Below are 57,671 nucleotides of genomic sequence, written 5' to 3' on the forward strand. Positions count from 1 at the left end.
CAGTATCAGTGCACGAAGGTTGTGGTGGCGCACAGGCTTTCGACGGTTCGCAACGCCGAGAATATCGTGGTCATGGAAGATGGGCGCATTATTCAGAGCGGACGCCATGATGACCTGATGATGGTTGAGGGGCGTTACCGGGAGCTTTATTCTCAAGAAGAGCAGAGCAGCCAGGCGGGGTACATTTGGGCGCAGTGGCCCCCCACGAAGGTTTCTCGCCACGGCTTCGGCTTGGGAATGTTCACCTCGTAGTTCACGACTCTGTTGGATGCGCGGTGCACGCGGGCGTTCTGTGCGAGTGTTTCAACAGCTCGCTCCCACTTGCAAACTATCGTTCCCACTTGGCGGTTTGGAGGGTGAATTACCCTACGACAGGAACCGCGTAGTTGCGCCTGCCGCCGATGTAGTGGGAGAGCAACACAGAGACTACAAATATATAATGAAGTTTTTGCTGGGAGCCTTGGTAAACTTTTTGATCTTAGCTAATTATTTAAGGTATTTATCAGCACCACCGCCAATGAACCAGGACTCAAACGCACTATTTGATAGTACGGGTTTTGACCCCAAATAAGTAAAAGAATCCGTACTCTCAAGGTCTGTAGCAATTTCATCTACGTGTTGCAGTAGCGCCCGAAATTCTTTGAGAAGTGGATCATGAGGAGTGTCTTCGCGCTCTGCTATACACTCTTCGAGCTTCTCTTTGACTACAACAGGGTGCCAAGGACTGCTCTTTTGCGTCATAAAATATCCTATCTGTTGGTATAAATTTTACAGGCTAAAAATTAATGATAGCCTGCCTGTCGATAGTACTATACCATCATGTTTTACCAAATTGAAACATTTATTTAAATTAATTATTTTCTGAGGTTTATTTAGAGTTTGATTAATTATTCGAGTGTAAAACAATAAACTGTGTACATTCTGCAGTAAAGAATATAAAAATTTGACGGTAATAATTTTACAGAATGTCCTAACTTTCTTGACGGTTGCGTGAAGTCAGCATGGTTGTAGTATTAGAGGGTTCGGTGGGCACCGCATCCGGAGCGGTGGAGTCTTGCTTGGAAGCCTGAGCTTCAATGCGCACAATCTGCGACTGTTTAAACCGGTGGTCCGGCGTGCAGGTCAGCTTATATTTTGTTTCGGAAAGATCGCGGATCTTCTGCACATAGTTCTGCGTCTCGGGGAAGGGCGGAATACCCTTGTACTTCTCGACCGCGCCGGGACCAGCGTTGTACCCGGCAAGCGCCAGATCGAGTGCCTCGTCATCATTGTGGGCGTACTTGCCCAGTCGTTTCTTGAGTGATTCCAGGTAGCGACCCTGCGCATCAATTGAATTGTGCGGATCGAGAATATCGCCGCCGTTACCCCAATCCTTCCAAGCCTCATCGGTGAACTGGGCTACGCCTCGGGCACCCGCGCTCGAAGCCGCATTGATGCGCCAGTGGCTCTCAGTTTCAAGCTGCGCCGCGATCACACCCGGGCGGATATTCGCCGTCTGACCGGCCTTGCGGAGATCCTCGTGCACCTCTTCCGGCGCATAGGTCAAATCGGTCATACCGCAGTAGTCGTCGTAGGTGGCGGCGAGCCCCACCACACCCGTACCCAGGAGCAGCGCGGAGGCAATAATCTGCCAATGCGCCAGCGCCCCGGCAGTCACCTTTGTGAAGATATTCTTGCCGGATGCGGTCTTGAGTGAGCTCTTCTTCGCCATCCCTCTAGCCTAGCACCCCAGCAAGCCCAACTGGCGCGGTTTTCACGGACCGGAAAGCTATAATTTCGGCGAAAATTAGATATACAGAATTATGTATGGCTTATAGGCATACTGCGGCTTATTCAGAGGCAAGCTGTTAAATACGAGAAGCCACACCTGAGTGTGGCTTCAAGAGTTGGCGCTTGGAAGACTTTCGCGAAGAATCGCTCACCTCTAGCTACCGCTTAAACTTTAACACGAGAGCGCATGCGCACCGCAAGAACCGACAGACCCGAACCTACCGAGCCTCAATACCGTCGGGGAGGTCATCGCTGGTGAGATAGTAACCGTTGGGCCAGATAACGCTCCAGGTGACGGCTCCGCTACCGCCTTGATCCCCCGAAGAACGCGCAACCGCGCGAACAACAAATACGCTCTGTGGCTTATCCATACCCGGAATCCTGACCTTAGCCTCGCGGTAATCCCGCACCTGAATATAGGTGCCGGGTTCGGGATAGAGCCACTTACGCGCGTACTGCTCCGCCTCCTGCATAGTCTTCAAACGTACCTTGGAATAGTCGAATGTGCAGTCAACCTCTCCATCTGCCACCTGCTGGTAGGAGACGTCCTCCGGGCATGTAGGTTCTTTCCCTGGAGAGGCGCTGGCAGACCCACTGGCACTGGGGGTGGCGCTTGTCGCATCGGCTTTATGCTGTTCCTGCCCAGCGTCAGATGAAGTACTCGGAGACGGTTTGGCAGTATCTGTTGCGGAGGGTGAAGCAGATTCCGAGGGTGAATCCTGCGCTCCCTGCGACTGCTGTGGCTGTTCCGGCGCGGGTGCCGCCTGCGCGCTCTGCTCAGAAACCTGCGGGGTCTGTACCGGGGCGCTTGATGCCGGCGCGGAACTTGTGGATACGCTAGGTGTCGCCGTTCTGCCGGGTGTCGCCTCGTTCCTCTGCGTACCTTTATAAAGCAGGAACATCAGGGTCAAGAACGCTACAATCGCTAGTGCTATGAGAGCGTATTTACGGATTTTTGCCACGGAGTCAACCTCGCCATCGGTGTAAGCACTGAGGGTTTTTCTTTAATGGTATCCGTGGAAACTATAAATATGTAGGGGTTTTCCCTTCCGGTATAAATACAGAGTTTTGCGGTGGGTAACTGTAACAATTAAGAATATGACTACGACAGAAACCACCGCTGAAACTCCAGCGGTATCCACCAAAAACCTGTTCAAAACCTACGGTCGGGGTGAGGCAACTGTGCACGCCCTGAATAATGTCACTATTGATTTTGAGCGGGGTAAGTTCACCGCGATTATGGGTCCTTCGGGCTCGGGTAAATCAACGCTGATGCAAACCCTCGCTACACTGGATACTCCCGATCATATTCCAGAGACCAGCATCCGTATTGGTACCACCGAACTGTATGGGCAGAGGGATAACCAGCTGACCGAGTTCCGGCGTGAGCACGTGGGGTTTATCTTCCAGGCGTTTAACCTGGTGCCTACCCTGACCGCTGGGCAGAATATTGATTTGCCGTTGGGGTTGGCGGGTAAGAAGCCGGACCCGGTTTGGCGTGAATATCTGGTCAAAACCCTCGGTCTGTCGGATCGGTTGGGTCATCGCCCCGAGCAGCTTTCAGGTGGTCAGCAGCAGCGTGTTGCTATTGTGCGTGCGTTGCTGTCGCGTCCGGAGGTGGTGTTTGCTGATGAGCCCACCGGTAACCTCGACTCAAATTCGGGTGCCGAGGTGCTCAGGCTATTGCGGGATGCCGCCACTGAGCAGAAGCAGACGATTCTGATGGTGACCCATGATGCGCATGCCGTTTCGTATGCTGATCGTGTGGTGTTTTTAAAGGATGGTGCGATTGCTGGGGAGATGTCGAATCCTACGCATGATGCTGTGCTGCAGGCGATGGGACAGCTGGAAGGGTAAAGCACTCGCGCATCTAACAGGAGGGGAAATAGCCGCATGTTTACTATGTCTAAACGAACTAATACATCTCTGAATACGGTGGCGCGCTCTAACCTGCGCGCTTCTAAAGGTAAGTACGTTCTGACCGGCATCGGCATAGCGGTTGCCTCATTCTTTATTGCCGCCATTATTGTGCTCCTCGGCTCGCTACAGGGAACTATGGATGCCGCGATAGGAGATGTGCTCTCAGAGGACGATAACGTGGTCCTCTCGGCTGGAACTAACAACCCAAATAATTACACGGCGAACCATTACCTCACGCCCGAAAATCTCGACACGATCACCAACGACCCTTCGGTTCAGCGCACCTGGGTCATATATGACGGGCAGGGTAAACTTGGCACCGGAGAAAACTCAGCAAAGGTGCGGTATACACCGGCTCCCACCGATACCGAGCTCTTCCCCTTCCCCATTGACGGCAAACTGCCGGGCACAGACACCGAGCTGTTGATCTCAAAAGAATTCGCCGAAAAACACAACCTGCACCTTGGCTCAACGGTGACCTCACCGGATGTTGTGGCAGCTATTACCGACCCTAATACCAGTGCCACCAAGGAATACACCATTGCTGGTATTTTCGACACTGGGTTCTCCGGCTCGTTCTCGAACGATAACGTTTATATTGGTGGTACCTCCTATCAGAACGCGGCAGATGAGGCGCTCAAACAGCTTGACCTGAAATCTATGGAGGCAGCACAGCTACCGCACCCCAGCATGACGTTCGTCCAGTTCAAAGGTGACGATGACGCCCACGCACGCACCGAGCTACAGAAAAAGCTAGCTACCGGTGATCAGAATACCGAACCCGTGGTGAAGTCAGGCGGGGAATACCTGCAGGATCTCAAAGAAGAAACCTCACAATTCTTTGCCTTTATCGGTGTGATTCTAGGGGCGTTCGCTGCGCTCGCCCTGCTGGTCTCATCTTTCGTTATCTCAAATACGTTCGCGGTGCTGGTCGGTCAACGCATCCGCGAGTTGGCGCTACTGCGCACCCTGGGGGCGCACGGGAAATCCCTGGTGCGCATGCTCTTAGTTGAGGCGCTCGTGGTGGGGGTTATTTTCTCCGCTATCGGCGCTGCGCTCGTCTACCCGGTCGCAGCGCTCGCCGGTGTGCTGTTTAAAGATTTCATGGTCTCGTATAACCCGCTGGCGTTTATGGTGGGTGTGGTGGTCTGCACGCTCGTGACAGTTATTGCATCGCTTGCTCCGGCACGTAGCGCCCTAAATATTTCACCCATCAGCGCATTAGGGGAGGGTACCGCCCAAGCCGTGAAGAAGCCGGGCATTGCGGGTCTGATTCTAGGTATAATCGCCGCCGCCGCAGGGGCAGCAGCAGTGTGGCAGTCGCTGAGTCTGACCAGCGCACCGGACGCAGGTGTGCAGCAAAACAGTGCTGGGGTGCTGTTAGTCATGGTCGCGGCGTTGCTTTTGGGCGTTGCCGTGTTCTTATTCCTGCCGTGGTTGTTGCCGCCGCTGATTCGCGTGTTTGGTTCGGTGATCCGCTCCCAGACCGGGAACCTAGCAGTCGCTAACGCGCTACGTTCGCCCAAGCGCACGGTTTCAACCGGGCGTGCCGTGTTGGTGGGTGTGCTCGTGGTGTCTGCAGTACTGAGCGGGTACTCCATTATGACCGCATCTACGGCGAAATCCATGGAACGTGCCTATCCCGTCTCGGCGACGGCAACCTACGGGACCGGTGGCGGTACGGGGGCTGAGAGCCTTGCCAAGGCGCACTCGGTTGCCGATAAAGTGCAGGGGATTAAGAATGTCGAAAGCGTTGCGGTGGCTCCAGCCGCCGGTGCCCTAGAGTACACCCTCACGTCGAAAGACGGCAGCCAGTCAATGAGTAGCACCGCGAGTATGGTGGCGCTCAGTCAGGAAGACTTCGCCAAGGTTATTCCGGCTGAAGGTAAGTACCCGACTGAAGATAACACGGTGCTCGTGCCCGAATCCCTGTATAACAATGCAGGCTTTGACGATTCCACCCGCCTGAAGGCACGCGGACCCTTGGGAGAGATTGAACTTAAGCCTATCAAGTCGACCAGTAAGATCGCGAATCTGTATGTGGTGAACCCAGCCACCGGTGCTAAACTGCAGAACCCGGATGATCCGCAACCCTTAACCCCGCAGCAGCCCGGAGAAGCTGGGGAACAGCCCCAAGGCTCAGCCGCGCAGGGGCAGCGGGGCGCATCCACTGCCTCAGGGGGTATGAATCCCTCAGCCGGGGCGGAGACTATGGTGCTGGTACACGCTAAATCCCCGCTGACCGCTACTGAGAATTCCACGCTACAGGATCAGCTTAATAAGGCTAATGACGGCAACGAGTTCACCGGCGGTCTACAACAGCGCAGTCAGCTCGATCAGGTTCTGACGATCATGCTGGGGATCACCCTGGGTCTTCTCGCCCTCGCCGTGGTGATCTCGGTGATCGGCGTGGCAAATACGATGACTCTCTCGGTCAATGAACGCCGCCGCGAGAATGCGATGCTGCGCGCGTTGGGGCTCTCCCGCAAGCAGCTGCGCCGTATGATTTCGGCGGAGGCGGTACTGATCACCCTGGGCGCGGTGGCGTTGGGTATCCTTGGGGGTGTGTTTATCGGTAGCGTGAGCGCAAAGGTGGTGCTTGCTGCGACCGACCAAAAGGTGGAGTTCGTGCCGGATCTGCCGTATCTGGGTCTGGCGCTGATATTGCTGGTAGGTCTTGCTTCGGCGCTGGTTGCATCCGCTCTGCCGGCGGCACGGTCGGCTCGGATGTCGCCGGTGGAAGGACTCGGCAGCTAGCTAGTCTACGCTGAGCCCATACTTTTGTCATGGTTGTGCTTTGAAAAGACCACAACCATGACAAAAGTATGGGAGGACAGCAGGGAAAAGCGGGGAGGCGACAGCGATAATCCCGCCTCCCCGACTGCCCGGACTACTTATCCGTCACCTTAATCTTGCCCATGGCGCCGCGTTCCATTTCGGCGAACCGGTGGTTCACGAACGTGTACGTGCCGGGTTCGCGGAACTGCATCTCAACGAACCCGCCCTGCGCCGAGTCCAGATCGAGGGCCTGCGAGTGACCGCCGCTTTCCCCATACGGGTCTCTGCCGTCCCGCAGCAGGTAGCCACCCTCCTTATACACGGTGTCAAATTGTGAGCCGACCACGTGGAAACTCATGCCCTTCGACGGTCCCGCAGCCAGCAGCCAGATGCGCACGCGCTCGCCGGTTTTCACCTCCAAAGGCTGATTCACATACTGGGTGGCGTGCCCATTGAACATGGTGAGCGAGGGGGTGCCCGCCGCAATGCCGTCAGAGGAAACTTCGGCAAGTTTATTACCGTCAGCCGCGGTCTGCCCCGTATCGGTCAGGTATGTTTCATTCTGAACCATCACATACTCATGATCCACCGGTTCCAGATTCGGCGGGTCGATAATGACGGCACCATACATGCCTGCCGCCATATGCAGACTCATGGGCGCGGTCGAGCAGTGGTACAGCCAAATACCAGAACCGGTAGCCTCAAAACGGTAGGTCAGCTTCTCGCCCGGGGCAATGGTTTTCATCGTGTTATCGGGCGAAACCATGCCCGCGTGGAAGTCGAGCGAATGCCCCATCGAACCGTTGTTCTCCAGGGTAATCTCGAAGACATCGCCCAGCTTACCGTGCAGCACCGGACCCATATACGAACCGTTGAATGTCCATGCCTTCACATCAAGCCCGGGTGCAATTTCACGGTCGAGCTCCTGCACATCCATGGTCATCTTGTGAACAGTCTTACCGTCACGTTTCTCGCCCGCAGGCACGGGACGCAGCACCGGGTCACGGCGCTCATGATCTTTGCCGGGGGATGCGTGCATATCAATATTCGCGTTCTGCGCGGTCAGCAGGTTCGTATTTGTGCCCGAGCCATTTGACCCGTTATTACCGCCGGAACCACCCCCGTGATGCCCGTTCGCCTGCAGGTTATTGCCGGTGGTTTTCACGTGAAATACCATGCCCTGCTGGCGGTGCCCGGCCACCGAGCACCAGCCCTCAAGGTCGGAGGTCACCACGCCAACATCCACGCTCTTTGTCTCGCCGGGGTTCAGCGTTCCGGTCTTCGCGCCGTTGGCGAAGGTGAGGTCGTGGGTCATGCCCTGATCGTCGTTCGTCACCTCAATCACCAGGCGGTTACCCACCGGAACCTGCGCGGTATCGGGCGTAAACCGGTAGTTTGAGGTTGCCTTGACCTTCAGCGTTGTGGTCTGCCCCGTGCCGGTCGCCGTAGAACCACCTATAAAGTTGAATCCTACTGAGCTGGGATCGGCTGCAATACCCAAGGTCAGCGCCAGAATCACCGCAAGCGCACCGAAAAGGGTCTGCCGGGTATGATTCACAGGTTCCTGTTTGACCTCTGTGACAGGGGCAGGCTTCTCGCCGCGCGCCCGCGCCGCCATCATCTCTTTACGGGTATTGACCGAGGCCTTAACGCCGCGCACCATAAACGGCAGGAACGAAGCCAGACCGAGCGCACCCACGGCAGAGACAGCGACCTTCACCCAAGAGCCCGTAAGCGCATTCGGCAGCATGAAAATAATAAGGCTCAAGTTCACAACCGTCACGCGCCCGGCGGCAAGCCTACTGAACTCCTTATTGGATGCGCGCACCACGGCGGGTCCGCCGCCCCTACGCTGGGGGAGCAGGTAACTCATAGCCCCTAGAAGCACCTGAAGCAGGAAACCCGCCACGAAAATGGGGGTTACCTCGCTCATGCGAAGCTCCTCAAACGGGGTGGTGAACACCAAGCCGGCAGTCCACACCACGCCGATAATAAGCCAGATAAAACCTGCACCCACCGACATTGGTGGGAACTCTGTGGGACGCTTCGTACGAAGGGTTCGCACCATCACCCACGCCACGATCAGCAGCCCCAGCAGATACACGAGCAGGCCCGCGCCCGCGAGGGGGCGCATCCCGAAGAGTGAAGCGAGCGTGGTAACCCCAACGCCCACACACATCAGAATGAGGGCGCGCACGCTGGTTCCCAAAGCGTTTTCGACCATCTTGGTGCGCAGCATCGTAGGCCAGAACGTAATCAGGGTACCAACCACCGTAATACCCACGAACCCGAGAACATTCACGGCCTCATGCGCGAGCATAAACTGCGAATGCAGCGTGCCCCGCAAACCAGGCAGGGCCGTCATCGCGCCCAGTACGGCACCGACGGGAAGCAGGAACGCCGCGGCTATATAGAAACGAATCGTAGCGCCAAACCGCGAGGGAAGCGCCTGCTTGACCTGGCGAAGAAGCGCATAGCCATGCCAGGCGACCATAGCACCCACCACCAGCGCCCCGACAACCGTCAAGGGATAGAACTGCGGCATGAGATCCTGCAGAATCATGCCCGCCATCAGCAGCACAATACCGCCGTTAAGCGCAAAAATACGTGTGACCTGAATACCGCGGGCCGAATCAGGAATTTTAATCTTCATGAGCGCTTCGGTGAAGTGCTGGCTCCAGATCAGAATCGAATTCGTAATCAGCCCCAGAGTCACCATATGCACGATCAGCCAGCCGCCCTTGGGGATAAAGCGATGCACCAGAATTGCGATAATAACGCCAAACATCCAGTACGATACCGGTTTCGATGCGCGGCGGTGCCAACTGCCCCGACCGGAGGCGCGCTTAGCAATCTCCTCGGGCGTTAGCGAGGCGCCGGGGAGCTCGGTGGGGCGCATCCCAATTGTGAGTCCATCGTTGCCGGAACCCGAAACATCGGCCCCGGACCGTGCAGAACTTTGCGCCGCGCTCGGCTTTGAGGATGCGCCGCCACGACCGGTATCGCGGCCGGTTGATCCCTCTGAGTCAGAAGTGGGGTTATGGGGATTCTCGCTCACGGTGTTGTCTTTCGATCGCTTTTAGTCACAGTGCATATAGTTCCATTATATTGCCCGAATCATGCGAATTTTGGCTTTGCGTGAGCCGTCATACAGTACGGTTTCGATAGGTGGTAACCGCTAGAATAGCCCTATGAAGTATCTGACTCTCGCCCCTCTCGCCGCCGTTTCCGCCGTAATGCAAGCGCTCGCTATTTACGCTTATGACCAAGACGGAATGGCGGTAGCGGGGCAGATCTTCTTTCCCGTTCTCTTTACGCTGATGGCGTTGTACCTGATGATGAGGAATCCGGGTGGGTCTGCCAAACAGCTTGTGGTGGTGGTGCTTGAGCTGGCAGTTTTCGCCGTCACGATGGTGGGGGTAAATCAGAAAAATCCTTATCTGTACCCCTCGATTATCGTCTACTATGCGGCGTTTGCGGTGCTTGCCTTAGAGGTCGCGGTGCGCATCGCCGAGATGCCCAAGAAGGCGAAGGTTCAGGGCGATAGCGAAGACCCCGAATCTTCCGATCAGGATGCGCCTGCCGAGGGCAGCGATGATGCCGCCTCCGTAAAAACCGATGAAAAACCCGCGGCGAAATCTTCGGCGGCAGCAAAATCGGTGGGTCATGGACTGCGGCGCTCCCGAGCTCAACGCGGTACGCACTTGGTGGCGAAGGTGAAGCCGCGTGAAGGCGCTGAGTCTTCTGGGCAGAGTTCTCAGGGTAAGACTCACGACAGCACGAAATCTGAGACCGAAAAACCTTCGGAAAATAATTCTGACTAGTATATATTTTGTATTTGGAATATATCGTGGGTGGCTTGTTCGCATAGGAGGAGGAACCGCATTCGCTGCACACCAGCGATTGGTTCGTGCATCCCGCAACACAAGCAATGTCTTTAACGTAAGCAGATGTCGCCCCAGAAAGACAGGCTCTCATCTGGGTATATGCCCGAAGGGGAATATAATCTTTCGGCGAACAGAATATCCACGCTACACTAAAGGGCGAGAACTTCAGCTCAGTAAGACAGGTACTAATACGCCATGACTGAATCCCGCGCCCAGACTCCGGTTCTGGGCAAACTTGCAGTAGTGGCGCTCATCCTCATGGTGGTGGGCGGCTATATTTTTGAAGCCTTCGTGAACACCTACGGCGGTCTGGATTTTTCGATCTATCGCATGGGTGCCATGACCATTTTCGATAATGAAGGCTTCGACAAAGAACTTTATGGGCGCGCTATGGTGAGCATCGGCGTGCTGGATTTGCCGTTCACCTATCCACCCTTTGCGGCGCTGGTCTTTCTGCCGTTCGCCTTCATACCGCTCAAGGTGGGTATGGCGATTATGGTGCTTATTACGACCGCCGCCGCCTGGTGGCTCTCCAGCATCATGTATTCCTATGCCAATGCACATGGCCGGCCTTTACCGCTTCAGGATAAGCTCGGGCGTTACGGCACGATCGCCGCACTCACCATAGTGGTAATGCTCTGCGGACCCTGGCGGCGTACCTTCGACCTTATGCAGATTAACCCCATCATTATGGTGCTGATTCTTGCCGATTTTCTGCGCCCGGCAACACGTGTGCCGCGCGGAGTACTTATCGGTATCGCTGGCGGTTTGAAACTGACCCCGCTCGTATTCGGACTTATTCTGCTGGTGCGCCGCGACTGGAAGGGCATTATCACCCTCGGTGCAACCTTCCTCGCCACCATTGCCCTCGGCTTTGTGCTACTGCCGCAAGAAGCCCCGCAGTACTGGTTCCACGCGGTTTCAGATCCTTCGCGTGTGGGCGATATTAACTTCGTCGATAATATTTCGATTCAGGGTTGGCTCATGCACTATGGGCTGAACGGAACCGCCGCCAAGCTCTGTTTCTACCTGCTGGCGGTGCTCTCCGTCGTGCTCACCGCCGCGATTCTCTATCAGCTCGAACGCCGCAACAAGGCTCTCGCCCAGGTTGCCGTGACCGGGTTCCTCATGGTCAGCCTCTCGCCGATCAGCTGGTCGCATCATAACGTGCTTCTGCCGCTTCTGGTTCTCGTGCTTATTGTGGATGCATTCGGCGAGTTCTTCACATACCTGCCGCCCGCTGCGATGACTGTGGCGCGCATCTTGACCTGGGTGGGCGTTGTGGGGCTCTATATTTCCCCGCGCGTGCTCGGCGGCATGACTCAGTGGAATATGAACGGGCTCGAATTCTTGGCTGCGCCGGGTGTTGCGCTGGGTGGCACGCCGATCGTGTGCCTCTTTATCGTGACTGTTCTGCTGTGGGGGTGGGCGGCCCTCACCCCGAAAGCCCGCAGCGCTTCGGTCAAACCTGCAGCAGAGTCGGCAAACGCCCCGAACTCGGCATAGCCTTGCGAACCGTGCAGAAGACCCCCGCATCGTGATCGACGATGCGGGGGTCTTCTCTATCTCGGTTTAGACCAAGAAGTTATCGGCTACCTAGCGAATACCGACGTTCCAGGTGCCCTGGAAGGAGTTAATCGCCAAGTAAACATCTTCGGAAGCGTCAAACTTCGCGGTGCCCTGGAACTCTGAGGTGCTGGATTCCAAGATGACATCGTTCGAGCGGGCCGCATCCATCACGCGCAGGTTCATTACCGGCCTGCGCTCGTAGCCAGCCTCCAAAGTGCCCGAGCCGCCCGAGTAGATCACGGCGTAGGAGTTGAACGCGGCGCTGATCTTCTCGCCCTTAGAAATCTTCGGTGCGGAGGAAGCATCGTAGACGCGAATAAGCCACTCGCCCTCACTATCGACATTCACCTTGCGGGTGGGGCTGGAAGTCTTCAAGTCCATCCACAGGGTGCCCGAGATTTTATCTTTGGTCAGCGCGGAGGTGTACAGAGCGAAGCTGGAAGTTTTATCGTCCCCCGTGCGCCCCTCCAGGGAATGGCGCGAGTTGGATTCTTTGGAGGGGGTGAACTCATAGTAGACGATAGCCTTCGAATCGTTGCCCTTGGGCTTCTCGATATCGATGGTCTGCTTATCCTTGCCCTTGTACTCCTTGAAATCGCCGCTGGGCAGTTTCGCCTCAACATTCTTCAGCTCGGCGGGCGATGAGCTTGCCGAGCTCTCTGACGATGCCTGGGCTGCCGATGATGACTCGGCGGGGCTTTCCGATGCTGCTGCATTGGAAGATCCGCGCGGCAGGGTGAAAATCAGCACCAGAATGATAATAATCAACAGCGCCACAGCACCGGCAATTACGCTCCACCCGGCGGGAGTCGCAAAGAACGGGCGCTTCGGCTTCTCGGGCTGGTTGAAGGGAGTCTGACCGTTTGCATACGGTGAATCGCTGAACCCGGATGCTGCCGCCGCAGTGAACCCGTTGAGCGCATCCGAGGTGTTTGACTCGGAGTATTGCTGATTCTGGTTCGACTGGTTCTGATTGTACGAACCCTGAGCAAAACCGCTGTTCTGAACGTTATTATTCTGAGCACCGTTCTGCTGCTGGAACTGCTGCGATTGACCGGCCTGGTACTGACCCTGCTGAGGCTGGTTCTGCTGCGACTGCGAGCCCTGGAATTGGCTGGGCTGACCCTGCCCCTGGAACTGGTTACCCTGCTGGTTCGAAGCATTCTGCACCGAGTGCTGCTGATTCTGCTCCGGCTGAGAGCCCTGATCCTGTTGAGCGTTCTGACTCTGCGCGCTCTGACCCTGCACGCCCTGGCTCTGAGAACCCTGCTGCTGAGCCGAAGCGCCGGATGCGCCCGCCCCGGAGGAGGCCGCTGCACCCGCGCCCGCTGCGGCGCCTGCGACAGCACCAGCGGCGGCACCCGCACCAAAGCCCGAGCGTGACCGATCCTGCCCCTGCTGAGGCTGTTGTCCCTGGTACGACTGATCGGACTGACCCTGCCCCTGCTGAGGCTGACCGGACTGAGAATATCCTGACTGGGATTGTCCGGGCCGCACCTGGCCGGATTGCTGCTGTTGAGACTGCGACTGAGCGAACCCCTGCTGGCTCTGCTGCTCTCGACTCTGGGACTGCTGTGCCTGCGAACTCTGGTTCGGGGCACTCTGACCCTGGGTGTCTCGGTTCTGAGCGCCCTGGCTTTGGGTACTCTGGGTTCGCGGATCCTGCGCTTGAGCGCTTCGCTCCTGAGCGTTCTGCCCGGCAAATCCCTGCTGGGACTGGGCGCTTAGGCCCTGCTGCTCGGAACCCTGGTTCTGCTGCGCAAAACCTTGATGCTGATCAGAGCCCTGCTGTTGCTGGTTGAAGCTCTGCTGGCGCTGTGTAGAATCCTGCTGCTGACGCTGGGCAAATTCTTGCTGACGCTGGGCCTCAAAAGACTGCGGCTGTTGACCCTGCTGAGACTGTGCGGGCTGCTGCGGCTGAGCCTGATTCTGCTCACGGGACTGGCTGAACTGCTGCTGCCCGGGCTGATTCTGCCAAGGCTGAGGAGCCTGCGCATCGAACCCGCGAGGCTGCTGCTGGTTCTGCGAACCCTGCGCTTGAGGCGCCCGATTCTGCTGATCCTGACCGCCAAAGCTCTGCTGTGACTGTGCGGCCTGCTGAGACTGAGCACCAAAATTCTGCTGGGAATCCTGCGATGCAAATCCCTGCTGCTGAGAGCCGCTTCCCGGCGTCTGAGACTGTGAAATGGTTGAACTCGACTGACGCTGCGCAAAATCCTGCTGACGCTGCTCAGAGCCAGAGTCCTGCTGCTGATTGAAGCTTTGCTGGCGCTGTGTAGAATCCTGCTGACGCTGCGCAAAATCCTGCTGACGCTGAGCCTCAAAAGACTGCGGCTGCTGAGATTGCCCGGGCTGTTGGGTCTGAGTAACGTGTTGAGACTGTGCGGGCTGCTGAGGCTGAGCCTGCTGCCCCCGGTTCTGAGCGTTCTGCTCCTGAGAACTCTGCGCGGCAAAGCCCGACTGCTGCTGATTCACGGGAGTCTGAGGCTGCCCCTCAAAACGCTGCTGCGTGGGAGGAACCTGGGAAGTGCCGCGCGGGGGAGTAGCCGGTCGGGAAGATACCTGAGCCTCGGTACCACGCGCATCAGCCGAATCGCGTGCATCCGTAGGCTTACCCTGCGACTGACCCGAAGGCTGCTCGGGGCGCGACTCGCGTGAAGGAACCTGCTGCTGTGCGGACTCTGAAGATACAGGCTCCTGTCGTGCAGCCTCGGACCGTTCGGCACCTGCTGCAGCGGCAGAACCTGCGGACCCCTGAGAATCCTGTGCGTCGCTGAGGGGCTCTCGCGCATCGTAAGAAACACCCGAACCCTGCGCGACTCCCGGTTGCTGTGCGCTCGTCTCCGGCGCGGATGGGGCATTGTGGGTATCGCGAGCGGGCTCGCGGGTAGGCTCCGAAACCTGAGGCTTTGAAGCCTCGGCGGTGCCGCTCTGACGGTTTACGGGGGTCTCAGGAGCGCTCTGCTCGGAACGCACCTGCGAATCGGCTGAAGAGCCTGCCGCTGCACCGGAACCGGATGCGCCCGCACGCTCACCCGCGACCTCGCGCGGCTCGGAACCGGCTGGCGCCGCATCCTGAGCGTGGGCAGACTCCGCCTGAGTCTTCTGCTCAGGGGTCTGCTGATGGGAAGTTTTCTGCTCGGCAAACTGTTCGGAAATAGTCGGCGCGGTACGCTGCTTCGGGGCAGAATCCTGCGCAGACTCACCGCTCTGCTCAGAGCTTGACGATGGCGAGGGCTTCGCGCTGGAAGAACCCTCAGAAGAGCCCGATGCGGCAGATGAAGACTCCGCCGTCGAGGGTGCCTGCTCATTCTCAGGCTCGGGCTCCTCAATCCACAGCTGCCAACCTTCGGGAACAGGACCCCATGCGGGATCGGGCCGCCACGTCGGGGTAGGAGACCACCCGGCAGGCGGTTTGGGCCAATTTGGGGGCGGATTGAAGACGAGAGCCATCTGAACCTTCCTTCACTACTGGCGCCAAAAACACCCGGAAGCGTAGGCACGAGTAGCCTCAAATTTTAAACTACGGTAACCCTCAAATTATGGCATATTTCCCATAAAATATAAGCCCGAAAAGTTCATAGGCGGGTAAATTATTACACCGTAAGGCAACCCGCACAGATGGCCCCGGTGTGACATTCGGGGGAGGGTCCCCTCTATTATGGATACTATGAGCACTAATCACCAGCAGGAACCCGGACATCACGGTTCTGAGTTCATTCCAACAAACCAACCACCTGGCGCAGTCACTAATACCCAAAATATGCCCACGATGCTGAGCCCGCATCAGGCAGAAAGTTACGGGTACGGCGCTGAGCCTACCTTCGCCTCCGCTGAGTATTACAGGAGTAACCGCCTTACCCGTAAGGAACTTCTGGAACGCGCCAGCGAGCTGCCCTATCACCGGTTATCGCATGTGAACCCGCGTGCGCGTTGGTTCACCCCGGTTCTTGAGGGCTTGCTGATTGCCGGCATCTATTTTGTGCTCCTGCTGATTGTGAGCTTTGCGCTGCTGGCATTCGCCGTGATGCTGCGCGTCCCTTACGATTACCTGACCGATCTGCAGCGTATTTACGCGAACGTTTTTAAGACCCCGCTTGTTTTTATTGCGCTCCTTATTACCATCATTCCGGTGATTCCGGCGATTTTCATTGCGCGCCTGATTACCAACTTCAAACCCTTAGGGCTGATTCACTCCATTGCGGGCCGCATGCGGTGGTCCTATTTAGGTGTTTTCCTAGTTTTTGGGTTCCTCATTTTCGGTCTTTACAATGTGGGGAACTTGGTTCTGGCTGGTTCTTTGACCACGCAGAACAGCGTGCATCCGCTGAATTCCGGCATGTTCTGGCTGTACATTGTGCTTATTCTGTTGATAGTTCCGTTCCAGTGCTACGCCGAGGAACTGCTCTTCCGCGGTTATCTCATGCAGACCGTGGGTCGGTGGCTGAAGAATCCCGTTTGGGCAATTATTATTCCAGCGCCTATCTTTATGGTACTGCATGGTTACGGACTGTGGGGTCTGCTTTCTGTGCTGACGATGGCTCTGATCGCCGGGTTCTTGTGCTGGTACACCGGCGGTCTTGAAGCCGGTATCGGCCTGCATATTGCGAATAATGTTTCGATTTTTATCTTTGGACTGCTGGGTCTGGCTGACCCCTTTGACGCGAATCGTGAGGCTCAGGCGCTTGACTTTGTGCAGGCCCTTATTCTGCAGCTTGCCTTCGCCGGGCTCGTGTGCATGTACACCTACCGGCAAAAGAGGAAAGCCGCTCTGAACCAGGGGCAGGATGCGGCTGCTGCTTCCTCGGCTGAGGGTGCGTCAATGGGTATGGAAGCGCCCGCTTCTTCCTCGGATGCGCCAGCCGCAGCACCGGCTTCGGGTGCTGCGCACGCGGCCACACAGCCCGGTATGTCCGTGAAAAATGCTGCTGCTTCACCTGCTGCTGATACTTCTGCTTCTGCACCGCAAGGGTCGCAGGCGCCGGTACAATCACAACCTGCTGCCTCTGTGGCGGGGAACGCCAAGCCCGCACAGGATAATGCTTCGGTAAAATCGGCGTCTTCGGCTGCCCCCGCCAGCCCGCAAACGGCTGAGGAGCATCGTGCACCCGAGCGGAATATCGCGGAGAAACCGGCTGCGCAGGCACCGGCCGCGAAGCCTGTGGAAGGCGCTCGTAAGAGCGAGCAGAATGATACGTCGGTCAAGGCTTCTGCCCCCGCGCAGCCCGAACGTTCGGCACCGGCTAATAAGCCTGCACCAATCGGTAAGCCTGCGCCAGCCAAGGAATCTGTGCCGACTCATGAGTCAGCCCAGTCCCAGAAACCGGCGCAAACTGCCAAACCGGCACAGGCTCATGAATCGACTCAGCCCCAAAAGCCGGTACACACTAACGAATCAGCCCAGGCTGAGCGTTCGACGAGCGCGAATACCGCAGCCCGCGCGACAGGGAAAGAAGCGCAGACCGCCGATAAGCCCGCGCAGTCTGCACAGGCGAGGACTATCGCCGATGAGCTCAAGCCTGCCGTGGTTGCCCCTGCAGCAGCGGAAAAGGCTCCGTCAGGCATAGACCTGGATGCGGCGCAGAAAGCTGCACGCGCCTCCGCGCAGAAGACTCAGCAGGGCTCGAATCAGGCCGGTTCTTCGGTGCGTGCCTCCGGGGCACACGGGTCTGCGTCGAATGCAGCCGCGCCGCAGAAGGAAACCGCTAGCGCATCCACTGCGCAGGCAGACGATACGAAGAACCCTTCCTCAAAGAACTTCGCGCCGGATACCTCCACAATGAGCATTCCCGTGCAAAATGCCTTGTCAGCCTATGAGCGTGCCAAAGCTCAGGCCCTAGCTCAGCAGAAAGAAGCTGCCCGGCAGAAGGAAAGCGGGCAGGGCGCATCCGCTAAGAATGCGGCTGCGGACGGCTCGGTTGCAGCCTCACAAACCTCGCGGGCTCAGCAGGAGGCATCCCAGAACACCTCAGAGGTTCCCTGGGCTACCGCTCCGATTCCGAAAATCTCGCCGGAAGCCGCACAATCGCATAAGCAGGGATCAACCGACGCTTCACCGTGGACTTCGGCGTTCCCCGTCATTCCCAAACCCAAGAAGTAGGCGCATAGTATGACCGTTGATGCCGTCAAAAATATCGAAGACCTCGCCCAGTTCGTCTGCGATTCGCCCGTCTCATATCTGGCGGCGCGAACCGTGGCGCGGCGCCTGCAGGCGGCGGGGTTTACCGAGCTGAACGAAACCGAGCCGTGGCAGAATGAGGCTGCCGTCGGCAGGCATTTTGTGATGCGTGACGGCGCGATTATCGCTTGGGCTGGCGGTCGGCGGGCGCAGAAAGCGAGCGGTTACCGGGGGCTGGGTGCGCATACGGATTCGCCGTCGCTTAAGCTCAAGCCGAGTTCGTCGGTGACAGCGGCAGGATGGCATCAGATGGGCGTCGAAAATTACGGTGGCGCACTGCTTAATTCCTTTTTGGATCGTGAGCTGCGCGCCGCCGGGCGCCTGACGGTACTTCGGGAAGACGGCACCCTTCAGGATCGCTATGTGGTGACTGGACCGTTGGCGCGTGTGCCGCAGCTGGCCCCTCATCTGGATCATAAACGTAATGAGCTGACCCTCGATAAACAGTTCAATATGTACCCCATTTGGGGTGTGGATGATACCGAGAACGATGTGCTCGCCTATTTGGCGCAGCAGACCATCGACGAGGGTGGTCCGGTCGATCCGGAGCAGATCGTTGGTTACGATGTGCTCTTCGCGGATGCGCAGGAACCCCGCTGTTTCGGGCGAGACGGAGAGTTTTTCGCCTCGGGCAGGTTGGATAATCTCTCGTCGGTTCATGCCGGATTGTGCGCCTTGGAGCGCTATGTGGCCGAGAATGCTGACGAAGACTCGGCGCATACCGTGATGCTTGCGGGATTCGATCACGAAGAGATCGGTTCTGAAACCCGCAGCGGCGCCGCTGGTCCGTTCCTGGAGGATGTGCTGGTGCGGCTCTCGCAGGCTCGCGGAGAGAGCCAGGATGAGTACCGCCGCTCGCTCGCCGATTCGGTATGCCTTTCGGCGGACGCCGGGCATCTGGTGAACCCGAACTATCAGGGGCATCACGATCCAACGGTGCGCCCGCTTCCCGGTGCTGGACCGCTGCTGAAGATCAACGCGAATCAGCGGTATGCAACCGATGCGGTGGGTGCCGGTATTTTTGCGGCGGCGTGCAAGGCGGCGGGCGTTCCTTATCAGGAGTTCGTGTCGAATAACAATATGCCCTGCGGTTCCACGATCGGGCCTATCACCGCCACCAGGTTGGGGATGCGCACCATCGATGTGGGGATTGGACTACTGTCGATGCACTCGATGCGCGAAATGTGCCACGTTCGCGATATGGCATACCTGACCCGCGCGGTGGAAGGCTTCTATCGGTTGTAGTTGTTTCATCCTTTCCGCCCCTTCCATGGGGTGATAAAAAGAGCCTTGATCGTGAATACAGAGGATATTTCCAATGCTTTATTCACGATCAAGGCTCTTTTAGGAGGGTAAAGAATCGGTCATTCAGGCAGATGTGGGATTATATGATGCCGTAAATAGTGAGCAAAACGAGGAGCTTCAGCTCTTTCAAGCGCCCCACATAAATCTGATTCGCCATATTTATGAATGAAATATCTTTCTTGGAATAAATATATTTCTGCGAGGTCACCCTTTCGCATAACAAGAGAATTTCTATCTGCTCTGCCAAAAGATTTTTCTGTATAGGTCATGAGAAGATCATCAGCGCTGATGGTTACATAGGGTAAGGGCTCGTCGGTATTTTCGCTCGTTTCCCAGTAATCCAGGAGAGCTTTGTCGTTGGTGACTAAGTAGTCAATATTGTGCTTCACCATTGCCGCATGTATATGAAGGTCGTTCTTATCGGGGTATCCATGTATTGAGGAGATAGGGTAACCTTCTAACACGAACACAGATTTACCTATCTGCTCTCTAACCTTCACCCGTGCAGCGTCATTTCCAGTTGGGTTTCCTCTAAGCCAGTGGTACCCCCACTCGTCGAGAATATTCTGTGTTGTGTGTATATCGAAGTACTTTTTATTTAGTATCTGGTTAGGAAGAAGTATCCAATCCCTGAGTGTTTTACTCAGCAGAATATTGGTATCTAGAAGAATAGAAGTCGCCCCGTTGCTCATGCTATTTAGTCTAGCAAAGTAACGGGGCGATACATCTGAATTACTCACGAATTCCGAGTTCTGCCTCTATATCCCAGATTTTCATGAGCGCCTGTTTCTGGCGCTCCAATTGGGCGCGCTGGTATGATTCCAGATCTTCGCGCATAATGCGGAAATGCGAGCCTACCTTATGTGCGGGAATTTCTCCGTTACGGATCATTTTTACGAGAGTCGGCCGTGATATACCCAGTTCTTTCGCGGCGGCGGTCGTGGTAAATACTCGCGCCTGGGAGACTATAGCCAGATCTTCACCGGAACGAACGGCTGCGATAAGCTCACGAATCAACCCCGATAGTTTAGGGCCAAGTTCCTCCGAGTCCTTCCCCTGTACTTGCAGAAAGAACGAGACTTCAGTGGTATCTCCATGCTCATTACGAGTACCAGGGATGAGCTTCTGTACTTCTTCGCGTAGCTGCGGGTCGTTTAAATCCGCACGGGTCAGCGTTGAAGTGGTCATGATGTACCTCGCTGTTAGATATCACGTACAGGTACCCCGCATGCGCTTACATTCGGTTCAGTGCATCTGCAACGCTGGGGTATGTGCTCTACAGTCTACAGGAATAAATGAAATAAAAGAAAACAAATTTCGAATATTTCGTATATAGATTAATGTTACTTTTATCGCAGAAATAGTGCCTGTGCCTCCGAGCAGACCCTGAGCGTGAAGAATAATCACATCATGTTAGTCCCTGCGGGCAAGCGCCCATAGTGCGGATGCGCATCCCAGAAGACCCCAAAAACCGACGACTATTACGTCTAAGATTTGTATCTGGCCGATGTCGAAGAGGGTGGCTCGCACAAGGTTTGCCGCAGGCACGAACGGCAGGAACTGCTGAATGTGCACGTACCAGTCGGGCATCCGCTCGGGCGGGTAGTTAATCGGCGCAAACAGCAAAACCATGAAGGTAATAGACTGCGTCACGATAGTCAGAAGTGACGCTGGAACCCAGTACGCAAGCATAAACCCTAACACCGCCATAACAACTTGAAGCGCGAACACAACGGCAATAGCGCCGATATTCAGGTTCACATCAAAACCAAATTTGAGCTTCGCGGCTACACCGCCCGCAATAATGCCGGGAAGAGCGAGAACCGCCCAAACGAGTACATCTGCCGCCAGAATCGCTAGACGCGGCACCGGAAGGGACCGCTGATAGTCGAACATACCGTTCGTCTTAGCGGTAGCGATAAACTGGGGAGCTATTACACACCCCATAGAAATGAAGTTCACCGTTACCGCGCCGGACGCCAGATATTCTGCAGAGTTTCGGTCAAGATGCGGCATGAAGAAAGACACGCCGTAAAGAAGTGCAAACGCTAATAGGACCTGCACTACCGCAAAAAGCGGCGCATTGATGGCGTTACGAATCAGCGACCAACGGATTAGCTCGACCGTGGCACGTACCGTCGAAATTCGTGAGGGAACGAGGGTGCTAGTCATGGTTAATCATCTCCTCATAGTTATCGGCCAAAGATGCCGAGCCTATGCGGTAGCTTTCGACGCATCCCGCACGAATTCCTGAAAGCACATGGGGCAAGGCCAGCTCAAGCGCATCGGTACTCAGGGTTACGGTAAACTCCCGAGGGCTGGAAGAATCACCCTCTATGCGTTTTTCCATATATTCCTTATTTGGCATATTCCCTAGTGAGGATGATGTTTTTATATCTAGTGCGCTGCGAAGTTCTTGAAGGAACTCCGGGGTAGCCGTGATCGAGAGCGTACTTTTTGCTTCCGCCAAACCCAGCGCGCTTGTCGGTTCATCACGAACTAGCCGCCCCTTATTGAACAGCAGGTACCTATCGGCATGGCGCTCTACCTCCAGGAGGTTGTGGGTTACGATCAGCACCGTGGCACCCTGCTCGGCGCGCCTTCGCAGCATCGTCCACAGCAGTTCACGGCGCACCGGATCGACATCGTTCGTGGGCTCGTCGAAGAGATAGATGGGGGCGGGTGCGGTGACCGCCATACCGAATGAGGTCAGGCGCTTAATCCCACCCGAGAGCTTATGCCCCGGCCTGTCCGCCCAATCCCCTAAATCGAGAGTATCGAGAGTTTTCTGAACCGCCCGTTGTGCCTGCTTCGACTTCAACCCGCGAATGCGAACGGCCGTAGCGATCGCCTGGCGTGGGGTTACTCCCTCCAGGGACGATGCGACCTGCGGCATGATCGCACATACCTGCCGGGCTTGCTCCGGGTGGGCAATGAGGTCGGTGCCGTCGTACATGATGCTGCCCGCATCCGGCTTTGTCAGCCCCACAATTTGGTTAAGAAACGTCGTTTTCCCAGCACCGTTGTGACCGATCAGCGCCGTTACCTCCCCGGGTATAAGCCGCACACTAATATCGTCATTCGCACGGGTTTTGCCGAATGACTTGCATAACCCCGTGACGATAAGACCGCCCTGCGCTTTCGCGGTGGATACACCCCCGGGTAAGGCGGAACCAGAGATACCTGCCATAGGTGCTTCAACCTGCCTTATGCTCTTGTCGTGAACACCGAATATGCAATAGCGTATCCCCGTTTTTTCGGCGTACCCGTGACATTCGTCAGGGGTGCAGGCTAGGGCATCCTCGCGCCAAAAAATCGACCTTGAAATCGGTTCGGCAATCCATGACATTTAACATAGGCTCCTTCCGCTCGCCGGTGTATGCTCAAAGAGCCTCATTTATGATAGGGATACATTATTCGGCAGCGAGTACCGACGGAGCGAGCATGACAACGACGCGCACACCGCATGTCTCTCAGCGTGATACGGGTACGCCGGAGAACCGCCGCCTTCAGCCAGGTAGTGCCGATGCCCCATTCTTCGATAAATCGGGTATTGTGCGAGGTCTGGTCTGGGGGAGCTGCCTCAACATTTCCGCCAGCGGTTTTATACTGATCGCCATCAGTAACACCGGTGAAGCTGAGCTCGTCAAAAATAACCTGATCCTGTGCACGCCGCTGTACCAAATATGTATGGTGCTGTTCTTTGCCGCCAATACAATGCCGCAGCTGATACCTGTGAAAAATACAGTACTGCGTACAGCCTTATGGTGTGTTCTGGTGACGGTACCTATTGGTTACATTATTGCCTTATACCCGCAGGGCAGTGCGGGGATTCTCTATAGCATGTCCCCCATGTGGGCGGCACTGTGGCTGATGAATGTGCACGTACCCTTCAAACTGGGGGTAAAAACAGCTGTTGGTATTGCGGTAGTCTTCACCGCTAACTACTTTGTTGGTGTGGTGGGGCAGGGGTATCTCGACGATTCGCCAACCATCCCGTTCCCCGCTCTAGCGGGGGATAAAGCCCTTAACGGGTTCTTTCTCTTCGATATTTGTACCACGTTCTACGTTGTCGCTTACTTCGTGGGGCGCAGCATGCACAAGAGCCGGGAACACAAGGCTATTGAAAAAGAACTCGGTATCCTCAGCGAACGTGAACGCATCGCTCGCGATGTGCACGATGTTCTGGGGCATTCCCTCACGATCGTGAACCTCAAGGCCGAGCTGGCCGCAAAACTCGTGGAAACCAACGCCCCCGCCGCGCAGGCGCAGATGCGGCAGGTCGCCCAGCTCTCCCGCCAAGCCCTCGCGGAGGTGCATTCTACCGTCACCCGTTTGCGCGTTCCCGACCTTGAAGGTGAGATTCTGGCATCTTCACGCGCCCTGGAAACCGCTGGAATACAGGCGAATCTGCCCGATGCGACAACCGCTGCGAACATTGCGGGCATGAACTCTTCCCTGTTCAGTTGGGCGCTGCGGGAGACCGTTACCAATATCGTCAGGCATTCTCACGCCACCTACGCCACCGTGCGGCTGAACTCCACCGGGTTAGAGGTTATCGACAACGGCGTGGGAATCGGTGATGCCCCGTGTAAGAGCGGACTCACCGGTCTGCGCGCCCGCATCGAAGACGCAGGCGGCACCCTTACACTCGGGAACGCACCCGAACACTGGCTGCAGCAGGCGCCTGTTGCAGGTGTGGGGGATGGGTGCCGCATCCGCATCAGCATGGACGAGAAGACCGACGAGATTATGGGGTAGCCGTGCCGCTGAGAATACTTCTTGCCGACGATCAGCAGATGATTCGTGAAGCGCTTGCCATGATTCTCGATCTTGAAATTGATCTTGAGGTGGTCAAGCAGGTGGGCCGCGGTGATGAGGTGCTGCCTGCCGTGCGTGAAACCCGCCCGGATGTGGCGCTTCTTGATATTGAAATGCCCGGCGCCACTGGGATTGAGGCGGCCGCCGAACTTGCCCGTTCGGGCCTGACCTCGCAGGCGGGCGCACCTGTTCGCTCGCTTATTCTGACGACTTTTCGCCGTCCCGGGTATTTACGCCGCGCCCTGGAGGCAGGGGCGAGCGGGTTTGTGGTGAAAGACGGCACGGCATCGCAGCTGGCGCAGGCGGTTCGCCGTACCGCGGCGGGGCTGCGTGTGGTCGATTCGGTGCTGGCTGAGGAAGCAAAATGGCAGGGCTCTTCGCCGCTGACCGGGCGTGAGACCGAGGTTCTTCGTGCCGCCGAGACCGCCGGGAGTGTCAAAGAAATTGCGGGGATGCTCGGGCTGTCTTCGGGAACGGTACGTAACCACCTCTCGGCAGCTATGACGAAGATCGACGCCATTAACCGGCATGAGGCGGTGCGCATCGCCCGCGACAACGGGTGGCTTTAGTCGCGCCCTCTTGCCGTAAGTCGTACACTTTCCTGCGTATCGTACGTTTTAACCCTACGAATATGCAGGAAAGTGTACGATATATACCGTTATACCGTGCCTAGGTGCACACTACCGACAATACATTCTCCCGCCGTATCAGGCAGCGGGAAAGAAAGAGAACTCGGTGAAATACCTCAAACCATATTTTGTATTTTGCGCACGCGTCACGACTTTAGCCTGGCGAGTATCATCCCCGAAAAACCTTAGCGTACTGGCCGCCGTCATTATCTCTGCGCTCGCTCTGATCGCCTGCCCCATTCTGCTGGGCTATGGTGTTCAGCGCACCCTCGAAAACCCCGAAGTTTGGCGTCAAAACCTTGCCACCCTCGTGATTCTTTACAGTATTTTGTGGCTAATCGGGCAGAGCTTTCGGTATCTTTTCTACCCTGCCTACGGGTTCATCGAGCAGAAAATGCAATCGCGCCATATGGCGGATGCGCTCGTCACCAGCATCAGCGCCGACCCGCGCGCACGCGCTACGCTAGGCGCCTCCGAAATTGCGTATGCCGTCGATGCGCAGGCCGCATCCATCCGCGAAACCCTCGCCACCTTGTACCTCTCAATTCTGCCCGCCGGGGTTGGTTGTATCGCCGGTGCTGTCTCGATCCTGGTGATGGGTGGCGTGCTGGAGCTTGGTATATTTTGCGGGTTTGTAGCTCTCTATCTGGCTGGAAGCATGCCGCTGATTGCGCGTCATCAGAAGTTTCAGGGTGAATTCTTTGACGGCTCAATGCGCAGTTTCGGCACCCTGGAAAACACGCTTCGTCTCTGGCGTGAAAGCAGAATCCTTGGGGTGGCTCCCTTTCTGCGTGACCGATATGCCCAAGGCCGCCTGCCTGTAGAAGCAAAAGCTCTCAAAAGTTACCGTTACACCATGTTGTTACACACCTGGCAGGGCGCGATGTTGGCTCTATGCCTGCTCGCGATAGTGCTCAAAACCGTATTATTCGGTGACGGTTCTCCGGCGCAGATTACGGGTACTGCGGTGGCACTCATCGGAGTGTGCGCGGCGGCAATTGGTCCGCTCCAAGCCGTCGGCTTTGGGGTATCGACCATCGCTGTTTCGGCAGAGCGTTACCGGCAGGCGCACCATAAAATAGCCGCTTTTGCCGCCGAAGATTCGGGGTATCTCGTCGACTATGTCGTAACCACAGGTGAGCTTTCCCTCCGCGTGGATGCACGCAACCTGAGTGAAACATCCTATGGTGTGTATACGGTGAAGCCGGGTCGCCCGTGTTGGGTGCGTGGTGCATCCGGCGCGGGAAAAAGTCTGCTTCTAGAACGGTTTCTTGGGGTACGCGCGACAACTACCCCCGCTTATATGTCGATGAGCGCGCCGCAAGGCACTCTTCGGTTCGTCTACTTGCCGCAGGAAGCTGGGCTGCTGGTTGGTACCGCGCATGAGAATGTGGCGTTTGGGCGCGACATTCCGGTGCATATATGCGACCGGTATCTGCAGGCGGTGGGGCTAAGCGAATTTACTTCTAGTGGTGCTCGATGTCATGACACCGTCGCGGGTGAGAGAGGCAGCGTGTCCGGGGGAGAGGGCAGGCGTATCGCCTTGGCGCGTACTTTGGCGGCGGCCGAAACCTTGAATGAGCAGAAAGCCCTGAGCCCCGCGACCGTCATGGTTCTCGATGAGCCGACCGCCGGGCTGGATGCGCCTACCCGTGCCCGCGTCTGGGAACTGATTGAGCGAGCGGCCCATACCGCAATCGTGCTGGTGAGCACCCACGATGAGGATGCGCCCGCCCGGCAGGACGATACCGTCATTGAACTCTAACGTGGTGCGAACCCTAGAAATGAGAATGTTTTACCCGTAAATCATGCGGTAAATGTTGAATTAACCCTTTTCACCGGGGTATAGCACACGGCACGCATTATGAAATTTACCCCCCCCGTGATGACTCTCGGGCGGATGAGCTGGAGCACCGCAGATTCCGAGTGCGCGAGGCACCAAATCTGCGTGCGGAAGGCGCGCAAGCGCAGTAGGAATGCTGTTCTACGAGATAGTAGAAACGGCTCAAGCGATCCTCATCAACTACATTCTGATTGATGGATCAGCTCAAACCGTTTCTTACATCGTAGGCGTTATCTCAACCTGGATTAAGAATCTGAGGTAACGACCCTGCTCACTGGAAGGGCTTGGTAGCGGCAACTATTGAGCCCTTCCGTTCATGAGCTTTGCATCATGAAATATGCTTTTAGTCTAGCACACCGCCTACTGGCTGCCGAAGGTCGTTCTTCCGCAAGAGAACCTTAGATACAGCCTTTGCCTGGAAAGCACAACAGCTTTTTGCAACCGCCTCGGAAAATACGGCTGCGCGGTACGTTATCCCAACTTATCCCTAGAAATCCCTTAAAGGGGATAACTAGTTTTGCCGCTTGTCTCAACTTATCGGGACTTATCTTAAAAATCCCGATAACCCCCGATAGGTTCCGATAACTTTTGTTCTCCCACATAAAGGCTCTTTTTTTATAGGGCCTACCGAATTAGCGAGAGCAGTTCCTCGTGCACAGTGGTATCGCCCGTAACCTCCGGGTGGAAAGAAATGCCGATAATATTCCCGGCGCGCACGCCCACAATCTTGCCCTCATGATGCGCCACCACCTGCACACCTTCACCGGCGCGGGTCACAATCGGCGCGCGAATAAACGCCGTATCGATCACGACTTCCTCACCCGAGGGGGTAAGCCACGGCAAATGAACCTGCGCTGAATCGACCTGTGAACCGAAGGCGTTACGCCCAACCGAAACATCCAACACACCGAGCGACTGCTGCCCCGGAGCCGGATCGTCAATCACAGTCGAGAGCATGATCAACCCGGCGCAGGTTCCCAGGGTCGGCAAGCCCCCCGAAATCGCCTCAATCAACGGCTGGCGCAGTCCAAAAATCCTGGTCAGCCTGTCAATCGTGGAAGATTCGCCGCCGGGCAGAACCAGCGCATCCAGGTTCGCCAGCTGCTCGGCACTTTTGACGAGCACCGCCTGCGCCCCCAGAGATTCGAGCATGCGCGCGTGTTCGGCAACGCCGCCCTGCAGCGCCAAAACACCCACGGTTTTGCCCGCACCGGGCAGGGTAGCCGGGGGAAAAACCTCAGTCTCGCTCATGAGCCTATCTTTCTGCAACACTAGGTTGCTCACACAATGTAGACGTTAGGTTTCGGGCTGCGTTTGAGAGCGCCAAACTCACCCGAGCAGATAACGTATCTGAACAGAATCGGGGGCGAAGCCCGCACCGAGCTTCACCCCCTGCACGCCTTAGCTGGGCGCCCTCACCTGAACCGAATATAATCGATCGGTGAGCGCGCATCCGCTACATGGCGGCCTATACTTACCAGCCGCGCTCCGCCAGACGATGCGGCGCGGGCAGATCGGCAACGTTGATGCCGACCATGGCCTCGCCCAAACCGCGTGATGCATCCGCCAGTTTTTCGGGATCGTTGTAGAACGCGGTCGCCTTCACGATGGCCTTAGCGCGTGCCTCGGGATTGCCGGATTTGAAGATGCCGGAGCCGACGAATACGCCGTCCGCACCCAGCTGCATCATCATGGCGGCGTCGGCGGGGGTTGCCACGCCACCGGCGGTAAACATGACCACGGGCAGCTTACCGGTCTTCGCAACTTCGAGCACCAGGTCGTAGGGGGCGGCAAGTTCTTTCGCCTTCACGTACAGCTCATCGGGCATGGTGTTGTACAGGCCCTGCAGCTCAGCGATCTGGCGCTTAATGGTGCGGATATGCTTGGTCGCCTCCGAGACGTCACCGGTGCCAGCCTCACCCTTCGAGCGGATCATGGCCGCACCCTCGGCGATACGGCGCAGCGCCTCGCCCAGGTTGGTGGCGCCGCATACGAACGGCACCGTGAACTGGTGCTTGTCAATGTGGTTCACGTAATCGGCGGGGGAGAGTACCTCTGACTCGTCGATGTAATCCACCTTGAGGCTTTCAAGAATCTGCGCCTCAACAAAATGCCCGATGCGCGCCTTCGCCATCACGGGAATCGAGACGGCGTTAATGATGCCCTCAATCATGTCGGGGTCGGACATACGGGCCACGCCGCCCTGAGCACGAATATCGGCGGGTACGCGCTCAAGCGCCATGACGGCGACGGCGCCAGCATCTTCGGCGATCTTGGCCTGTTCGGGGGTGACGACGTCCATAATGACGCCGCCCTTGAGCATGTCGGCAAGCCCGCGCTTCACGAGCGGGGAGCCGGTTACTGGGGAATTAGTCTGTTCAGTCATGCCCCCATTTTCTCACGTTCGATGCATGGACGCTCACTTTGCGACGGAATTTCTGCGGATGCGCGCGCATCTTTGTGTCTGCATGACACGAATCGTCATATTTCGTGAGGTTTGCGGCGCTATAAAGCCTCGTAAGCCGACTCCTATAGAACAGATAACTAGACCGCTCGGTGTGCACCCCTGCACGGGGTATCTTACATTCGCGCGTCTTTTGCATTTAGAACCACAGCACCGCGAAGAGAGTGCCGTTCAGCATAAAGCCCCGTATTTTTACCCCGTGATATGTTGGAATATGCGTGCCTTCACAGGTGTTATTCTGGCGCTGTTTATTCCTCTTCAATCTCCAACACACATCAAGGAACATCACCGTGCTTGAAGTCATTATTGCCCTATCGCTGGCAATTCTTCTGGGTAATATCCTTGCCCATAAAATACGAATAACCCCCGCCATTATGCTCATTTTCATGGGGCTTGTGCTGGCACTCATCCCCGTTCACGCCATGCACGAGGTGCGTGAGGCCGGGCTGCCCCCGCACGTGATTCTCGAAATCTTCCTGCCCGTGATGCTGTTCTGGGAGACCCGAAACACCTCTTGGCGTGAGGTACGCACCCGTCTGCGCGGCATTCTGCTCTCGGGCACAGTGCTCGTAATTTTTACGGCGTTCGTTATCGCCTGGGTGCTTCACACCTTCATGGGCATCTACCTGTGGCATGTGGCGCTGATTATCGGTGTGGCGCTTGCCCCCACCGATGCCGTGGCTGTGGCAACGCTCAACGGCAAACTCCCCAAAGCCTCCATTACCACCCTCAAAGCGGAAGCACTCATTAACGACGGCACCACCCTAGTTCTTTTCGTGCTCGCTCTGCAGCTTGCGGGCGGTCATGAGCTGGCCCTGGGGACCGCATCCGGAATGTTCTTCTTCTCGTTCCTGATTGGAACTCTCGTTGGCCTGGCCGTCGGATGGGGCGCGAATAAGCTGCGTGCACACATCGGCAACCCCATGAACTTCAGTGTGTTCATATTCACCATACCGTTTATTGCTTTCTTCCTGTCTGAAGAGATCGAGCCTTTTGAAGGCATGAAAGGTTCCGGAGTGGTAGCCGTGGTGGTCGCCGCCTTCTACCTGACCTACCGCGGACCGGATACCATCAAACCCCAAAACCGCTTCTACGGTCTGCCCATCTGGTCGTTTGTTTCCTATGTCATGAACGGTGCGCTCTTCGTGCTTGTGGGTGTGCAGCTGCCCAGCGCCACCGAGCATATGGAAGGCGTCATTCATGAATACAACTATGCGTGGGCTTCTGCACTCGCCGTGATTGTGGTGGCATGGCTCGTTTCCATTGCGGCGCGTTTTATCTTCCTGCACGTCACGATTGGTATTATTCGTGCCCTTGACCGTTCAGAAAAGCAGAGGCGGCTGCGCACAACTTTCCGTGGTCGTGTGGTGAGCACCTTTGCGGGGCTGCGCGGCGGTGTTTCCCTCGCGGTGGCTCTATCTGTGCCGAGTGGTGTTCCCGGGCGTGACTTTATTATCTTTATTGTTGCGGGCGTGGTTCTGCTGTCGATGGTGGTTCAGGGGATGCTCCTGCCGCTGGTTATCAGGTGGGCGAAAATTCCGGTTGATACCACCGAAGAAGACGAGATTAATAATGCGGTGCGCACGATCATTGCCGAGTCCTTTGACTCTGTGGCTGAGGTCGGCCAGGACATTGGTGCACCACAGGAGATTATCGACCGCATTGCCGAAGAACAGATGTACAACGCGAGTATGTACCGCAACCTGCACACCATTCGTAAGCACGGTGCGAACGCGCCGGAAGAAGCCCGCCGCATTATTGAGGCGAGTGACCTTGAGAAAGAGCTGCGCCTGCGGCATTTGGAGAAACAGCGTGAGGTGCTCAAGCGCCTGCGTAATGAGCGCAAGATCGACATGAACGTGCTCCACGCGATTCAGGAACGCCTAGATATTGAGGAGATACGCGTGCTCGGTCCAGTCGAATTGGAGTAGCCCCGAACGGCCCCCAGAAGTGCTAAACCCCGGGTGTATTCTATATTCCATATATGGAATATTAAGGACGCTCCCGGAGTTCTATGCGGAATTTTAGGGCGCTGCACGGTATTCTGGTACACGTGAGCACGAAACCCTCGGCATCGACCCCGCCCCCGAGCGGAAAAGTTCCGCGCGCTGTTGGTACCGCGCAAGGGCGCGCATCGTTGATGCTGCACGCGCTGATATACCTTATCTTTGGGATTATCACCGTTTTTGTGCAGACCCCTGATAATGTTTTCGCCAAAATACTTTTGGGCCTCTGGATGCTCGCGCTCGGCACCTCACACGCGCTCACGGCCCGCGGGATGCACTACGGGCCCGCGACTAGCGCATCGCTCAGCTCGGCGGCACTCGTGCAGGCGGCATCCGGGGCTTTGCTCGTGATAATGCCGGATACCCTTGCTCTTATTATTCTGGCGGTATGCGCCGGTTCGGGTCTGCCGGGGCTGATTAAGCTGCTCTTGGGTACGCGCTACCGTAGTGCGGTGGCTGTGTGGCGTGACTGGGTTCTGGAAGGGGGCGTGCTTCTTGCGGTTGCTTTACTTCTGCCGTTTGTAGGGGAGATCGGGGCGAAAGCGACCCTGGGAGTTCCCGGCGGCGGGGCGCTAATTATCGGCGTTTTTCTGCTGGTGGGTTCTCTGGGACCGAGCGAGAAAGCGGGCGCTGACCGAACAAAACCTTAGTTCATATAGCACCCAGGTTTTAGAGGTGTATTGCAACGGCGCGTACACTGGTTAGACACACACAAGAGGAGGAACGAGTGGCTGAAGAACGCCCCCGCGGATTTAAAGCGCAGGTGAAAGGTCCCCTGCTGGTTGCCGCTGCTCTGGCTGTAGCGGCTTTCTTCGCCGTATTTATTTTTGCAACCGGCGGCACCCGCAACCGCCCCAATCTCGTGTTGGCCTTAGGTGTGGCGGGCGCGGTTTTTGTGGTCACCCTCGTAGTGTGTGCAACCCTGATCTTAGCGGAACGCCCGAACGATCCGTCCCTGGGGCAGGGTACGGGTATCAACAAATCCTCGGCAAAGCTTTACGAACAGGCGAAGGCCAAGCGTGAGGCGGCGGAGCGTGAAAAAGTCCGGGAACAGGGGGACTCACAAGCGACTGGAACCAAAGAGACAACAGCCGAGAATGACGCTGAGCCCCCTAAGACGACTGACAGCTAATCGGCGCGCTGGGGCGGTATGCTAAGCTGGTTCCATCTTTATGAGTAAAGGCAAGAGGAATCGGTAGCTCCAACTGCCGGCCCCTCTCTACGGGTAGAACAATTACCTTAGGCTCTTGGTGCTTTATGCGCATCAAGAGCCTTTTTATATCGTGTGTGTGACGGTAAGAAAACTATTTTGTGTGGGAAAGAGTCGCTTTTCGAGCGCCCATCATCGCGCGCTGTACCCCCACTATTGAGGTCAGTACCAGCACGAAGCCGAGCATCGACAGCGGTGTCATGTTTTGTCCCAAGAAAATCCAGCCAAGGATGAATGCGGTGACTGGGCTGAGCGGTCCCAGGGACGCAATGACCGCGGGTGGCAGCTTCGAGAGCCCATGAAAATACACGCAGTAGGCGAGCGCTGTGCCCACCAGGCAGAGGAAGGCGTATCCGCCGATGTTCGCGGCGGTGAGCGGCGGCAGCGGTTCCTCGGTCAGTAGGGCGATGGGTAGCAGGAATATTCCGCCCACGAGCAGCTGCCATCCTGTCATGGCGAGAGTCGAGAGAGACGATGTTCCTGAGGCGGTGAAGAAAATTCCGCACGCCATGGCGACAGCCCCGGTGAGCGCCGCAAGAATGCCGATCACATCGAAGGTGGTGCTGGGGGATGCGACCAGCAGAATAATGCCGATAATGCCCATAAGTGCGGCAAGCCATGCCGATGTGGGAGTCGCTTTCTTAGCAACTGTTCGGGTGAGGACGAGGACGAAAATAGTTTGTGTTGAGCTAAGAATCGCCGCCAGTCCGCCGGGCAGGCGGTATGCAGAGACGAACAGCATCGCCTGGAATAGACCGATATTGAGGGTGCCGAGAAGAATAATTCGGCCCAACTCGTTCTTGCGCGGGAACTCTCGGGTGATGAGCAGTAGCAGCAACCCTGCTGGCAGCACGCGGATCAGCGCGGCGGTGAAGGGGCGGTTGGGCGGCAGAAACTCGGAGGTGATGAGGTAGGTTGATCCCCAAACCATGGGGACGAACGCCGTGATGATCAGCAGAGGAAGACGGTTTTTCATAGTTCTTCGCAGTCGGATAGATGCCTTGAGTTCAAGATAAATCCTAATCGCTTTTTGTCTTGAAAGCAAGATAAAATAGTACTGAGTCGATTTTAGGAGGAATATGTCGAGCGCCCGTTCCCGCAGTACCCACCCCGATGCCGTGGACGTCATTATTGATCAGTGGAAACGTGAACTCCCTGAATTAGCTTCTGAAAATATGGCCCTGATTGGCCGTCTTAGGCGATGCTCCATTCTGCTCGCGCCGCGTCTTGACGAGGTTTTTGCTGCCTATGATCTTAGTAATGGCGCCTTTGATGTGTTGGCGACGTTACGCCGCGCGGGTGCGCCCTATATTCTGACCCCGACCGAGCTTTTTGCCTCGCTCATGGTTACTTCGGGCACTATGACAACCCGCCTGCAGAAGGTGCAGAAGCGCGGGCTCATTGAGCGCATCCCTAACCCGGACGATGCCCGCAGTATGCTCGTGAAGCTGACGGGCGCTGGGCGTGAATTGGTGGAAAAAGTCGTCTTCGAACACGTGGACAATGAGCGGCGTATTCTGGAAAAGCTGCCCGCTGAGACGCGCCGTCAGCTGGATGCAGGCCTCGCCGAGCTGATGCGGGTGCTGGAGGATGCGAAGAAGGACTAGGATAATGGCGCGTTAGGCTACCGTGCTTCATGGTTCCTTTGAGAGGCGCTTTTTGATATATTAGTAAATGCATTGATAATCAATGTATTTACTAATATACGCAATGGAACATAATACTCTCGTAGAAGGGAATACACGATGTGGAGCACCCAGCATTCTCAGATTACTGATGTCAGCATATCTGCTTTGTGGCGCACCTTTATTGCGGTGCACAGTGGCGAACTTACCCTGCCCGGCGGCGACCATTTTGAACCTGAACGGGAACTCGCAGTGGGTACGCGTATCGCAATGACTCCTGCCGGTCAGGAACAGGTCATCTCAACGGTCACCGAGTTCGTGCCTGAAAAGCGCTACGCCGACGAGACCCCGTTTAACGGTCTAATCCTGACATTCCGTCACGAGTTTGAGCCGGTCAAGGAGGGCACACGCATTACTCACACCCTAGAAATCACAGGGGATGAGGCAGATACCATAGGTGCACACATAGGGCCTGGTATAAGCTCTGATTTTCCCGCCCAGATGAGCGAGCTTATTAAGGCGGCACGTGCATCATGAGTGTTAGCAGGTTTGCTGACCCCGGCGCCGACAGCCCGGGGTTTGTGCTGTGGAAGCTAACCCAGCGATGGCAGCGAGCGGTAGCTGATGCCCTGGAACCGCTGGGCGTTACGCAGACTCAGTTCGTGATTCTCGCCTGCGCCTACTGGCTAACTCAAAAGACCGAATCTGTACAACAGATCGATATTGCTAAAGCTGCTGGTATGGATGCACAAATGGTCTCTGACGTGCTGCGGCGCCTAGAGAAAAGCGAGCTTGTGCAGCGTGTTTCAAGCCCCACGGATGGGCGGTCAAAGAATGTTCTTCTCACGGACGCGGGGAAGGATATTGCGATTCGGGCGATTCCCGCTGTCGAGCAGGTAGATGCGCAATTCTTCGGTACAATGCGCTCGACAACTCTAGCGGACCTGCGGGCGGCACTTAAGAGGTAAATGGGGGAATTTCTCTCCGGGAGGAGAGTGCATTCATGATCTTTTGGCGGTGTGCTAAGCTGGAACCATATTTCAGGTGTAAATGCTCATATGCGGAGGAGCTTAGTAACTGCAATTACCAAGCCCCTCCAGTGAGTAGGGTCGTTACCTCAGGCTCTTAAACCAAGCTGAGATAAAGCCTACAACATGTGAAACGGCTTGAGCTGATCCATCAATCAGGATGTAGCTGACGAGGATCGCTTGAGCCGTTTCTACTATCTCGTAGAACAGCATTCCCACTGCGCTGCGCGCCTTCCGCACGCAGATTTGATGCCTCGCACGCTCGGAATCTGCGGTGCTCCAGCTCATCCGCCCCGAGAGTCATCACGGAATGTATATTTGCAACCTGTGCCGGTGACTCATTCCGGGAAGAAGGAACTAATAACTTTACCGCATGCTTTACAAGGAAATTTCGTGTGATTCTGGAGAATGCATAAAAATGTGATTCTTCTATTTTTAAATTCTTTTCACGCGCACTAGGGATATTCCTTGAAGAAATATTGCGTCATAAAGCGTTATTCCATAACTTTGCTTGTACTCAGCGTTGATACCAGCATTACACCCAATCTACGATAGAAATATCCATCCCGGATTTTTTGTAAATTCTGCAATATCTTATTCAATCACCAGGAGACCCCATGCAGACCCTTATTATTAACGCCCACCCGGATCCCCAGAATAAAACTGCGTATTGCACCAACCGCCTCGTTGATTGCCTGACCGAGAAACTGCCGGATGCAACCGTGCTGAACCTCTATAATGAGGATATTCCCGAACTTACTGCCGAAACCCTGCCGCTTTACGGGTCGGTATATGATGAAAAATCGTCCCTGAGTAAGAGGGAACAGCAGATTCTTGCGCGCCGTGCTGAACTCATTGAACAGTTTAAAGCGGCTGATCGGCTGATTATCGCTATGCCCATGCATAACTTTTCGGTGACCTCACGCCTGAAGGACTACCTGGATAACATTATTATGGGAGGTCAGACTTTCCAGTTTAGCGAGAATGGTCCGCAGGGTCTCATGGGCGGGCATAAGGCGCTGCTCGTGCAGTCAAGCGGCTCCGTATACAGCACCGGTCCGCTGGCACCGTGGGAGCAATCGTACCCCTTCCTGCGGACCGTGTTTGGGATGCTCGGGTTCGATTCGACCGATATTGTGCGTGCCGAAGGCACCATGGATCCAAATATTGGCCCAGATGTCGCTGTTGAGAGTGCCTGCGCCGAGCTTGAACAAAAACTGCCCGAGTTCCTTGCCTAAGAACCTAAGAACCGCTGGGTATAAGGAACATTAAGAAGCCCGATGGTACTGAGGCGGTGTGCTAAGCTAGGTGCATATCTACGAAATAATTGCCTATTTATAGGCAAGAGGGACCGGTAGCGTCAACTACCAACCCCTCTCTATGAGTAGCAAACTACCTCAGACGCCTAAGGAATACTGAGATAGCTTCTACGACGTCAGAAACGGCTTGAGCCGATCCATCAGTCAGAATGTAACTGATGATGATCGCTTGAGCCGTTTCTACTAGTCCGTAGAGAGACATGTCTACTCGCGCTTGCGCGCCTTCCGCACGCAGATTTGGTGCCTCGCGCACTCGGAATCTGCGGTGCTCCAGCTCATCCGCCCCGAAAGTCATCACGGAATGTAAATTTGCAAACTGTGCCGGTGACTCATTCCGGGAAGAGGGCACTAATAACTTTACCGCATACTTTACGCAGAAAATGTACCCCTTTGAAAGCGTTAGCGTGTAAAAAGGGTCTTTATGTGAATAAAGCGTTGAAAAACCCTCTTTATTCACATAAAGAGCCTTTCTGTGCGGGAGGTTAGAGGAGGAAGCAGGGGAGAGGATCGGGAGGAAAAGCAACGAGATGAAGGGCTTACTTCTCAACAGGAAACGGGTACAATGGAGTCCCCTGCCCGCATCCGGCATGTAGTGCTGACCGATATTACCTGAGCCATGCCGCCCCAGAGACGGGCGCACTGCACAGACCAAGAAACGTATCTTCATGACACATAAACCTAAACATTCCCTGCCCGAAAATGCTGGTGCAGCAGACAAACCTAACGCAGCAGCAAAACTTGGCACAGTAGCGCCGTCCGAGGCAAACCCGCCCGTCACCGGTGCAGTTCCGGCGGTGACAGGCACCATGCCCTCCACCACCGGTGCCACTCTGGCCGCGCCCGCACCTGATGCAGGCCCCGGGATACCCAATATGGACGATCCCAAAAACATCTACCTGCTCAAAGACGCCCCTGTTTTCAAGGCGCTTCTTGCCCTGGGTATCCCTATGGCGGCGGGCCTGGCGATCACCAGCATTTACAACGTCATTAACTCCTACTTTGTGGGGCACTACGGCACCGTCGAAGAGCTCGCCGCCACCGGATACGGCGTACCCGTCTTCGGTATTATCATGGCGATTGCGGGTGTGTTCGGTCTGGGCTCATCAACCCTGGCGTCGCGTCTGCTGGGCGAAGGCAATGAGGCACGTATTCGCAATGTGACCTCATTCGCCCTGTACTCCGCGCTCGCCTGCGGCGTGGTGGTCGCCATTGCCGGCTCCCTGTTTGCAGACCCGATTACCGGCCTGATGGGCGCCTCCGGAGCATCCTTTGAACCGACCAAAACCTTCGTGCACCTGCTCTTTTTGGGTGCGCCGTTTTCGGTCGGCATGTTTACCCTGGAACAGCTGGTGCGTTCTGAAGGTTACGCCAAACAGTCCATGTATGGCATTATCTGGGGTGTCGTCATCAACTCAATTTTCGATGTTTTGTTGATTGCGGTTCTCGGCTGGGGTATCGCCGGCGCCGGTTGGGCGATGCTCGCCGCAAACGCCGCATCCATGGTGTACTACCTGCAGTTCCTTATTCGCAAGAGCCCCAACTTCTCGTGGAAACCCAGCGATTTTGTGATCGCCGGCGACATTATTAAACCCGTGTTCGCCGTGGGTGCCGCCGAACTGATTCAGAGTGCAAACCTGACCGTTTCTGTGCTGGTGCTCAACAATATTGCGGCAGGATACGGTGACGACTCCGTGGCCGCCTTCGGGCTGGCGATGCGCCTGAACATGGTACCCGAAATGCTGTGTATGGGTATCTGCATGGGCGGTATTCCGCTCTTCGCCTACGCTTACGGTGCCCGCAATCGAGACCGAGTGCGTTCGGCTCTGAAAACCGCCGCAATGGTATCGGTGGCAACCTCCATTATCTTCACCACCCCCGTTTTGATATTACGTCGTCAGCTTCTTGAGCTCGTGGGCGACTCCTCGCTGGTCGCCACCGGCGAGAAAGTGCTGATCGCGCTCATGCTCGCCGCCGTGTTCAACGCCGTGAGCATCGTGTTCGTCTCGTGGTTCCAGGCCGCCGGTAAAGGCTTGCCCGCCACGCTCATGACCCTGGGTATTGCCCTGCTTTTCTTCCCTGCGGTTATCTTCGGCAATATGTGGTTCGGCTTCGACGGCCTCACCTGGGCGTTCCCCTTCACCCAGATCTCGGCGTGCGTGCTGGGCGTGATCCTGTTCTTCGCAACCGGCAGTACTAAGGTGAAGGATGCGCCCGCATCGGGCACTCCCGAGCACGGCGTGACCGAGATTAAGGTTGAGTCTGAGTAGCGGGTCTGCACTTTATTCATTCGCACCCGTGAAAACGCTCTGACCTGAGTGTATGCCCGAAGCGTTATATTGCAGTGACCCCTGGAAACAGAGTTTCACCACTGTATAACGCTTTTGGTATATATCGGGTAAAGCCTCTCGGATAATATGCTCAAAACCGCATATAAGGTTCTGTCGTGCAGCGTGGCATCAGAAGTTATTCCGTCATGGAACGACCTGCATATGCCCCATACAGGCACAGCCGTGTATGATAAGCGAGGCGGCAGCCCCGCATTCAGGGGAGCCAACCGACTATATGCGTTTACCGGCATATAAGGAAAAACTTTCGGTATAGGTGCTATGTGAGGTTATTGCATGGCACGTACATATGCCGCAGGATTATTCCAGACTGGTATATACCCTTGTCAGGCTTATATGCCTATACTCCATGCGTTCGCACGTCGCCTACGTTCACCGACCATTATCCTATAAGGAGGTACACCGTGCCCCAAGCCGAGCATCTCGGTGTACCCGAAACACAGGTTGCCGGGGATACCGCATCGACGGCGAGTGCAGACGAGCTTTCCCGCGAAGTTCTTCATCAAAACAACCTGAGTGAAGACTCCCGAAATATCTATTTCCTCAAAGACGCCCCGGTGATGCGCGCCCTGCTTGCCCTGGGTATCCCCATGGCAACCGGGCTGGCGATCACCGCCATCTACAACGTGGTGAATTCCTATTTCGTGGGGCACTTTGGCACGGTTGAAGACCTTGCCGCGCTTATCTTCGGGTTCCCGGTGGTGGGCATCATTACCGCGCTGGCGGGGCTTTTCGGGGTGGGCGCATCCACTCTTACGGCACGATTGCTGGGTGAAGGCAACGCCGCCCGCATTCCCACAGTTACCTCTTTCGCCGTCTATGCTTCTCTGATCTTCGGTGTAGGTCTGGCGGTAGCGGGGATTTTCTTCGTCGATCCGCTCACTCGGCTGATGGGTGCCGGTGGTGCCACCTATGAACCGACTCGCTGGTTCGTGACCGTGCTGTTCCTTGGCGCCCCGCCCTGGATGTGTATGTTCACCCTGGAACAGCTGGTGCGTGCCGAAGGCTATGCCAAACAATCCATGTACGGCCTGCTGTGGGGAGTACTCGCCAACCTCGTGCTGGATGTGCTACTCATCGGCGTTTTACGCATGGGCGCGGCGGGCTCTGGCTGGGCTCTCATGGGGACAAACGTCGCCTGCATTATCTACTACATGCTGTTTCTGACCGCGAAGAGCAAGAATTTTTCGTGGTCGCTCAAGGACTTCACGCTCTCTGCCGACGTACTTAAACCCGTGCTCTCGGTAGGTTCCTCGCAAATGGTATCGAGTCTATTCCTCGTTGTCTCGGCCCTGGTGCTCAATAACCTGGCGGTTAAATACGGCGATGCGGCGGTCGCCTCCTTCGGCGTTTCGATCCGCCTGATCATGGTTCCGCAAACCCTGTGTACGGGTATCTGCATGGGCAGTATTCCACTTTTTGCATATACCTACGGTGCGGGGAACCGGGAGCGTCTGCGCGCCGCACTCAAGGTTGCGGTGCTGCTCTCGGTTGGAACCTCGGCGGTGTTCTCGATTCCGGTTTGGGTGTTCCGCGACTGGGCGCTGTATCTTGCGGGTGGCCCCAGCATCATCACGACGGGGGATCAGGTGCTCACCGCCCTGCTTTTCTCGACCGTTTTCTATGCGCTAGTGATGCTGCTTGTTGCATGGTTCCAGGCCTGCGGTAAAGGCGTGGCGGCGGTAGTTTTGACCGCGAGCGTGGGTGTTTTCTTTTTCGTCACGGTCTTCGCTGGCGATACACTTTTCGGATTTACTGGCCTTACCTGGGCGTTCCCTGTCACGCAGATGGGGTCGTGCGCGCTTGGGGTGGCGTTGTTTTGGGCGAGCGGGCGCACGCGCATCCGGCAGCTTGAAAAGGCGTAAGCACAGAATAAGCCGCCGGGCAACGAGCCTCACCCAAGGTTTACTTCCACCACGTATCGGCGATACCCACTGGAACCGTGCGTTTATGCCGACTGCGCAGGTAGATAGTCTCTAGCTTTTCGGCGACGGCGGGGTCAATTTCTTTACCCTCCAGGTAGTCGTCGATCTGCGGGTAGGTGATGCCGAGTTCGTCCTCATCGGTGCGCCCGGGGATACCGTCGAGCAGGTCGGCTGTCGGCGGCTTAGCCCACAGCCGTTCGGATGCGCCCAGAACCCTCAGAAGCAGCTGATTCTGCCGCTTATTCAACCCGGACAGCGGCAGTATATCCGCCCCTCCGTCGCCGAACTTCGTGAAGAAACCGGTCACGGATTCCGCCGCGTGGTCGGTTCCGACGACCAGCAGGGACGGGTCGCCAGCGAGCGCATACTGGGCGATCATGCGGGCACGCGCCTTAATATTTCCCTTGTTAAAGTCGCTGATGGGCGTGCCCACGGCAGCCGTGTAGGCGGTGTCGAAGCCATCGACCGCATCCGCAATATTGAAGGTGACGGTACGGTCGGGGGAGATGAATTCGAGGGCTTTTTGTGCGTCTTCTTCGTCGACTTGGGTTTTATAGGGTAGGCGTACCGCCATGAACTGAGCTTGGTATCCTTCGGCGTTGAGTTTTTCGCTGGCGAGTTGGCAGAGCCTGCCCGCCAGTGTGGAATCGATGCCGCCGCTAATGCCGAGCACGAATCCGCGGGTGCCGGTTGCTTTCGCGTAGTCGCAGAGGAACTGTACGCGCCGCTGTACTTCCTCACGCGCCTGCGCCTCGGTCATATTGGGACGAACACCCATCTGTGCCACGATTTTTTCCTGAAGTTCACGCATATTTCTAGTGTACGCGGGCGTCGTCTTGCTGAGGGAACGAAAGATAATGCAGATACTCTAAAAATTCATCGAATCTTTTGCTCTAAAGACCTAATTTACCGTTGTTTTTAATCCAGAAATACTACAAAGTGTCGCGATGTATAAAACAGGCGGAACTATTTGCATTTTTGCTAGCCTAGGGTAGGTTCGCCTAATACTCTGTGAACCTCACACATCGCACCGATAGACCTCGAATGAAAGTACACTATCATGAGCCAACAGAACTTTGACCCCAATCAATATGGCCAACAGCCCGCACAGGGTATGCCTCAGCCGGTCTTGGGACAGGCAGCGGATGCGCAGGGCAAGGCAACGCTCGCGCATATATCCGTTTTTCTCACCTGGATCGCCACGCTTATTATGTGGTCGATCTATAAGGATAAGCCCGGATACGAGGTTGTTAAACGTGCCGCAGCGCGTGCCTTCAATGTCGCGATTACCATTTCGATTGCAACGATTGTGGGTATGATCATTCCCCTTATTTTGGCAGTAGTTGCTGTAGCTGGGAACAACGGTGGGCTCGCAGTTGTAGCCCTTATTCTCATGGTGGTTGTGGCAATCGTTATTGGTATATGGGGGATTGCCGGTGTCGTATGCCATATTATTGGCGCAGTGAAGGCCAATGCGGGAGAGACGGATTATAAGTACCCGCTGCCCGCCTTGAAGATCTTGAAAGATTAGTAAGACCTAGAGCTCAGATTCTTAGGGTCGATAACAATACCCCCGCTGTAAAAAGCTCCTTTGATAAACCTGGAACTTTCTGCTGCGGGGGTATTGCTTCATCATTTGGGATAACCTATCGAGTGAAACCGGCTCACAAAATGTCCCCAAAAACTTCACACATAGGCACGGACAAGCCTTTATATCAGTATCGGAATATAAGAATATGCTCTCGATTCCCCTACTATTAGAGGAACCGAGAGCATATTCGTGATCGGTTATATACCGTGTGGACTATATACCGGAATCGGTATACAGCCAGGTCAGCGTGCTAACGCATAGTTGGCAGGTTCTGCATGCTATTTCGGCAAAGACGTATCTGCCTTCGGAGAGCCCGTGGGCTCTGACGGACCTGGTAGTGAGCTATCCTTTGGAGATTCTGTAGGCTCTGAGGGACCCGGTAGCGAGCTATCCTTCGGAGACTCCGTGGGCTCTGACGGACTCGGCAGACTGCTCTGCTGCTGCTCGCTCAGCGGAACCACCTGGGCGCGTTCACCGGCAGCTCCGTTCTGACCGCTCAAATCGCCGGTACCGTTGTGCAGGTGCAGGAAGAGTGCCGAAGGCTTCTCGCCCTCAACGCGGTGCACCTTCACCTCGCCGCCGTTACGGTCAGCAAAGAGCCCCGGAACACCTGCGCTCTCACCCTCGAACCATACCTTCGGTGCGAACGGGTTGAAAGAGATCTTCTCGGTGGCATCAACATAGTCGCCGCCAACCTTCGCATTGCTCCACGTGTTTGTCGAAACCGCATAGTCAATGCTTGAAGCCGTGTCAGCTGTCAAACCCAGATCCTTGAGCGGCACACTCAGCACCATCACGTTTGTATCCATGATGTTCGTGTCGGTATCGCCCCAAGCGCCATTAAGCGGGTACCGATTGGTTATTTCCCAGGTATCCCCATTCGCCTTCCACACCTTCACGAGTGGGTAATCCAGACCCTTTTCGGGCCCCACCTCAAGGTTGTAGTCGGGCTTACCGTCACGGTTGGTATCGAGCGTCACCTGAAGCTGACGTCCCGGGTGCATGGAATCCCAAATACCCCAGGTTGAAATACCGAAGTAGATCTTACCGTCGTTCGGATTCTGCCCGGCTGCCTTGAGCGCCGGGGCATCCGAGGCGGCACCTACATACTGCAGATCCATACTCTGACTTGAGGGAAGATCCAAATTCTCGGTGGGGATGCGCGGGCTCGCAGCCCCCAGCTCGAAGGCTCCCATCATGGACCGATAACCGCCCTGGTCCACATCCTGCCCGGCGAGTTTGACGGTGGTTTCGGTGGCTTTACCATTCTCAAACTGAATCTCGGAGCCTTGAACCTTCATCGTAGAGATAGGCTTCGGTGCCGCATGAACGGGCAGGCGTATAAGCTCCTCCCAGTCGTCCTGGTTCGCATCCTTAAAGACTATGCGGCCGGAGACGCTTGCAATATACTGACGTTTGCCCGAGATAATAGGCTGGTACTGCCCATTAACATAGGCCATGGCAGTTTGCTCTTTCTCCAGGGCGGGATCAATGGTCTTTTTCAGGGCGGGAGTGTAGGTCGAGAAGGTGATAGGAACTTTTACGGTCTCGCCCGGTTCGACCGTCACCAAAGGCGGTACCTCGGGACTTGAACCAGGGATTTCGGGACCATACTGGTACGAAAGCTCGTAGGTATGGGCCACCGAATCCATATTCCGCACGACAATATTGCGGGTTACGGTATGGTCTTCACCATCGAGGGGATATTCGAGAACGCCGAATGATAGGGAAACCCGCTCAGGATTTTCCTCATCGTAGACCAGAACCTTCGCGTTGACCGCCTTCTTAGCGTTCACGAAGCCAGACCCCATACGATCAACAGCGTATTTAGACCCTGCATGGTTGGTGAGATCGGTGTCTGCGCTGTTCATGATCGCAGCCTTCACCATTGCCGGGGTATAGTCTGGATGCGCCTGCATCACCTGTGCAGCAATGCCGGAGACATGCGGTGCCGCCATTGAGGTTCCGGTGTTGTAAACCCCTTCGGTGCCCTGGCCGACTGACGCCGAAAAAATATCGACTCCCGGTGCAGCAACATCGGGTTTGATGAATCCTTCGGTGCCGTGCTGGCCGCGAGAACTCATAGAATTGAGGCCGAAGTCGAGCCTAGTAGGAATATGCGTTGCCTTCTTATAAGCCTCATTCGCTTCAACCTTGAAAGTTCCGGCCTCCACGTAGGGTTTTATGTCTGCGGCGAAGGCGGTGTTAATGCGGAACCCGGGGATCGTTGCGTTACCGCCAAATCCTTGCTGGGCAGGATAGTCCTTGAGGACGAGCAGCACGCCCGTGCCACCCGCCTGGGCAACATGATCGAAACGTTCGGCGGAGGAACAGTTGACCTTGTAGGTGTAGTCTACTTCCCAGTCGAGCATCACCCATTTACCCTTGATCTTTTCAGCCTCTTCCGGGGTGAAGGGTTTACAGCCGTCATGGTTGCGTTCGGGCGCGAGGGTGACATAGCCGGTGCGTTTATCGGCAGGTGCCTTATCGAGGGGGAAATTGAGCGAATAGTCACCATCAATAAACTTAAAGTCCCTAAAGATGCCGTCAATAAAATCAAGGGGAATTCCGTTTTCGGGGCTGACAATTTTGAGCTGATCAGACACGCTCATAGTGCCATTGGCGTTCGCAACCGAAATGCTGGATGCGGCGTTGGCGGGGCTGCCCGAATCCGAGTAGGTATCGCCCACGCCGTTGAACTCATTAGCGTTACCCGCCGCCGTGACGGTGAGAATACCTTGCTGCGCGAGGGAATCCACCATAGCGGAGTCAGGGTCATCAGCCGGAGAAAATTCGCTGCCGAGGGACAGGTTGATGATATTGGCGCGATCCGAGAAGTCGCCGTCCTCATTGGGGTCTAGGGCACGGTCGAGCCCCTGCATCACCACGTTTGAGCTGCCCTGACACCCGAACACGCGGATGCTCAGCAGCTGCGCCTCGGGGGCGGAACCGGGACCAATCTTCATGTTCTTGAGATCGTTTTCGGTGAGTTTGGAGTAGTCGCCGCGGAAGGTACTGCCGTCGGCATTCACCCCGTACCCCGCCGCGGTACCCGCCACGTGGGTGCCGTGCCCGCCGGTTCCATAGCCCTCAGGACGGCAGTCGAGCGGATTGTTATCGGGCTTAGGGGTCGAACCCGCGTCGAGAGCATTGTAGTCGTCACCCACGAGGTCGATGCCGCCAACCACTTTGGACCGGTCGATAAGCCCGGACTCGGCATCGGGCAGGTCCGTCAGAGTCTTGGCCTTTTCGTAAGCCTCTTTCGTGCCGGGACCACCAAAGTCGGTATGGGTATAGTCAATCCCGGAATCGACCACAGCGATCTTGACGCCCTTACCGGTGTACCCGGTGCTTTCAGCCCAAGCCTGCACGGCTTTAGAATCTATATCGCTATAAGCATTCATGCTCTTTTTCGCCACAATGGGGGTGATGCGCTCAACATCATCCCGCCCGGCAAGAGAACGGATTTTCTCAGCATTGCCGTGCAGGGCTACACCGCGCATCGTATTGTGCACGGTATAACGTATTTCTGCACCGGAATCCTGAGCCGCTTGGCGAGCCTGATTCTCGACCTGCTCCTTGATAGAGGTGGCCTCACCCTGCTTCTTAACGGGTTCCTGCTTATTGTGCAGAACCTCGTCGGGCTGGGTCTGCTCGTAGGCACCCTGACCCTTGAACTTAACGAAGACGAGCACATCTCCCTCCGCCTTTTTCATGGTGGGGGAGAGAGCATCTGAACTCTGCGGTGTGGGGGTTGCGAGGTACTGCCCGTTTTCGTTAATACCGCCCGGGTTTATGTCTGCGCTGGCAGGCGTGCCAAGCGCTAACAGAATACTTGTCGCGGCGGCAAGGCCGCCTAAGGCGCCTCGTCTGCGATGATTCGGAGGCATATCATACTCCTTGATCCTTTGAAGGTAACAATGTACAGATGATGCGGAGTGAATATGTGTTAACCCTCGTAAGAAGCGGGGATACGCCCGAAAAGGTAGGATTTTCCCACCTTCTCGGGCGAAAATCCGCTGCTCGCGGGGTGGATTAGGGGAAGGGGCTAACCCTCAGCCTTGAGCACGCCCTGGTTGTAGCGGTACAGGAACGCCGCCATCGCATCGCGGTGGATAGGATCCAGCGGGCGGTAGGTTTGATCCGGCCACCCGGTCGTCACCTTCTGCGCGGCAAGCCACTCGATCTCGCGGTAGAACATGCTATTCGGGGCAACATCCTTAAACGTGGGCTTATCCGGTGCCGTGAAGGCCGGGCTGCCCGCATACCGGTAGAAGAACGCCGCCATCGCATCGCGGTTAACCGCATCCTGCGGGCGGAAGGTACCATCCGCATACCCCGTCGTCAGCCGCTGCGCCGCAAACCACTCAATCTCCTTGTAGAACTGGTCGCCGGGAGCCACATCCTTGAACGTGGGCGTGCTCGGCGCGGTGAACTGCGGCGAACCCGCCAGGCGGTAGAAGTACGCCGCCATGGCGGCACGGCTCGTATTCTCGGCGGGGCGGAACGAACCATCCGGATAGCCGGTCGTGATACGCCGCTGCGCCAGCCAGGCGATCTCGGTGTAGAACATATCGCCCTCCTTCACATCCGTGAAGCGCGGGGCAGAAGGGGTCTCCGTGCTCTGCTCGCTCACCGGAAGCACCTGAGCGCGCTCGCCGCTCGCACCCTGGGAACCCGAAAGGTCTCCGGTGCCGTTGTGCAGGTGCAGGAAGAGAGCCTTAGCCGAACCCGCATCCGAGGCACGGTGCAGCGTCAGATCGGTGGCGGGGGCATCCGCGAAAAGCCCGGGGATGCTCGACTCGGTACCGCTGAACCACACCTTCGGGGCGAAGGGACTGTAGGTAATCCAGTCGGTCTGGCTGACGTTCTCCCACTCGTACTGGGTGATGGACTCAACGCTGTAGCGAATCTGCGGGGCGTTTTCGGCCGTCAACCCCAGATCCTTCAGGGGTACGCTCATGATGAGTGTGTTTGTGTCCATCATGTTCGTATCGGTATCGCCCCAGGCGCCGTTGAGCGGATAGTAGGCGAGCTGCTCCAAAGAACCGTTCTTGTAACCCAGCAGGCGCACGATCGGGAAGTCCAACCCTGCGGAACGGTCGGTTTTGAGCACGTAATCGGCGCGGTTATTGCCGTCCGTATCGATATTGACCGTGAAGGTGTTTTCCTCAGAGATCACATCCCAGTTCCTCCACGTGCTGATGCCGAAGGAAAGCGTACCTTCGTTCGGGTCTTTGCCCGCGTCCTTGAGCGCGGGCGCGTTCGAGGACGCACCCACATGCTGCAGGTTCGCCTTCATATCGCTGCTGACCCACAGGTTGCTCGGGTTAACACGATTCACCGATGCGCCCCACTCGAAGGCCCCCAGCAGGGAGCGGTATCCGCCCTGGTTCAGCTCGGTACCCTCTAATGTGACTCGCGTCTGGGAGGAGCCAGCGGGAACCTGCACGTTATTGCCCGCAACCTTCATGGTCGAAACCGGTTTGGGCGCCGCATGCAGGGGAACGCGCAGGGTTTGGTCGCCTTCGGTCAGCTTAATACGCCCGGATTCGGAGGCGATAAACTGCCGTGCCTGCTCGGGAACCACAGTCTTACCCGTATTCACATCGATGGAGGACTGGGTCTTTTCCATCGCCGGGTCCATAGTTTTCTCCAAGCGTGCCGGGTCAATCGTGACCTTCACCTGGAAATTCTTCTTCTCACCCGGCTGAACCGTAATGCTGGAAGGCATCGAGAATTCAACACCGGGCATATCGGTGCTTCCCGCATAGGAAATCGAGTAGGTATGCGCCTTGGAATCGAAATTCTCAACCGTCATCTCGCGGGTGAGCGACTGCTGGCCTGCGTCTGCCGCATATTCCAGCACGCCGAAAGTCTGCGAGACCTGCTCGGGACGGTCCGCGTTGTACAGAAGCACGCGGGTATCAACAGCGGCCTTCGCATCAATGCGCCCCGAACCCACGCGATCCACCGCGTAGGTATGCCCGTCGACATCGTGCAGGTCATGGTCTGCGCTGTTCATCATCGCCGCCTTGATCTGAATCGGCGAATAATCCTGATGCGCCTGCAATACCTGCGCCGCCACACCGGAGGCAAAGGGCGCAGACATCGACGTACCCGTGTACTGAATCGAGCCCGTTCCGGTACCCACGGCGGCAGAGGAAATATTATTCCCCGGTGCAGCGAGATCGGGCTTCGTGTACCCGTACGAGCCGTGGAACCCGCGTGCGCTCGAAGTTGTCAGCTCATCGAATTTACCGCTCTGGACGCGCAGACCACCCTTGAGGTCTTCGCCCAGGCGAATCTCTAGGGTGCCAGCCTGTGCGGCCTCGCGAACCTTATCGGATGCACTCTTCGCCACCCTGAAGCCCGGAATAGTTTCGTTCCCGGCTATCCCCAGTTCGGCGCGCTCTTCCTGGGAGGAAAGGACAACGCCCTTAGCGCCGGCCTTCTCGGCATTGTCGAAACGGACTTTCGAGCCGCACGAAATAGTACCGTCTTCGTTTGCCCACTCGATAAAGACCCACCGATCCTTGAGCTTGGCGGCGTCTTCAGCGCTGAATGCCTCACACCCGAACTTATTCGATGCGGACGCCGCAACGACTTGACCCCGCAGGGTTTCTTCGGAGGCTTTCGAGTAGTTGTAGTCCACCGAATAGTCGCCCGGAACCTTACCGGCAATCTGGCTGGGTGCAAGAATCTGCGCCGCATCCATGGCGTAGGTTGAACCCACCGAGTTCGCCACCGTCAGCGCCGAAATGGCGTTCGCGGGCTGGCCAGAGTCCGAGTAGGTATCGCCTACACCGTTGTATCCGGTCGCGTTACCCGCCGAGACAACGGCGAGCACACCCTGGCGGAACAGCGTTTCGACGGCGTAGGATTCCGGGTCATCTTCGGGCGAGAACTCGCCGCCAAGAGACATGTTTACCACCTGCGCGCGGTCGGAAAAATCGCCGTCGCCGTTGGGGTCGAGCACCTTATCGAGAGCCTGACCCACCAGGTTGGTGGCACCGCTGCACCCGAAGACGCGGAAGCTGTACAGCTGGGCATCCGGTGCAGAACCGGGGCCGATCTTCATCTCGCCCAGTTTCTCAGGTGTCAGCGTGGAATATTCGCCGCGGAAGGTCTTGCCCTGCGCATCCACGCCCCAACCTGCTGCGGTACCCGCCACGTGGGTGCCGTGACCGCCGCTGATGCAGTCGATCGGGTTGTTATCGGGCACTGCCGTGTTCAGGCCGTTATAGTCGTCACCGGCAAGATCGTACCCGCCTAAAAACTTCGCGGGGTCGTAGAGACCGGACGATGCTTCCGGCATATTGGTGAGTTTCGTTGCCTCATCAAAGGCTTCTTTCGTGCCGGGCCCGCCAAAGTCGGCGTGTGTGTAATCAATGCCCGAATCGATCACCGCAATCTTGATGCCCTTGCCGGTATACCCGGTGTTTTGTCGCGCCCAATTCTCGGCGGCCCCGGTATCGACGACAGAACCCGCATTTTGACGGTATTTCGGCACGATCGGGCTAATGCGCTCAACATCCGGGCGGGATGCGAGATCACGAATCGCCTGGGCATCACCCATGAGCGCCACGCCCGGCATTACGTTATGGGTGGTGTATAGAACTTTTGCGTGCGATTCTCCCGCTACGGACTGTGCCTGTGACTCTACGCGGGTCTTGATCGCCTGCACCTGTGCCTGAGCGTTCACGGGTGCCTGCCTGTTCTGCAGAACCGCCCGCGGCTGGGTCTGCTCATAGGCGCCTTGACCCTTGAACTTGACGTAGACCGGTATGGTGCCTTGCGCCTTTAGCATGCTGGGGGAGAGTACCTGCTGTTGCGTGTGCTGTTGTGAGGTTCTCAGGTCTGGGTCTTGTCCTCTCAACGGTGTCTCTGCTGCGTTGAGTGGTACCGCCGTGGAGGCGATAAGACCGAGCCCCAGAACCGCCGATAACCCGATGCGGGTGCACGCCCGCCAGGTGTTGGTGGATGCCATGATGCTCCTTGTGTTTGATAGTGTCGAACCCGAGTCAGCACTTTTGGTAACTATGGTTCGGTGTGATATGCGAGCGCATCGCGTTTTAAAAAACAACGATGTGTCTTGCACTATCAATTCTAAGAAGTTTTACTCTAAAGTTTTATCAAGGACACCAAAAATATTTATAAAATTTATACATAAATGTAAATTCTTTACTTCTATAGTTTATATATTCCCTCAAAACATCCAGTATTCGTGCCACAAAAATCTACCGTATAAATATGGTGCGCGCTATGATAAAAAGACCAAAAACACCGAATAAAAACCTTGTCGAAGCTGAGTTGCTCGTATCGTCGAGCACGGTAAGGATGCTGTGCCCGGCTCACATGGAAGTCTGCATCAGACCCGACGGGGTGGGGCAGCAGCCTCAAGAATGGAATATTGTCATGAGTCAGCCAAATTTTGATCCCAACCACAACCCTTATCAGCAGAACCCGCAACCTAACCAGGGACAGTACCAACAGCCGTACCCACCAGGGCAGCCTATATATGTGACTCAACAAACCAACGATGTCAGCACGGTTGCCATGTGGGGGCATCTTTCCGGGCTTTTAGGTGGGTTTATTATTCCGCTCGTTATCTGGGCTATCTACAAAGATAAACCCGGGTACGAACTGGCACGCCGTGCCGCCGCGCGGGCCTTCAATTTTGGGCTGACGGGATACCTGATTGTTCTTATCACCCTGCTGAGCGGGTTTGTCTATATTTTTACGATGGTCGTACCCGGTATGGCGTCGACTAACGATCCGAGCACCGCTGTTTCCAGTGCCATGGGGATGTTCGCACCCATAACCCTCATGGTTCTGATAAGCTGCGTTGTTCAGGTTTTGATGATTATTTTCCAGATTGTCGCCGCGGTTAAATCAAATTCCGGTGAAGACTATAAGTACCCTCTGCCCACCTTGCCTATCCTGCGATAGTACCGAGACGGCGGGTGCATCGGGCAGGGTTTTACCTCAATCCTTACCGAAGACAGAGCCGAGGTAAAACTCGTACACGAGACCACGAAACACAAAGACGACAACACACAGAACGGGTGAAAACATGAGCCAGTCAAACTTTGACCCCAACCAGCAGAATCCGCAGCCTAACCAGGGCCAGCAGCCATACCCGCCGGGATACAACCCACAGCAGCCGAGCCAGGACTATCCACAACCGGGTTACGGGCAGCCGGTCTACGTGATACAGCAGCCCACCGACGTTAACAACATGGCGATGCTCGCGCATCTTTCCGGGATTGCAGGATTCTTAATTCCGTTGATCTTCTGGGCGGTTTACAAAGACAAGCCCGGCTATGAGCGGGTACGCAATGCTGCCGCACGAGCCTTCAACCTGGGTGTGACCTTAGTTATCATTATCTTTAGTTCATTCCTGCTGCTGGTTCTGCTGATGGTAATATCCCTCATCCTAGGGGCGCAAAGCCAATCCGGCGAACCATTTATGCTGTTCTTTGCGATGTTTCCCATACTGTGGCTTCTGATCGCAGGCTTGGGCGTTACCGCTGTCGTGTTCCACATTATCGGGGCGGTTAAAGCAAATTCTGGTGAGGACTACAAATATCCTCTCCCCACGATTCCCATGTTGCGTTAAGGTAGGCGGCATATACTGTAAAACACAGCCCAACACGCTGCATTGAGGAGGTTCTTATGACCTACGACCCTAACTATAACAACGGACAGCCGAACTACCAGAATCAGCCCGGTTATAACCAACAGTCGGGTTCGGGGTACAGCCCGCAACGGCCAGAATATAACCACCAAGGTATTACCCCGGACGCAAAAAACATGGCGATATTCGCGCACCTCTCATCGCTTCTCGCCATGCTGCTGTCGCTGAACACGCTGAGCTTCATAGCCCCGCTCATCTTCTGGCTCATCTACAAAGACAAGCCCGGCTACGAATTCACCAAAGAATCATCGCGCCGCGCCTTCAATTTCAACTTCTCCATGTGGGTTATTAACACCGCCGCATTCCTCCTGATGGTTATCACCCTCTTCATCATGTCTCCGATATGGTTTTTGGTGGTATCAGTCACCGGCATACTCATGATTATCTTCCACATCTTAGGCGCTATCGCCGCTAATCGCGGTGAAATGTACGACTACCCCATGACCTTCATCAAGATTCTCAAATAAGAAGGTTCATGCGGTACCTGGGGTATATACCCGGGCATAATTCATGGATGCGCGCTCGCGGCAGGTTGCCCCGGGCGCGCATCCTGTATGTTGGCCTTCCAAAGCGGCTTTTACCGCCGAATCACGGGGTTTACGCCGCAGAGACTCACGGAAAAGATGTGTTGCAATCGCTAAATAATAGATGCACCTTCACAGGGTCGCGTTATGATTAACAAATGTGTGCCTAAGAGGGTTTGAAGAACCCGCGCACGGCCGCCGAAACGGCGGGGAGTACATCCTAGAGGAGCAAGAATGTCAGCTGTTGTGATCGTGGGCGCCCAGTGGGGCGATGAAGGTAAAGGTAAGGCAACCGACCTGCTCGGACCCCGCGCGGACTACGTGGTCAAGCCGAACGGCGGCAACAACGCTGGACATACCGTGGTGGTGAACGGCCAAAAATTTGAGCTTAAGCTGCTGCCCGCCGGCATTCTGAGCGAGAACGCAACCCCCGTGATCGGCAACGGCGTGGTGGTGAACCCGGAGGCACTTTTCTCTGAGATTGAGGGTTTGCAGGCGCGCGGCGCCGACACCTCTAAACTCAAAATCTCGGCAAATGCTCACCTAGTGGCGCCATATCACCAGACGATGGATAAGGTCACCGAACGTTTCTTGGGGAAGCGCGCAATCGGCACGACCGGGCGCGGTATTGGGCCTGCCTACATGGATAAGGTAGGGCGCTTAGGTATTCGCGTGCAGGATATTTTGGATGAGTCGATTCTGTGGCAGAAGGTTGAAGGCGCGCTGCGGCAGAAAAACCAGCTGCTCGTGAAGGTGTACAACCGCCGCCATGTTGAGGTAGACGAAATCGTGGACTATTTCATGTCTTACGCCGAGCGGCTCAAACCCATGATCGTTGATACTACTCAGCTGCTCAATAAGGCGCTGGATGAGGGTAAAACCCTGCTCATGGAGGGCGGCCAGGCGACCTTCCTCGACGTCGATCACGGCACCTACCCGTTCGTGACCTCCTCAAACCCGACCGCCGGGGGTGCCTGCGTGGGATCAGGTGTTGGCCCCACCCGAATTTCCCGCGTGATTGGTATTCAGAAGGCATACACTACCCGCGTGGGTGCTGGCCCGTTCCCCACCGAGCTCTTCGATAAGATGGGTGATTTTCTGCGTACAACCGGCGGCGAGTTCGGCGTGAACACGGGGCGTCCACGCCGATGCGGCTGGTACGATGCTGTGCTTGCGCGCCAGGCGGTGCGCATCAACGGGTTTACCGACCTGTTTATCACCAAGCTGGATGTACTTACCGGTCTTGAGAAGATCCCCGTATGCGTGGCGTATGAGGTGGACGGTGTGCGCTTTGATGAAATACCGATGACGCAAACCGATTTTCACCACGCGAAGCCGATTTACGAGTACTTCGACGGCTGGAACGAGAGCATTTCGGATGCGAAAACCCTGGACGAGCTGCCCGAGAATGCCCGCAAATATGTGCATAAGCTTGAAGAACTTTCTGGCTGCCGCATCTCGGCGATCGGCGTAGGCCCCGACCGCGACCAAACCATTGTGGTCCGCGATTTGATGGATTAGGCTCTTTCCCGCTACCTCCCAAAAAAGGCTCTTTATTCCAATAAAGCGGCGTTTTTAATGCTTTATTGGAATAAAGAGCCTTTTTACGTTGTAGGAATGATGCAGAATTAAATGATGGATAATGTGCAAAACATTTTGCCGGTGATAGCTGCACTGGCGAATGGTGAATCCCGAGAAATGTATGCCAAGGTTATCGTGCAGGATGTGCCGAAAACGCCTAACTATCGTGATCGTAAACTGTTGGCGCGTCTTGAAGCAGTCAGGCTCATTGAGAAGTCAGAGGATGGGCTTTGGCAGGTTACCGAGGTATTCTCCGACTACTTGAGTCTTTTGAAATCCGCGAAAAACCAGGTAACAGATGATGTTGAGCGGTTTTTAGTCAAGGGACGAGTGCATACCTGGCCCTCACGTGCGCAGGATAAGAATGCTCTTTTGCGTTGGATTCTTCAAAAGAGTATTCCTGCCTCCGAGCAGTTTTCGGAGCGTGAGGTGAACGAGCGCATCAGGCGGTACACGGATGACCCTGCCTTGGTGCGTCGCTACGGCGTGGATCACGGAATACTTGAACGGGACCCCGCAACTCAGATCTACCGGCGCATTCGATAAATCCCCTGCATAAAAAGAGCCTTTATTTGAATAAAGCGGCGAAAAATACTCTTTATTCGAATAAAGGCTCTTTTTAGCACCTGGGGGCCTACCCCTACACTTAACCTATGTCGTATGTAACCGGTGCTATTTATCCGCAGCAGGACCGCATTCGTATGGGGGTTACCCAGTCCGAGGCGCTTGATGCTTACCGTGAGGGCGGCGCAAGCGTGGCGCTCGGCTACATGACCCCGAACGCGCGGGAGCTGCGCGAGCTTCAGCAAACCTTTAACCTGCACGAACTTGCGCTCGAAGACGCCTCGCACGGGCATCAGCGCGCCAAACTTGAAAGCTACGAAGGTTCCCTGTTTGCGGTGGTACGCCCCGCCATCTACCTGGATGCCGAAGAAGAGGTGCGTCTAGGCGAGATGCACATGTTCTTGGGGCGTGACTACCTGTTGAGTATCGTGAACGACCAGATACATCCGCAGCAGGCAGTGTACGAACGCTTCAACCTGATCTACGCCACTCCGGACGGCTCGCCCATACGCCTGCTGCACCGCATCATCGACCAGACGGTAGACGGTTACATGCCGGTGCTCGAAGGGCTCGAAAACGACGGCGATGAAATTGAGAATGCGCTCTTCCAAGAAACCGGCGCTGGCGACCGCACACTGTCACGCCGCACCTACGAACTGCTCAACCAGGTTGCCGATTTTCAGCGTGCCTGCAAACCGCTCGATATGATGCTCGCGCGCATCATGCAGCAGATTCGTGACGGCGTACTTGACGTCAGCCCCTATACGGGCGCTACCGCAACCGAAATCGCGCAGGAGAAGGATGAGCTGCAACGGCAGTTCCGCAATATTCAGGATCACGTGGTGCAGGTTAAGGAGCGCCTGGAGGATCTACGCACATCCCTGCAGAACACGCTTACGGTGCACGATACGATTGTGGCGCAGCAGCAAAACGAAGATATGAAACGTATTTCGGCGGGTGCCGCAATCCTGGTGGTGCCCACGATCATTGGGTCTATCTACGGTATGAACTTTGAGGATATGCCCGAGCTGAAGTGGACCTACGGATACCCGGCATCGCTCGTGCTCATGGTGGTGGCGTGTGTGGTGGTGTATCTCTTCTTTAAAAAGCGCGGCTGGTTCTAGCCGTAATATTAAGCATTTTAGAAGAGTATATTAAAAATATTCTCACGGTATTTAGTATTAGAAATATCGAATAAAATCTAGAGTTTTCGGTGGTCTGCATGTTGTCGTTAGCGCTCTATTGCAGCGAAGTGAGGGCATTGTAGTGTATGAACACTTTGTAGCGACAACTCGTCACAGAGTGGCGTTAAGCTCTTTTGTATTAAGGGTAGGATGTTGCTACATTAAGGGTGTCCTAACTCAATAGATCAACGAGGATTACACATGTCTTTCACGTTTGCATCACGCCAGCGCACCCTCAGACGCATCTGCGCACTCACTCTCGCAGGCGCCATGCTCTTGCCCGCAACTCCGCTTTTGGCTGTGAACGCTCACGCCGATTCCGGTGTAGCGGTAGCCGCCGAACAGAACCAGAGCACCGGAAATATCACCTGGGGTATCAAAACCTCATTCCGCAATTACATCGGCGAACCGTACAAGGTCAGCGAAGGTGCAAGCTACAACGCCACCGACCTGTTCACCTTCCCCAACCAAGAAGCCAAAGTTTCCGAGGACGGTAACCAAGTTTCACTTCAGGGATCCGGCAAAGTTCAATATATCTCGCACTGCGCCGACCGCAATAAACCCGAAGAATGCTCGCTGAACCTAACGCTCTCAAACCCGCGCATCGAGATGGATGCGGCACAGGGCACCGGCACGCTCTACATGGTTGTACGCACCAAAAATTACACCTCCGGGCAGTGGGAAGGACCCCACGAAATCCCGATGGCGAAGCTCTCGCTCAAAACCGCTCAGCAGAGTGAAAAAGACGGCGTTGTCACCTGGAGCAATGTTGCGGCTAATCTCACCGCCGAAGGTAATCACGCATTCTCGAACTTCTACGAAGACGGCGTGGGGCTGGACGCTCTCACCTTCTCGTATTCCGGTACTCAGGCGAAAGATGCCCAAAACAGCGGCTATAAACTGGGTGAGAGCCTGAACTCGGGTACCGATATTAATAATCCGCAAAATACCGTGCGCGCGGGCTCTTATCTTTTCTACGCGGCAGGTAAAAGCTTCGGCGGCGGGGCGGATGCACGCTACGCGGTCATCGACCCAAAGACTTTGCAGCAGACAGAGTCTGCAACCCTGCCGATGGGTTCCAGCGCGCACTTTGCCGCCAACCCCGCCACCGGCGATATCGTGTTTGTGAACGCGAATACTCGCGCCTTGGAACGCTACCGGGTAGATGAATCCGGCAAGCTTGTATCTCAGGGTACTTTCGCGGGTGTCACCTTCAGCGAATCCGAAAATATTCTGGCGCTCGGTTACAACGAAGCGACCAACAGCTGGGCTGTGCTCACCGCCGATAGCAGCGGGCAGGCGCGGTACGTCAACGTCGCCTCCGATGGCACGGTGAAAGCGCAAACCGTCAAATCTCCGCTGGACTTTGACCCCTCGGTGGCACACGCCGATGACCTGAGCGAATATTATGGCGACGTTTTCACCGGAAGCACCCGCACGCTTGCGCCGCTGCCCGACGGCTCGTTCCTATACAGCCCCAATAAATCTGTGTACAACGAAGAGGGCAATAAGATTCAGAACGGTCAGCTGCTTCACCTGAGCGCTCAGGGTATTTCGGTGGTTGAGCAAACCCAGCCCAAGGATGCGGAAGAGGCAGCCAGCCTCAACGGCCTGCTCACCACCCCGGACGGATACGTCTACCGGTGGAATAACTACGCCGCAAGCGCCAGTGCCGTGCAGGTTCTCAAGTACGATGGTTCTTCCTTCACAACGGTGCGCGAAAGCTCCACAGCGCCGCACGGTATGGGGGCGATCGCCTCTTTCTTCACCGCTGGCGACAAGATTGTGGCGGTCGATTCCGCAAACGGCCGCCTGGTCTGGATGTCAAAGACCCTTGAATTTGATCACGATGTGCCGCTCTCTGACTTGCGTTCGACCGATAAGAGCGGGTCGTACAACGCGCTT

42 protein-coding genes and 1 pseudogene (1 of these 43 running past the window's edge) are annotated in these 57,671 nt (G+C 56.1%); 27 read left to right on the top strand and 16 right to left on the bottom strand.

What is annotated here, in order from left to right; translation table 11 throughout:
- Positions 1-252 (top strand): annotated as a pseudogene (locus HMPREF2625_RS00530) (peptidase domain-containing ABC transporter); the annotation flags it as partial.
- A gap of 234 nt (positions 253-486) precedes the next feature.
- Here HMPREF2625_RS00530 and HMPREF2625_RS00535 read toward each other — a convergent pair.
- From HMPREF2625_RS00535 to HMPREF2625_RS00545, 3 genes are all read right to left on the bottom strand, one after another.
- Positions 487-741 carry a hypothetical protein gene (locus HMPREF2625_RS00535; RefSeq protein WP_070520454.1) on the bottom strand — a complete coding sequence of 85 codons (255 nt, stop codon included), beginning with the start codon at positions 739-741 and terminating at the stop codon, positions 487-489.
- A gap of 229 nt (positions 742-970) precedes the next feature.
- Complete coding sequence (locus tag HMPREF2625_RS00540) at positions 971-1,711, bottom strand: lytic transglycosylase domain-containing protein (RefSeq protein ID WP_070520457.1); 741 nt, start codon at positions 1,709-1,711, stop codon at positions 971-973.
- 277 nt (positions 1,712-1,988) lie between these two features.
- Complete coding sequence (locus HMPREF2625_RS00545) at positions 1,989-2,732, bottom strand: peptidoglycan-binding protein (RefSeq protein ID WP_070520460.1); 744 nt, start codon at positions 2,730-2,732, stop codon at positions 1,989-1,991.
- A gap of 136 nt (positions 2,733-2,868) precedes the next feature.
- Here HMPREF2625_RS00545 and HMPREF2625_RS00550 point away from each other — a divergent pair, with 136 nt between their 5' ends.
- Together HMPREF2625_RS00550 and HMPREF2625_RS00555 are read left to right on the top strand one after the other, a co-directional pair.
- Entirely contained in the window at positions 2,869-3,627 is a 759-nt protein-coding gene (locus HMPREF2625_RS00550; protein ID WP_070520463.1) for an ABC transporter ATP-binding protein, read from the top strand.
- A gap of 36 nt (positions 3,628-3,663) precedes the next feature.
- Positions 3,664-6,447 (top strand): ABC transporter permease, encoded by a 2,784-nt coding sequence (locus tag HMPREF2625_RS00555; protein WP_083295575.1) that lies wholly within the window; start codon positions 3,664-3,666, stop codon positions 6,445-6,447.
- Between the two features lie 133 nt (positions 6,448-6,580).
- On the opposite strand, the gene HMPREF2625_RS00560 is transcribed toward HMPREF2625_RS00555, so the two are convergent.
- Entirely contained in the window at positions 6,581-9,526 is a 2,946-nt protein-coding gene (locus HMPREF2625_RS00560; RefSeq protein WP_070520466.1) for a multicopper oxidase domain-containing protein, read from the bottom strand.
- Positions 9,527-9,659: 133 nt separating this feature from the next.
- On the opposite strand from HMPREF2625_RS00560, the gene HMPREF2625_RS00565 reads away from it, so the two are divergent.
- Together HMPREF2625_RS00565 and HMPREF2625_RS00570 are read left to right on the top strand one after the other, a co-directional pair.
- The gene (locus HMPREF2625_RS00565; protein WP_070520469.1) at positions 9,660-10,292 is read left to right on the top strand and encodes a hypothetical protein; all 633 of its coding nucleotides are present in this window, start codon (positions 9,660-9,662) and stop codon (positions 10,290-10,292) included.
- A 258-nt stretch (positions 10,293-10,550) separates the two neighbouring features.
- Positions 10,551-11,861: a glycosyltransferase family 87 protein gene (locus tag HMPREF2625_RS00570; protein ID WP_070520473.1), complete on the top strand. Its 1,311-nt coding sequence runs from the start codon at positions 10,551-10,553 to the stop codon at positions 11,859-11,861.
- A gap of 90 nt (positions 11,862-11,951) precedes the next feature.
- Here HMPREF2625_RS00570 and HMPREF2625_RS00575 read toward each other — a convergent pair whose 3' ends face one another.
- Positions 11,952-15,377 (bottom strand): prolipoprotein diacylglyceryl transferase, encoded by a 3,426-nt coding sequence (locus HMPREF2625_RS00575; protein WP_070520476.1) that lies wholly within the window; start codon positions 15,375-15,377, stop codon positions 11,952-11,954.
- Positions 15,378-15,594: 217 nt separating this feature from the next.
- Between HMPREF2625_RS00575 and HMPREF2625_RS00580 the strand changes: the two genes are divergently transcribed.
- Both HMPREF2625_RS00580 and HMPREF2625_RS00585 read left to right on the top strand, forming a co-directional pair.
- On the top strand, positions 15,595-18,024 hold the full coding sequence (locus tag HMPREF2625_RS00580; protein WP_246826560.1) for a CPBP family glutamic-type intramembrane protease: 2,430 nt from the start codon (positions 15,595-15,597) through the stop codon (positions 18,022-18,024).
- Between the two features lie 9 nt (positions 18,025-18,033).
- Positions 18,034-19,347, top strand: a complete 1,314-nt coding sequence (locus HMPREF2625_RS00585; protein ID WP_070520482.1) for a M18 family aminopeptidase — start codon at positions 18,034-18,036, stop codon at positions 19,345-19,347.
- Positions 19,348-19,466: 119 nt separating this feature from the next.
- Here the strand turns inward: HMPREF2625_RS00585 and HMPREF2625_RS00590 are convergent, their stop codons facing one another.
- The 4 genes from HMPREF2625_RS00590 to HMPREF2625_RS00605 all read right to left on the bottom strand — a co-directional run bounded on the left by HMPREF2625_RS00590 (position 19,467) and on the right by HMPREF2625_RS00605 (position 22,597).
- Positions 19,467-20,099: a PIN domain-containing protein gene (locus tag HMPREF2625_RS00590; RefSeq protein ID WP_070520485.1), complete on the bottom strand. Its 633-nt coding sequence runs from the start codon at positions 20,097-20,099 to the stop codon at positions 19,467-19,469.
- A gap of 40 nt (positions 20,100-20,139) precedes the next feature.
- Positions 20,140-20,595 carry a helix-turn-helix domain-containing protein gene (locus tag HMPREF2625_RS00595; RefSeq protein WP_070520488.1) on the bottom strand — a complete coding sequence of 152 codons (456 nt, stop codon included), beginning with the start codon at positions 20,593-20,595 and terminating at the stop codon, positions 20,140-20,142.
- A 225-nt stretch (positions 20,596-20,820) separates the two neighbouring features.
- Complete coding sequence (locus HMPREF2625_RS00600; protein ID WP_070520491.1) at positions 20,821-21,579, bottom strand: ABC transporter permease; 759 nt, start codon at positions 21,577-21,579, stop codon at positions 20,821-20,823.
- Positions 21,572-22,597, bottom strand: coding sequence for an ABC transporter ATP-binding protein (locus HMPREF2625_RS00605; protein WP_070520870.1), 1,026 nt, complete (start codon positions 22,595-22,597; stop codon positions 21,572-21,574). The genes HMPREF2625_RS00600 and HMPREF2625_RS00605 overlap by 8 nt, the downstream gene beginning before the upstream one ends.
- Before the next feature lie 254 nt (positions 22,598-22,851).
- Between HMPREF2625_RS00605 and HMPREF2625_RS00610 the strand changes: the two genes are divergently transcribed.
- The 3 genes from HMPREF2625_RS00610 to HMPREF2625_RS00620 all read left to right on the top strand — a co-directional run bounded on the left by HMPREF2625_RS00610 (position 22,852) and on the right by HMPREF2625_RS00620 (position 26,622).
- Positions 22,852-24,168: a sensor histidine kinase gene (locus HMPREF2625_RS00610; protein ID WP_070520495.1), complete on the top strand. Its 1,317-nt coding sequence runs from the start codon at positions 22,852-22,854 to the stop codon at positions 24,166-24,168.
- Between the two features lie 2 nt (positions 24,169-24,170).
- On the top strand, positions 24,171-24,797 hold the full coding sequence (locus HMPREF2625_RS00615) for a response regulator transcription factor (protein WP_083295576.1): 627 nt from the start codon (positions 24,171-24,173) through the stop codon (positions 24,795-24,797).
- 166 nt (positions 24,798-24,963) lie between these two features.
- Positions 24,964-26,622 (top strand): ATP-binding cassette domain-containing protein, encoded by a 1,659-nt coding sequence (locus HMPREF2625_RS00620; RefSeq protein WP_070520498.1) that lies wholly within the window; start codon positions 24,964-24,966, stop codon positions 26,620-26,622.
- 702 nt (positions 26,623-27,324) lie between these two features.
- Here the strand turns inward: HMPREF2625_RS00620 and pdxT are convergent.
- Positions 27,325-27,951 (bottom strand): pyridoxal 5'-phosphate synthase glutaminase subunit PdxT, encoded by a 627-nt coding sequence (pdxT, locus tag HMPREF2625_RS00625; protein WP_070520502.1) that lies wholly within the window; start codon positions 27,949-27,951, stop codon positions 27,325-27,327.
- A gap of 223 nt (positions 27,952-28,174) precedes the next feature.
- Positions 28,175-29,086 (bottom strand): pyridoxal 5'-phosphate synthase lyase subunit PdxS, encoded by a 912-nt coding sequence (pdxS, locus tag HMPREF2625_RS00630; RefSeq protein WP_004006448.1) that lies wholly within the window; start codon positions 29,084-29,086, stop codon positions 28,175-28,177.
- A gap of 368 nt (positions 29,087-29,454) precedes the next feature.
- Between pdxS and HMPREF2625_RS00635 the strand changes: the two genes are divergently transcribed.
- The 3 genes from HMPREF2625_RS00635 (at position 29,455) to HMPREF2625_RS00645 (ending at position 32,302) form a co-directional block, all read left to right on the top strand.
- Positions 29,455-31,095, top strand: a complete 1,641-nt coding sequence (locus HMPREF2625_RS00635) for a Na+/H+ antiporter (protein WP_070520505.1) — start codon at positions 29,455-29,457, stop codon at positions 31,093-31,095.
- A 122-nt stretch (positions 31,096-31,217) separates the two neighbouring features.
- Entirely contained in the window at positions 31,218-31,820 is a 603-nt protein-coding gene (locus tag HMPREF2625_RS00640) for a hypothetical protein (protein WP_246826561.1), read from the top strand.
- Positions 31,821-31,897: 77 nt separating this feature from the next.
- The gene (locus tag HMPREF2625_RS00645; protein ID WP_070520511.1) at positions 31,898-32,302 is read left to right on the top strand and encodes a hypothetical protein; all 405 of its coding nucleotides are present in this window, start codon (positions 31,898-31,900) and stop codon (positions 32,300-32,302) included.
- 172 nt (positions 32,303-32,474) lie between these two features.
- Here HMPREF2625_RS00645 and HMPREF2625_RS00650 read toward each other — a convergent pair whose 3' ends face one another.
- Positions 32,475-33,356 (bottom strand): EamA family transporter, encoded by an 882-nt coding sequence (locus HMPREF2625_RS00650; protein WP_070520515.1) that lies wholly within the window; start codon positions 33,354-33,356, stop codon positions 32,475-32,477.
- Positions 33,357-33,459: 103 nt separating this feature from the next.
- Here HMPREF2625_RS00650 and HMPREF2625_RS00655 point away from each other — a divergent pair, with 103 nt between their 5' ends.
- The 4 genes from HMPREF2625_RS00655 (at position 33,460) to HMPREF2625_RS00670 (ending at position 36,271) form a co-directional block, all read left to right on the top strand.
- Positions 33,460-33,987, top strand: a complete 528-nt coding sequence (locus HMPREF2625_RS00655) for a MarR family winged helix-turn-helix transcriptional regulator (protein ID WP_070520519.1) — start codon at positions 33,460-33,462, stop codon at positions 33,985-33,987.
- 138 nt (positions 33,988-34,125) lie between these two features.
- Positions 34,126-34,542: an SRPBCC family protein gene (locus HMPREF2625_RS00660; RefSeq protein ID WP_070520522.1), complete on the top strand. Its 417-nt coding sequence runs from the start codon at positions 34,126-34,128 to the stop codon at positions 34,540-34,542.
- Complete coding sequence (locus tag HMPREF2625_RS00665; RefSeq protein ID WP_070520525.1) at positions 34,539-34,973, top strand: MarR family winged helix-turn-helix transcriptional regulator; 435 nt, start codon at positions 34,539-34,541, stop codon at positions 34,971-34,973. Before HMPREF2625_RS00660 ends, HMPREF2625_RS00665 begins: the two co-directional genes overlap by 4 nt.
- A 677-nt stretch (positions 34,974-35,650) precedes the next feature.
- Positions 35,651-36,271 carry an FMN-dependent NADH-azoreductase gene (locus tag HMPREF2625_RS00670; RefSeq protein ID WP_070520528.1) on the top strand — a complete coding sequence of 207 codons (621 nt, stop codon included), beginning with the start codon at positions 35,651-35,653 and terminating at the stop codon, positions 36,269-36,271.
- A gap of 154 nt (positions 36,272-36,425) precedes the next feature.
- Here the strand turns inward: HMPREF2625_RS00670 and HMPREF2625_RS10970 are convergent, their stop codons facing one another.
- Positions 36,426-36,701 carry a hypothetical protein gene (locus HMPREF2625_RS10970; RefSeq protein WP_246826562.1) on the bottom strand — a complete coding sequence of 92 codons (276 nt, stop codon included), beginning with the start codon at positions 36,699-36,701 and terminating at the stop codon, positions 36,426-36,428.
- A gap of 316 nt (positions 36,702-37,017) precedes the next feature.
- Here HMPREF2625_RS10970 and HMPREF2625_RS00680 point away from each other — a divergent pair, with 316 nt between their 5' ends.
- Both HMPREF2625_RS00680 and HMPREF2625_RS00685 read left to right on the top strand, forming a co-directional pair.
- The gene (locus HMPREF2625_RS00680; RefSeq protein ID WP_141745397.1) at positions 37,018-38,619 is read left to right on the top strand and encodes an MATE family efflux transporter; all 1,602 of its coding nucleotides are present in this window, start codon (positions 37,018-37,020) and stop codon (positions 38,617-38,619) included.
- A 482-nt stretch (positions 38,620-39,101) separates the two neighbouring features.
- Positions 39,102-40,562 (top strand): MATE family efflux transporter, encoded by a 1,461-nt coding sequence (locus HMPREF2625_RS00685; protein WP_246826563.1) that lies wholly within the window; start codon positions 39,102-39,104, stop codon positions 40,560-40,562.
- A gap of 40 nt (positions 40,563-40,602) precedes the next feature.
- Here HMPREF2625_RS00685 and nadE read toward each other — a convergent pair whose 3' ends face one another.
- Entirely contained in the window at positions 40,603-41,433 is an 831-nt protein-coding gene (gene nadE, locus HMPREF2625_RS00690; RefSeq protein WP_070520534.1) for an ammonia-dependent NAD(+) synthetase, read from the bottom strand.
- A 249-nt stretch (positions 41,434-41,682) separates the two neighbouring features.
- On the opposite strand from nadE, the gene HMPREF2625_RS00695 reads away from it, so the two are divergent.
- Complete coding sequence (locus HMPREF2625_RS00695) at positions 41,683-42,153, top strand: DUF4870 domain-containing protein (protein WP_070520537.1); 471 nt, start codon at positions 41,683-41,685, stop codon at positions 42,151-42,153.
- Between the two features lie 338 nt (positions 42,154-42,491).
- Here HMPREF2625_RS00695 and HMPREF2625_RS00700 read toward each other — a convergent pair whose 3' ends face one another.
- Positions 42,492-46,103: a S8 family peptidase gene (locus HMPREF2625_RS00700; RefSeq protein WP_070520540.1), complete on the bottom strand. Its 3,612-nt coding sequence runs from the start codon at positions 46,101-46,103 to the stop codon at positions 42,492-42,494.
- A gap of 158 nt (positions 46,104-46,261) precedes the next feature.
- Entirely contained in the window at positions 46,262-50,203 is a 3,942-nt protein-coding gene (locus HMPREF2625_RS00705; protein WP_070520543.1) for a S8 family serine peptidase, read from the bottom strand.
- A gap of 428 nt (positions 50,204-50,631) precedes the next feature.
- Here HMPREF2625_RS00705 and HMPREF2625_RS00710 point away from each other — a divergent pair, with 428 nt between their 5' ends.
- The 7 genes from HMPREF2625_RS00710 to HMPREF2625_RS00740 all read left to right on the top strand — a co-directional run.
- The gene (locus tag HMPREF2625_RS00710) at positions 50,632-51,165 is read left to right on the top strand and encodes a DUF4870 domain-containing protein (RefSeq protein WP_246825864.1); all 534 of its coding nucleotides are present in this window, start codon (positions 50,632-50,634) and stop codon (positions 51,163-51,165) included.
- A 124-nt stretch (positions 51,166-51,289) separates the two neighbouring features.
- Positions 51,290-51,835, top strand: a complete 546-nt coding sequence (locus HMPREF2625_RS00715) for a DUF4870 domain-containing protein (RefSeq protein ID WP_070520548.1) — start codon at positions 51,290-51,292, stop codon at positions 51,833-51,835.
- 56 nt (positions 51,836-51,891) lie between these two features.
- Positions 51,892-52,380 carry a DUF4870 domain-containing protein gene (locus HMPREF2625_RS00720; protein WP_070520551.1) on the top strand — a complete coding sequence of 163 codons (489 nt, stop codon included), beginning with the start codon at positions 51,892-51,894 and terminating at the stop codon, positions 52,378-52,380.
- A gap of 291 nt (positions 52,381-52,671) precedes the next feature.
- A complete protein-coding gene (locus HMPREF2625_RS00725) occupies positions 52,672-53,958 on the top strand; it encodes an adenylosuccinate synthase (protein WP_070520553.1) in 1,287 nt (428 codons plus the stop codon).
- A gap of 111 nt (positions 53,959-54,069) precedes the next feature.
- Positions 54,070-54,564 (top strand): DUF2087 domain-containing protein, encoded by a 495-nt coding sequence (locus HMPREF2625_RS00730; protein WP_070520556.1) that lies wholly within the window; start codon positions 54,070-54,072, stop codon positions 54,562-54,564.
- Between the two features lie 107 nt (positions 54,565-54,671).
- Entirely contained in the window at positions 54,672-55,706 is a 1,035-nt protein-coding gene (locus tag HMPREF2625_RS00735) for a magnesium and cobalt transport protein CorA (protein WP_070449981.1), read from the top strand.
- Between the two features lie 261 nt (positions 55,707-55,967).
- Positions 55,968-57,671, top strand: partial view of an HtaA domain-containing protein gene (locus HMPREF2625_RS00740; RefSeq protein WP_070520559.1) — the 5' portion only. 846 nt of this gene lie beyond the right edge of the window; 1,704 of the gene's 2,550 nt are visible here — the first part of the coding sequence; the start codon lies at positions 55,968-55,970; its stop codon lies off the right edge, out of view.

The organism is Rothia sp. HMSC064D08, from assembly GCF_001809525.1.
Classification (GTDB): Bacteria; Actinomycetota; Actinomycetes; order Actinomycetales; family Micrococcaceae; genus Rothia; species Rothia dentocariosa.

Bases quoted from the DNA above. Each gene is read 5' to 3' on its own strand.
- HMPREF2625_RS00650 (WP_070520515.1), bottom strand. From the start codon at position 33,356: ATGAAAAACCGTCTTCCTCTGCTGATCATCACGGCGTTCGTCCCCATG.
- HMPREF2625_RS00550 (WP_070520463.1), top strand. From the start codon at position 2,869: ATGACTACGACAGAAACCACCGCTGAAACTCCAGCGGTATCCACCAAA.
- HMPREF2625_RS00665 (WP_070520525.1), top strand. From the start codon at position 34,539: ATGAGTGTTAGCAGGTTTGCTGACCCCGGCGCCGACAGCCCGGGGTTT.
- HMPREF2625_RS00715 (WP_070520548.1), top strand. From the start codon at position 51,290: ATGAGCCAGTCAAACTTTGACCCCAACCAGCAGAATCCGCAGCCTAAC.
- HMPREF2625_RS00555 (WP_083295575.1), top strand. From the start codon at position 3,664: ATGTTTACTATGTCTAAACGAACTAATACATCTCTGAATACGGTGGCG.
- HMPREF2625_RS00585 (WP_070520482.1), top strand. From the start codon at position 18,034: ATGACCGTTGATGCCGTCAAAAATATCGAAGACCTCGCCCAGTTCGTC.
- pdxS (WP_004006448.1), bottom strand. From the start codon at position 29,086: ATGACTGAACAGACTAATTCCCCAGTAACCGGCTCCCCGCTCGTGAAG.
- HMPREF2625_RS00705 (WP_070520543.1), bottom strand. From the start codon at position 50,203: ATGGCATCCACCAACACCTGGCGGGCGTGCACCCGCATCGGGTTATCG.
- HMPREF2625_RS00600 (WP_070520491.1), bottom strand. From the start codon at position 21,579: ATGACTAGCACCCTCGTTCCCTCACGAATTTCGACGGTACGTGCCACG.
- HMPREF2625_RS00695 (WP_070520537.1), top strand. From the start codon at position 41,683: ATGAGCCAACAGAACTTTGACCCCAATCAATATGGCCAACAGCCCGCA.
- HMPREF2625_RS00725 (WP_070520553.1), top strand. From the start codon at position 52,672: ATGTCAGCTGTTGTGATCGTGGGCGCCCAGTGGGGCGATGAAGGTAAA.
- HMPREF2625_RS00700 (WP_070520540.1), bottom strand. From the start codon at position 46,103: ATGCCTCCGAATCATCGCAGACGAGGCGCCTTAGGCGGCCTTGCCGCC.
- HMPREF2625_RS00660 (WP_070520522.1), top strand. From the start codon at position 34,126: ATGTGGAGCACCCAGCATTCTCAGATTACTGATGTCAGCATATCTGCT.
- HMPREF2625_RS00735 (WP_070449981.1), top strand. From the start codon at position 54,672: ATGTCGTATGTAACCGGTGCTATTTATCCGCAGCAGGACCGCATTCGT.
- HMPREF2625_RS00595 (WP_070520488.1), bottom strand. From the start codon at position 20,595: ATGACCACTTCAACGCTGACCCGTGCGGATTTAAACGACCCGCAGCTA.
- HMPREF2625_RS00680 (WP_141745397.1), top strand. From the start codon at position 37,018: ATGACACATAAACCTAAACATTCCCTGCCCGAAAATGCTGGTGCAGCA.
- HMPREF2625_RS00710 (WP_246825864.1), top strand. From the start codon at position 50,632: ATGAGTCAGCCAAATTTTGATCCCAACCACAACCCTTATCAGCAGAAC.
- HMPREF2625_RS00730 (WP_070520556.1), top strand. From the start codon at position 54,070: ATGATGGATAATGTGCAAAACATTTTGCCGGTGATAGCTGCACTGGCG.
- nadE (WP_070520534.1), bottom strand. From the start codon at position 41,433: ATGCGTGAACTTCAGGAAAAAATCGTGGCACAGATGGGTGTTCGTCCC.
- HMPREF2625_RS00565 (WP_070520469.1), top strand. From the start codon at position 9,660: ATGAAGTATCTGACTCTCGCCCCTCTCGCCGCCGTTTCCGCCGTAATG.
- HMPREF2625_RS00605 (WP_070520870.1), bottom strand. From the start codon at position 22,597: ATGGCAGGTATCTCTGGTTCCGCCTTACCCGGGGGTGTATCCACCGCG.
- HMPREF2625_RS00575 (WP_070520476.1), bottom strand. From the start codon at position 15,377: ATGGCTCTCGTCTTCAATCCGCCCCCAAATTGGCCCAAACCGCCTGCC.
- HMPREF2625_RS00570 (WP_070520473.1), top strand. From the start codon at position 10,551: ATGACTGAATCCCGCGCCCAGACTCCGGTTCTGGGCAAACTTGCAGTA.
- HMPREF2625_RS00540 (WP_070520457.1), bottom strand. From the start codon at position 1,711: ATGGCGAAGAAGAGCTCACTCAAGACCGCATCCGGCAAGAATATCTTC.
- HMPREF2625_RS00580 (WP_246826560.1), top strand. From the start codon at position 15,595: ATGAGCACTAATCACCAGCAGGAACCCGGACATCACGGTTCTGAGTTC.
- HMPREF2625_RS00535 (WP_070520454.1), bottom strand. From the start codon at position 741: ATGACGCAAAAGAGCAGTCCTTGGCACCCTGTTGTAGTCAAAGAGAAG.
- HMPREF2625_RS00590 (WP_070520485.1), bottom strand. From the start codon at position 20,099: ATGAGCAACGGGGCGACTTCTATTCTTCTAGATACCAATATTCTGCTG.
- HMPREF2625_RS00720 (WP_070520551.1), top strand. From the start codon at position 51,892: ATGACCTACGACCCTAACTATAACAACGGACAGCCGAACTACCAGAAT.
- pdxT (WP_070520502.1), bottom strand. From the start codon at position 27,951: ATGAGCGAGACTGAGGTTTTTCCCCCGGCTACCCTGCCCGGTGCGGGC.
- HMPREF2625_RS00670 (WP_070520528.1), top strand. From the start codon at position 35,651: ATGCAGACCCTTATTATTAACGCCCACCCGGATCCCCAGAATAAAACT.
- HMPREF2625_RS00655 (WP_070520519.1), top strand. From the start codon at position 33,460: ATGTCGAGCGCCCGTTCCCGCAGTACCCACCCCGATGCCGTGGACGTC.
- HMPREF2625_RS00610 (WP_070520495.1), top strand. From the start codon at position 22,852: ATGACAACGACGCGCACACCGCATGTCTCTCAGCGTGATACGGGTACG.